Source organism: Veillonella sp. 3891 (assembly GCF_003992315.1).
Taxonomy (GTDB): Bacteria; Bacillota; Negativicutes; order Veillonellales; family Veillonellaceae; genus F0422.
Genome location: NZ_RQVE01000004.1, coordinates 1 through 57671, shown reverse-complemented (window position 1 = coordinate 57671; position 57671 = coordinate 1). Strand labels below are relative to the sequence as shown.

The following is a 57671-nucleotide window of genomic DNA, read 5'->3' as shown; positions in this document are numbered from 1 at the left end:
CAGTTTTACCTAGTCGATCTGTCAATAATTTCCAGCCTTCCCAATCTTCTTCTGCTAGACCATCCTCGATGGAGTAGATTGGATATTTTTCACAAAGTTCCGCATAGTATTCTACCATTTCAGCCGCTGTTTTTACTTTGCCTTCACCAGCTAAGTGGTATTTACCATCTTTATAGAACTCAGAAGATGCTGCATCGATAGCAAATACAATATCTTTACCCACTACAAGACCTGCTTTTTCGATAGCTTCTGTAATCACTTGTAATGCTTCTTCGTTGGAACCTAAGTTAGGGGCAAAGCCACCTTCATCACCTACACCAGTTGCCAAGCCTTTCGCTTTCAATACACCTTTCAATGTATGGTATACTTCTGCACAATAGCGTAGGGCTTCCATAAAGCTTGTGGCACCAATTGGCATGATCATAAACTCTTGGATATCCACGTTATTATCTGCATGAGCACCACCATTTAAAATGTTCATCATTGGTACTGGCAATTCTTTTGCGTTCGTACCACCTAAATATTGGAATAATGGTAAATCATAGGATTCAGCTGCTGCACGAGCTACCGCCATGGATACACCTAAGATAGCATTAGCACCTAATTTTGCTTTATTAGGAGTGCCATCTAACTCAATCATTAACCCATCAATAGCCACTTGCTCAGATGCATCAAAGCCTAAAATAGCAGGTCCAATAATATCATTCACGTTTGCTACTGCTTGTAATACACCTTTGCCTAAGTAACGAGGAGACTCGCTATCGCGCAATTCCACCGCTTCAAATTGACCAGTAGATGCCCCAGATGGAACCGCTGCACGACCAATCGTACCGTCTTCTAAATATACTTCTACTTCTATTGTTGGATTGCCACGGGAATCCATAATCTCTCTTGCGTATACATCAGTAATTACTGCCATTGTTACTTCTCCTTATTGTACTAACAAACTTTCACCACTCATAGCTTCAGGCTGTTCAATACCGCCTAAAGCTAACATAGTTGGTGCTAAATCACATAGCCGACCTGGTCGCAAGGTTACACCCTCTGGAGCTCCCACTAAAATGAGTGGTACCAGATTCGTCGTATGCGCCGTGTGCGGAATTTCTGTGGTATGGTCCACCATGACCTCAGAATTTCCATGGTCTGCTGTAATTAACAATTGTCCTTTCATCTCTTGAATAGCTTTTACGATTTCTGAAAGCCCCACATCTACGGCTAAAATCGCTCGTTTTGCAGCTTCAAAATCACCCGTATGACCTACCATATCTGGGTTAGCATAATTCAAGATAATCATATCATAATCGCCACTGCGAATGGCGGATACAACCTTTTCCGTTACCTCTGGAGCACTCATCTCCGGTTGCAAATCATAGGTAGCTACCTTCGGAGAGGGCACTAAAATTCGATCTTCCCCAGGGAATACATCTTCCTTACCACCATTGAAGAAATACGTGACATGAGCATATTTCTCTGTTTCTGCAATACGCAATTGACGATAGCCACCCTTGGATAATACTTCTCCTAAGGTATCTGTTAATAATTCTTTATCATACACCACAGGTACTGGCAAGTCTGCTTCGTATCGAGTCATGCTCGCCACATAGGAACCTTGCAATACTCGTTTCCGTTCAAATCCAGTGAACTTCGGATCCACCACAGCACGCACCAATTGGCGAGCTCGGTCAGGACGGAAGTTAAAGAATAAGATCGCATCGCCATCTTGCATACCTTCGTACCCTTCTACCACTGATGGAATGACAAATTCATCTGTCGTTTCCTCTACATAGCTACGTTTTACCGCTTCATGGGCACAACCTACTTCTGTACCACTACCACAGACCATGGCATTGTATGCCAATTGTACTCGTTCCCATCGTTGATCACGGTCCATGCCATAATAACGGCCACCTATCGTCGCAATCGATCCTAAACCCAACTCGTTACAGTAGTGAGCTATATCATCAATATAGGCCAACGCACTTTGTGGAGGTACATCACGACCATCTAAGAAGGCATGAATGTATACCTTCGTTACACCTGCTGCTTTGGCACCACGAATCAGTTCTTTCAAGTGATCAATATGAGAGTGGACACCCCCATCCGATAACAAGCCTACTAGATGCAAAGCTTGTTTAGCCCCTTCTTCATAGGCTTTCACCAAGGTAGGGCGAGTGAATAAGGTCCCTTCTTGTGCTTCTTTTGTAATGCGCGTCAATTCTTGGTACACAATACGCCCTGCACCGATGTTCAAATGGCCTACTTCAGAGTTTCCCATTTGTCCATCCGGCAAACCCACCGCCATACCAGATGCTTCTAGTAAGGTATGAGGACACGTGTCCCACAGATCTAAAAATGTTCGGGGGTTCGCTTGCACCACCGCATTTGTTGGGTCTTGACCGTCCCCGATGCCGAATCCATCAAGGATAGTTAGCATCACTGGTCCTTTTAATTTTGCCATACTCTACCTCAAACCTATATTAACAAGCTTTAATAATGCCTGTGAAAGTCTCTGCTTCCAAAGAAGCACCGCCCACTAACGCACCATCTACATGGACTTGAGCTAAAATATCTTTTGCATTCTCCGGCTTTACACTGCCACCGTACAGAATGCGCACTTGTTCTGCAATTTCAGGCGTATACATAGCAGCGATTTTCTCACGAATACTTTGGCATACTTCCCCAGCTTGTTCCGCTGTGGCTGTACGACCTGTGCCGATGGCCCAAATCGGTTCGTAGGCAATCACTACTTCTGTCATTTCTTCCGCTGGCACTCCATGCAATCCCATTTCTAATTGGGAATGAATGAACGCCACCGTTTCTCCACTTTCACGTTGGTTTAAACTTTCACCTACGCAAAGGATAGGGCTCATGCCATGTTGTAAGACAATGCGTACACGCTTGTTCACGCAGCGATCCACTTCTTTAAAGATAGAACGTCGTTCAGAATGCCCTACAATTACATAGGACACACCTAAATCTGTCAACATCGAAGGAGATACTTCCCCTGTATAGGCACCAGATTCTTCATGGAACACGTTTTGTGCTCCTACACGAACCTTAGTGTCTTCCGCCAAATCAGCTACAGTGCTAATGGCTGTAAACGGAGGGCATACCACCACTTCACAGCTAGTATCCGACACTAATGGTTTCAATTGTTCTACGTATACTGTGGCTTCCGTATTCGTCATATGCATTTTCCAGTTCCCTGCAATAATCGGTTGTCGCATGATAACCTCCTATGCCTCTTGTAAGGCTGCAATACCTGGTAACACTTTGCCTTCTAAATATTCTAGAGAGGCGCCGCCACCAGTGGAAATATGAGAAATTTTGTGACTTAAACCGCTTTTTTCAATGGCCGCTACCGAATCACCACCGCCTACAATTGTGGTCGCACTCGCCTCTGCCACCGCTTTCGCTACCGCATTGGTACCACCTGCGAAGGCTTCCATTTCGAATACGCCCATAGGACCATTCCAAACGATCATTTTCATCGGTGCTAAGGCCTCTGCGAATAGCTCACGGCTCTTCGGTCCAATATCTAACGCCATCCAGCCCTCTTCAATGGCTGTGGCATCCACCACCTTGTGATTAGCAGTTTCACTGAAAGCATCAGCTACTACGAAATCTACTGGCAACAATAAATTAGTATTCGTTTCCTTCGCACGAGCGATTAATTCACGAGCTAACTCAAATTTATCTGCTTCTACCAAGGAAGTCCCTACATTAAGACCTTGGGCCGCTACGAAAGTATTGGCCATACCACCACCGATGATTAGCACTTCTACTTTTGGTAATAAGTTAGAAATGACTTCAATTTTGTCACTCACCTTAGCACCGCCGATAATAGCTGCAAATGGGTGTTCTGGATGCTCTACAGCACCGCCTACATAGCGAATTTCTTTTTCTAATAAGAAACCAGCTCCCATTGGCAAGTGTTTTGTAATCCCTTCCACAGAGGCATGGGCACGATGAGATACGCCAAAGGCATCATTTACACCTACTTCTGCTAAGTCAGCTAAGGCTTTCGCAAAGGTAGGGTCATTTTTTTCTTCTTCTTTATAGAAACGAAGGTTTTCTAAGACAACTACATCCCCAGATTTCATTTCGGACACAGCTTGCGCTGGAATCTCACCAATGCAATCTTCTACGAAACGAACTGGTTGTTTTAATAGTTCACTCAATCGTTTGGCGCAAGGAGCCAAAGTAAACTCTGGTTTACGCTCTCCTTTAGGGCGACCTAAATGGGATGCAATGACAACTTTTGCCCCTTCGCTAATCAAATGGCGCAAGGTAGGTAAGGTCGCACGAATCCGTGTGTCGTCAGTGATAACACCATCTTTCAAAGGCACATTAAAATCAACTCGTACAAATACAGTTTTATTTGCTACATTCATATTTGCTAGTGAAAGTTTCATACTGTCTCCTATATACACAATACATATGCCAAAAAGGGACTACTCTCGTAGTCCCTCGCAGATTATAAGCCTCGTTTGCTCATGTACACAGCTAGGTCAACAATACGAGAGGAATAGCCCCACTCATTGTCATACCAAGCTACTACTTTTGCCATATTGCCTTCCATCACCATTGTCAAGTCAGCATCTACGATAGAACTACGAGCATCACCATTGAAGTCTTTGGATACTAATGGCAAATCAGATACGCCAAGAATACCTTTTAACTCGCCTTCAGCTGCTTTGCGGAATGCCGCATTGATGCTTTCTTTAGTTGCTTCTTTTTCAAGTTCTACTACTAAGTCTGTAACAGACACATTTGGAGTAGGTACACGAAGAGCAAAGCCGTTCAATTTACCTTTCAATTCAGGTAATACTAAGGCCACTGCTTTCGCTGCACCTGTGGTAGTAGGAATAATAGACATCGCTGCTGCACGAGCACGACGTAAGTCTTTATGTGGTGCATCCAAAACACGTTGGTCATTAGTGTAAGAATGTACTGTTGTCATCATACCACGTTTAATACCAAATTCTTGATGCAATACTTTTGCAAATGGAGCTAAGCAGTTTGTAGTGCAGCTTGCATTAGATACAACATGGTGTGTCGCTGGATCATATTCACTTTCATTCACGCCCATTACGATAGTTTTATCTTCATCTTTACCCGGTGCGGAAATAATTACTTTTTTTACAGTGCCACCCAAATGAGCTGCTGCTTTTTCACGAGAACGGAACACACCCGTACATTCGATAACCACTTCTACCCCTTCGGAGGACCAGTCTAAGTTTGCTGGATCACGGTCACAGAATACACGTGTTTTTTTGCCGTCTACCACTAAATATTCACCTTCTACAGACACGTCACAGCTTAAGTTGCCATGAATTGAGTCATGTTTAAACAGTAAAGCGGAACCTTCAATATCACCAGTATCATTAATGGCTACTACTTCCACCTCTGGGTTGTTAAGAGCTGCGCGCATGACGCATTTACCAATACGACCAAAGCCATTAATACCAATCTTCACTGCCATAATCAATTCCTCCTAAAAAATCTTGTATTATATAAGTTGTTATACCTCTATTTTACAAGACTATTGGGGTTGGTGCAAGTTTTTTGTCCTCATCAATAGAAAGCCATTTACCTAATGATGCTAGATAAGAAGATAGAGGAAAGTTGCTCCTCTCCGTTCAACTTTCCTCTATTATATCTACCCAAATTTTGTTACGACTGATACATTACTCACTATGGTAATGTATACACATCACTTCTTATTCTTCAATGAAGTAATCTTTTTCGCGAACCATACATGCGCTGTTTCAGACTCCAATAATGATAAGTCCGTTGTAACTCTCCCAACTGTTCAGTTAATGCGCCCCCTTGCAACAATGCCCGTACCAACTCAGCAGACTTTATAAATAATTCGTCAATCTTAGCTGCTTTTACATAGTTAATGCATCCTTCATTACTAATGATGACATCTACTAAGCTTACATACTCTTCTACAATTCCATCATTAAACTTGGCACATTCTAGTTGGTTTTGATCAATGGCCAAATTCATACAAGTACAAAGCATACACATATATTCCACCGCCCCTTCCAGCTTCTTTGGTGTTAATGCCGTATGCAATTGTTCCTTGGCTACTGTCAAAGACGTACTAAAAAGGATTTTATAAAAACCCGTTTTATCCAATGTATACTCGTATCCATCCATAGCTTTTTCCCTCATTCGATTTCCTATTAATTTCATACGTTCTTATACATAGTCTTTTACGCTCGCCCGACATAGGGTCCCTCCTTTCTTATAGTGTATATGCATCATTTTTCACTAGGACCTCCTAGCCTCCTCTATTTTTATATAACTTTTTGCAAATTATTATCATCCTAATTTGTGACTATCATATATAAATTTCTACAAAACGTCAATTATTTTTCATCATGAAAGCTATATAAAATAATCATAATAGATCTTATTTCAAACTATCTTGATGATGTTTCTCCCTAGATTATGCTATCTATATTCTTATAACTCTTATTACTAACAATACGCTCTTTGCAAGAATAATTACCATATTTCAACACAAAATAAAAAAGCAGATACTGTTACACAGTATCTGCTAATCGTTGGTGCCGGAGGTGGGACTTGAACCCACACGGTGTTACCCGCTTGATTTTGAGTCAAGTGCGTCTGCCATTCCGCCACTCCGGCTCGTCAACGATATTAGTATACACAGAGACAAAAAAAATGTCAATCTTTTTCTACCTTTTATAGTATACCTAAAACGCAAAGTAGAATTATTAATTTAACATCAATCTATACTCTTACTACTGTTTCCGTTGACTATATACTTCACAGGAATCTACAAAAGCTTTCGCCGCAGCTTCACTACCTGAAAAATTAATATGCAAATAAGAGGCTAACACATTCTTATGTGCATATCCACCTTGATAGGCTTTAGGTTTACGTCCACCTACTAATTCAAATGCCCATGGAAATGGACTTTGGGTCGGCGTCATTGTGGAAAAATGAAACTCATGTCCACGCAAAGTATCTTTTACAGATCCTAAAATGCTTGGCTCCAGCATAGTGGCACTTACATAACCTACACGTTGTAAGGTTTGTTGCATTTCACAGGTAGCTGGTACAACCCCTACCATCGGGTAGGTATTCCCTTCAAAATCTGTCACTGCTTCTGTCATATACATGAGACCGCCACATTCCGCATAAATTGGCATCCCTTTTTCACTGGCCTTACGTATACTATCTTTCATAGATGTATTGTATCCTAATTGAGACAAAAACATCTCTGGAAAACCTCCGCCAAAAAAGATTCCATCTACATCTGGTAAAACTTGATCTTTTAGAGGACTAAAATAATGCAGCTCAGCCCCTTCCGCTTCTAATGCTGCTAAACTAGCTGGATAATAAAAAGAAAAAGCTTCATCCATGGCGATGCCGATACGCGCTCGTTTATTAATCGTCCCTACCGTTTCTACTTCCTCAACTGCTAAATCAGGAGCACTTTGAGCCAAATCTACTAAGGCTTCCAAATTCACCATGACTTTCACAGCTTCTCGAATAGTAGCAATAGCATCCGTAGGATCAATTTCTGTCACTGGTGTCAATCCTAAGTGACGTTCTGGTGATTGCATGCGTTCGTCACGACGAATGGCACCTAGTACGGGAACACCCAATTTCTTCATCGCCGTCCGTATCATATGTTCATGATTATCCGACCCTAATCGATTCAAAATAACCCCACCAAATTGTACCTCTGGATCATAATCTCGAAAGCCTTTAGCAATGGCTGCCGCACTTTCTCCCATTGCCTTACAATCGATCACTAACACCACTGGTGCATTTAAATCTTTGGCTACTTGCGCCGTGGAACTAATACCTTCACGGCCCCCATCATATAGCCCCATTACGCCTTCTATAATGGAAATATCTGCCGTTTCTGCTTGTCCTGCAAAAAAAGGTATTAATTTATGTGGTGGCACAAGCCATGTATCTAAGTTGTAACATTCTCGTTGGCTAGCAATTTTATGAAAGCCCGGATCAATATAATCCGGGCCTACTTTAAATGCCTGTACTGCTTTGCCTTGCTCTGTCAAAGCCGCCAAAAGCCCTGCTACAATGGTTGTTTTACCGACACCTGAGTTGGTGCCTGCTATGACAATTCTTGGTCGTTGTACAGTGTTCATAACATACCTCTTAGCGATCTTTACGCTTCGCCAAAATTGTAGATAAATAATTTAGTTTTGTATCAGATGACAAAGTATCTACATTGCGATAGACTTCTTCCTCTGGCAATCCAACACGAGAAATCATTACCGCTTCATCTGCCATATCATGTTTGCGAAGTGTTTCTTGTACTTCCGCAAAGTTTCTATACACTTTCATAATGACTGCATCATCAGCTACGGCAAGTACAGCATCAATTTTTTCCTTTGGTGCTGTGGCTGGAATAATCGCTAATACTTCTTCTTTTTCTACAATTGGGTACCCCAAGTGAGATCCGATTGCACAGAATGCAGTAACACCCGGAATAGTTTCAATATCAAAACCAGCAGATTCTACTAAGCGATATACATACATGTATGTACTGTAAAACATTGGATCTCCCAATGTTAAGAATACAACTTTTTTACCTTCTTCGAGTAATCCAGTAATGATTTTACGTGCTTCTTCCCAGCCTTTAGATTGTTCATTATCATCCAATACCATTGGGAATACAACAGGTACGATTTCTGTATGTTCTTGAATATATGGTTCTGCAATATGTAAGGCTACAGAGCCATCTTTCTTTTCTGTTTTCGGTGTAATGATAACATCTGCTTCTCCCACAATACGAGCAGCTTTTACAGTCATCAATTCAGAATCCCCAGGACCTACACCTATACCATATAATTTACCTTTCATCAGGACACCCCTTTTATCTATCAACATGGAACTAGTAAGATTTACTACTTCTAATCTACTATAACTTGTTTAGTATATCATGATTACCCATGAATGTACACGAAATACTCTTCTATACACTACTGGAAAATCCCTTAACCATCAAATTATCATGAATCATAACGTTATAATCTTTTTTGATATAACCCTTGCATAGCATCTGCCAAATGATCCACATAAATATCTTGAATTTCTTTGTATTCTCCAAGACCCTTTTCATAGGGTACCACTTCATAGCCTGCTGTTGTTAATTCAGAAAGCAAACTGTCTTCTTCCTCTCCGAATAAATCATTCAAGGCATGGTCACCACAAACTAATAATAATGGGTGTAAATGTACTTTTTTACGTTCGTGACCTTCTCGTTCCCATCGTGCCAAGATATCTTCCGGAGTTGGAAAGTTCTCCAAGGTAGCAACAGATATATTACGGAACCCTTCATATTGTAATTTCAATTGTAGTACTGCGTAAGATGCATTTCCTACATTAAATCCCCCATGGCCTACTAAAAGTAAATCTTCTGTTGTAGGAACCTGTAAGGCTTTAATAAATCGATCAATCAGGGTTTGATAATCATCTGGTACTTCCTCCTCTTGTCCCATGAAATACAGAAGAGGTCTACCAAATACGATGTCTTGTACAGAACCCTGTCCATTGAAAGCCATAATATTTTTGCGAAGCTTATCAAACTCTGCACCACCTACTAAATGTGTAGGCTGTACAATGATACGTTCATACCCTTCCGCCACAATCGATTCCATGGCCTCAATTTCATTTTGAAATACAATATTTCTATCTTTCAAACGTTTAATGACAATACGTGATGTAAAAGCCACTCGAACTTCATGTTCCGGGTTAGCCTTACGAATGTCCTCTACTACTGGAAAGATTTGTTTTTCTCTAGCACTATCCACTGTAGAGCCAAAAGATGTGACTAATATAATCTCTTTCATGTTATACCTCATACTTAAATTAAGAATATACCTAATCTATAGTGTATAAGAAAAATAGAGTTCTGTAAAATAAATATAAGTCATCAACCAAATTCTTCTCACACTAATGGATTACACTACTTCAATATAGACTTCTTATTTTTATGTCCAATACCTGACGTAGTATAGTAAAGTCGAACATAAAAGAGCTATACCTAATTGTTTACTTAACAACTAAGTATAGCTCTCCATATATATTACTTCACGGCAATCGCAATGTCATCATGTTCTACTACTACATGAATTGTTTTACCTTCTCCAGCTTTTCCTTCTAAGATAGCATCAGAAATTGGGTCTTCTACTAACCGTTGGATGGCTCGTTTTAATGGTCTTGCCCCCATAGCAAAGTCAGTTCCTTCTGCTACAATTTTTTCCATAGCTTCATCAGATACTTCTAATTCCATCCCTTGTTCATGTAATCGTGTTGTCACCGATTGCAATAGGATACGAACAATTTTTTGTAATTGCTCTGTTTCTAATGCATGGAATACAATCATTTCATCAATACGATTCAAAAACTCTGGACGGAAATGAGATTTCACAGCTTGGAGCACATCTTTTTTCATAGATTCTTTATCTTTTCCACTTTCATGTTCTCCTTTAGCCGCTAAGAATCCCATAGCTGCCGTATCTTCTTTGAGATATTTCGCTCCTAAGTTACTTGTCATAATGATGACTGTATTTCTGAAATCAACAGTACGACCTTGGTTATCTGTTAATCGTCCATCATCCAACACTTGCAATAACATATTAAAGAAATCTGGATGCGCTTTTTCTACTTCATCGAAGAGAACTACGCTATATGGGCGGCGACGAACAGCCTCAGTTAATTGACCGCCTTCATCATATCCAACATAGCCCGGAGGCGCTCCCACTAAACGGCTCACCGCATGTTTTTCCATATACTCTGACATGTCGATGCGAATCATAGCATTTTCATCACCAAATAAATTAGATGCCAAGGATCTAGCTAGTTCTGTTTTACCAACTCCAGTAGGACCTAAGAATAAGAAGGATCCAATAGGGCGTTTAGGGTCTTTTAATCCAGCTCTAGCACGGCGGACAGCTTTTGATACAGCTACTACAGCTTCATCTTGACCAATCACACGTTGATGCAATTCTTCTTCCAAACGTAATAATCGTTCTGATTCTTCCTCTGCCACACGGGAAACAGGAATTCCACTCCACTCAGACACTACTGCAGCAATTTCAGATTCTGTAACCACTAACTTAGCTTCGCTATCTTTTTTGCTATCTTCTTGTTTTGATGCAATGTCAGACTCTAATTCTTTTTCTTTATCACGAAGTGTAGCTGCTCGTTCAAAATCTTGAGCTGTCACAGCTGCCTCTTTTTCTTTTTGCACTTGTACTAACTCATCTTCTAATGCTTTCACATCTGGAGTTGCTGTAAATACAGCCATACGTACTTTAGACGCTGCTTCATCCATTACATCGATTGCCTTGTCTGGCAAGAATCGATCTGCAATATAACGACTTGATAAGTGTACAGCCGCTGCCAAGGCTTCATCTGTAATTTGCACCTTGTGGAATGCTTCATAGCGATCACGTAAGCCTTTCAAAATAGATAAAGCATCTTCTTCACTTGGTTCTCCTACTTGTACTGGTTGGAAACGACGTTCTAAGGCAGCATCCTTCTCAATATGTTTCTTATATTCATCTAATGTAGTGGCACCAATCACTTGGAAATTACCACGAGCTAAAGCTGGCTTTAGAATATTCGCCGCATCCATAGCTCCGTCTGTAGCGCCTGCTCCAATCAAAGTATGAATTTCATCAATAAATACAATCATATCATCATGTGCTTGTACTTCATCCATCACTTTTTTCAAACGCTCTTCAAACTCACCGCGGTATTTTGCTCCAGCTAACATGGAACTTAAGCTTACCGAAATAATGCGTTTATCTCGTAATACATCCGGCACATCACCACTGACAATACGTTGTGCTAAGCCCTCAGCAATAGCCGTTTTACCAACCCCAGGTTCCCCGATAAGGACTGGATTATTTTTTGTGCGACGGCTTAAAATCTGAATTACCCGTTGAATTTCTGTATCACGACCAATGACAGGATCAATCTTGCCTTGTTTTGCACTTTCATTAAGATCTGTAGCATAATCAGAAATTTCACCTAAGTCACTAGCTGGTGTTGGATTAGAGCTTTGTTCTTCACCGCCTACAATAGCATTTACTTTTTCTACTACATCTTCTGGACGAATTCCTTTCGATGCCAATAATTGCATGGCTACACCGCCACCATCGTACAATAGGCCCAATAAAATGTGCTCTGTACCGATGTAGTTATGACCACGACTATTGGCCGCTTGCTGCGCTAAATCCAATACATGTTTCGTACGCGGGGTCATTTGCAATTGCCCACCACTATGCGTACCTTTACCAACTGTACGAATCACTTCTTGCTCCAAAGATTTCCCTTGTACTCCTAGCGCTGCCAATGCACGAGCAGACACTGATTTTTCTTCTTCTACAAGACCTAACAACAAATGCTCAGTTCCCACATAATTATGTTTAAATTCTATCGCTTTTTCTTGGGCAATCGCTAACGCACGTTTTGCCCCTTCTGTATATCTTTCTATCATATTGTTCCTCCTTTTGTACCTCGTAATAAGGTATCTCGTATTACTTGTGCTCGTTGACTATCACGTTCCTGCGTACCCATTGACTCTTTCCCCACCAATTTAGCTAGGAAATTTGGTCTTGTAATGACTAACATTTCATGAAAATTCATGGTCACATCGATTAATTTCATATCTATGCCTAATTGCACATCACTCAATAAAGCCAAGGCTTCTTCTCCTGAAATACGGCGTGCATGGGTCAAGATACCATAAGACCTCCACACCTTATCTTCTATACCTTCTTTATCAGTAGTCCACAATTCAGCTCTAGCTTTTTCTTCTTCTTTTACAACGCCTTGTACAATCTGTGAAAGTTGTTCAATTGTTGCTTGTTCACTAATTCCCATGGTTTGCTGATTAGAGATTTGATATACGTGTCCTAAGCCCTCAGACCCTTCGCCATAGAGACCTCGTACAGAATACCCCATGCGGATTATACTACGGATGATACGTTGTAATTTACCCGTCATTGACAACGCTGGGACATGGACCATCACAGATGCTCTCAGCCCCGTTCCTACATTGGTAGGACAGGCAGTTAAGTATCCAAAGTCTTTAGAAAATGCATAATCGTATTTACTTTCAATGACATCATCTACAGCTATAGCTCGTTCATACGCTTTCTCTAGCTGCAATCCCAATTCCATCGACTGAATCCGTAAATGATCTTCTTCATTCACCATAATAGAAATACGAGAATCTTCAGAAATAATAACACTACGTTCTTGAATTTGATTAGCTAAGTTTGGGGAAATCAAATGTTTTTCTACTAATACATCTCGTTCAATAGGACTTAAAGATTCTAAGTTAATTTTTGAAAAACTTTTACCATAGACTGTTTGTAAAGGGGTAATCATAGAACGCATATACCCATCAACTTTAGTCAAATCATTGATATCTCCTCGATTGGTAAACGGTATCCCCTTAAAGTTTCTTGCTAATCGAATACGACTAGATAACACGATACGATGATCTAAACTTGTATCTTTCATCCAAGGCGACAGCGCCTCATCTAAAATTGTATGTAACATAGACCCTCCTTAATTTGATACTTTAGACTGTTCTAAAGACTTAATTTCATCACGAATCTGTGCAGCTCTTTCAAATTGCTCTTGCTTTACCGCCTGAATTAAGTCATTCCGTAGTTGCTTAATGGTTTGCTCTACTCTCAAATCTTCTGCTCCTCGTTGAGGAATACGGCCTTCATACGATGTAGATCCTTGAATGCGCTTAATGAGTGGCACTAAATGTTGTTGAAACGCCTCATAGCACTTATCACAACCTAATCGACCTTGATGATTAAATGCAGATATAGTCATTCCACATTGTGGACACGCACTCAATTTGCTGTTACCTAACGCACTTTGAGGATACATCACATTGGCAAAAAACTGATTATTGAAAAAGGTATCATCAAACATGGAAGAAAACATGGATCCCGTTCCCTGCTCTTTTTGATTTGCACATTGTTGGCAATAATGATGCTCCTCTTTCACTCCATTTACAATCGATGTCATATGGACATTAGCATTTTCTTTCCCACAAGAATCGCATTTCATAGCCTACACCTCCTCATTTACGATATTCATAATAGCTTGATAGAAACGCTCTGCTGCTTCCTTTCTACGTTCTACTGGAACATCTTGTAAAATTCTAACAAATGCTTCATGCAACATAGCTGCTTCACGCTTTGTAATGCGCGCTTCTTTCATATGTTGAAACAACACCTGGTCAATGTGACCAATTGTAATAACGGGTTCCTCTTCATTACGTTTTTTAGTTTTCTCCAAGGGAATCAGGACTTGTGTTCTTACAGGTTCCATAACTCTAGTAATTGTGATGGATCCACCTAATCCCCGTCTGGATTGAACTATGAATCCCCTGTCATTTGAAAATCGTGTACTCAGCACATAACTAATTTGTGAGGGCGCACAATCCAAAGTCTCGGCTAGTTCATTTCTTCTCAGCGTAATACCTTCCTGTTCTTCCAATAATTTCGTCAGTATAAACTGTTCAATCTTATCTGCTAAAATACTCATAATATAACCTCATTTCTTCCATCTATGATGTACTATCTACTATAATGCATTCCTGTACATACACATCATCAGTCATTATATACATAGAACATCTAGATTTGACTTTTTGCTCTTTTCTATGGTTAGATTATATCTGACTTTTTGACCTTTGTCAAATACTTTTTTGACTTTTTGACTATTTAGTTAAAAAAAATAAAACTAAATGACATTTACCATTTGTCATCTCTCTATACGTTGACAAAAAAAGTAGCCTTTCCATCGGAAAGGCTACCCATATTCTTATGTTAGCAAACAACATCACTCTTACAAACATCAACTTTATATCTAGTTATATTTCTTGTGTTAGGTTTTGTTTTGTGTGTTTTATATGTGTGTTAGGTTTTATGTGTTTTGTGTGTTTTAGGTTTTGTGTGTTTTGTTTGTTTTGTTTGTTTTATGTTTTATATGTGTGTTAGGTTTTTGTTAAACTTGATATAAAATTCTCACTTTACTGTAAGAGTGAGTATAGCAATTATTGACGGCTACCTAATTTGGAGTCCAAGAATAATTGTGCAGAACGACTATCTTGTGCAAATGTAAATTGATCTACTAAGTCAGTTGCATTCGCTTCTTCTTCTACTTGTTCTTCTACGAACCAGTTCAAGAAAGATACTGTTGCATAATCTTTTTCTTCTAATGCTAATGCATATAAGTTGTGGATTTTGCCAGTAATCATTTGCTCATGAGCCAATACAGCTTTTGCTACTTCTAAAGGATTAGTCAAAGTAGATGCCGTATTTTTTACATCACCTAATGTTACTTTTTCATTGTTGCTTTGTAAGTAATCAATGAATTTGAAAGCGTGAGTTACTTCTTCTTGGTATTGTGCACGTAACCATGCAGAGAAACCTTTGAAGTTAGCATCAGCCATAGCTAAGGAAAGAGCTAAATATGTGGATGCTGCGTTAAATTCGAAAATTACTTGCTCATTAAGAGCTTGTGCTACTTTTTGATTCATCTTTTTATACCTCATATATACTTATATAAACTAAAATTAAAATCGATATGTTCTCATATCTTGACATCATTATAGCAGACAAATCGAAATAAATCAATCTTCTTTTTCTATTTTTTTCGATTTTTTATCATTTGTTTTTAATTTTGATAACGACTATAAGTTATACAGACTGAAATGCTCAATCATTCATGCATAGCTTACTAAAAGAGAGTATACTATCTATGCAAGAACTTTCATTTTATTATATATACCATTATACACATTGGAGGTGAGATGTATGATGAATCTAATCAGTCGTGCTTTTACCCGAGCAAAACAAAATCTAAGTTCCCATAAGGTAAAAGTATATATCGTCTCTGGTTTTTTAGGTGCTGGAAAGACAACATTCATTCAGCAACTCATACAAGAATTGCCAGATCCAACAAGAATTTTAGTATTAGAGAATGATTTTGGCCAAGTGAACTTGGATGGAGCCATTCTTCGAGAAAAAGGATATACTGTTCGTGAACTTACATCTGGCTGCATTTGTTGTAGTTTAGCAGGAGATTTCCGTAGAGCTTTAGTAGATATTTTAGACACTCAAGATGTGGACTATATTATCATTGAACCATCTGGGGTTAGCCAATTATCGGACATCCTCGCCATTTGTAAGGATTCATCCATTGCTAAACGCATTGAACTCACTGGTTGTGTATCCATTGTGGATGCCATGCGAGCTCCTATGTATTATAAAAACTTTGGCGTCTTCTTTAAAGATCAAATTGCTTATTCTAGTCAAGTCTTCATTAGCCATCAAGAGGATGAGCATCTATTACAAAACACCTTAGAAATTATTCGTCACCTAAATCCATCTGCACCTGTTTATATCGCGGCATGGAAAGAAATTCAGCTTTCAAAATATATTTCTATGTATCCTCGAGAGCAAGCTGTCTCTTCTTTGTCAGCTAGCAAGAATATTGAAAACCACAAAGGTCATCATACAGCTCGGAATCATCCTGAGATTCCTCACCATGACCACATCGCTCATCATGCACAGGCCAAAGATGCTTTCTTGACATGCACCGTAGAATGCACCTTGCCTCGCACCATCGATGAATGGCAAGATCATTTGAAAGCCCTCATCGAAACGAATACAACTGGTCATATCTTACGCTTGAAAGGATGTATCCCTCTTTCCACAGGTGGGCAAGCTTTGGTACAATACAATGGAACTGGTTTAGAGATTACTCCTACCACATTACATGATTCATATTTAACCATCATTGGTCCTTCTTTGAACAATGATGCGTTGCAGTCTTTTATTAATGGAACAATGTAACACCTATGAAAACTATCCCCACCCATGTAGTGATGGGCTTTCTTGGTTCAGGAAAGACAAGCGCCATCACTGCTGGTATTGAAAGTCATAAAATTTCAAATGTTCTTCTCTTTCAATTTGAGCAGGGCTTACAAAGTCCTGCTCTTTCCAACGAGAGATCACACACCTTCTCCATCGATGATGATCCCAAGAACACTATTTCCGTTTGTCAGCAAGTATTACAAAATCACCAGTATCGTGAACTTTGGATCGAATGGAATGGCATGGGCTCCTTAGAAAGTTTTGAAGAACTTTTCCTTCGCTCTCCCTTAGGAGATATGTTAGACATTAAACATATCTATTATGTAACCTATCCACAATGGATTGAGGAGCAACTACCTTATTTAGGAGAAATTCCACTTTCACAAATTCGTTATAGCAATACCATCATACTTGGTAACACTACACAAGAAAATGCTAAAGAATATACTGAATTAGCGCCTAATAGCACTTGGATTGCCTCTGGAGATGTGAAGCAATGGCCTATTACAAAACCTATACAAATATCTAAACCTAAATGGAAACAATATGCTATCATTCCTATCCTATTAACTTTAGGATATATGTTTTATGCACAGCCAAATTGGGTGACCATGACAACGGCTATCCTATTACAGATGATACCATTCTTACTTTTAGGAACAGGTATTTCTGTCATAGTGGAACAATACGCCTCTCCTTATCGCATAGAAAAATATTTGCATCGGTCTCCTATGTTTGCCTATATACTAGCGATTATTATGGCTTGCACAGTGCCACTCTGTGACTGTGCGGTAATCCCTATCTTACGTAGCCTAACACGGCAAGGTATGGAATCGAAAGTTAGCCTATTCTTTACGATGATTAGTCCTTTACTAAATCCTATTGTGCTACTCTCCACTTATTATGCGTTCCCCAAAGAACCTCTGATACTCTGGGGAAGACCTTTACTAGGAATAGTACTAGCATTCATAGTGAGCCAGTATTGTGGGCCCCGTATTTACGGTCGTACCGATGCCTTCCCACCATGGAAACAGTTAACCCTGGTAAAATCGCTGTCAAGAGACGTAGGATTTTTCGGACGATTGCAAGAAGAAACCTTACGCCTATTGCCCTTTATCATAATTGGGTCTATACTAAGTAGTGGGTTACAATTATTTTTACCTAAACAATGGTTGCAAGATATTTCCTTATCTGGCTCCATTTTAGTTATCTTTGGTATGATGGCACTCGCCTTTTGCGTATCTATCTGCTCTACTGCAGATGCCATTATCGCCCGGTCCTTTATGAACGTCATTCCTTTACCTGGAATTTTAGCATTTCTAATTTTTGGACCATTATTAGATATCAAAAACTACGTTCTATTACGTAATCTGTTCCCTAATTCCTTTGTGAAAGTATATAGTCTTTCCATTATTCTAGGAACAACAATTATATGTATACTATTTTCGTTCATAGGAGGTTATGCACTATGAAATACATTCCTACCATCAACATTCACGCCGCCGTAGAAATCGTGGCCTCTGCTAGTTGTAGCCTATCTTTGTTGTATTTATTAACAACAGGCTCCATCTATCGTTTAATTGCTCCTAATTCCTATATCATCGCTTTATTATGGGCATTAACTTTACTATTATTGTGGAGCACGATTAAAGCAAGTAAAAACATATTCCGTAGGTCCTATGGATCATCGTATCGAAATGCCATCTTGTACGGATTATGTACCTTATTATTAAGTCCATCCATCTTCCATGCCCAAGCCTTTGCATTACCAGCGGAAGAACCTGCGGACCAAGTCATTTCCATTACTAAAGAACCAGTTCCAACGAACGATTATAAAAACATTGGCGATGGCATCGATGACACTCATCGACACATTACATTAACATCTAAAAATTATTACGATACGATTTTGAAAGTATCTAATCACATCGATAAATACAAAGGCTATACGGTAACAGCTACAGGCTATATTTCTTATCATGACAAAGCATTACAAGGAAACGATTTTGTATTAGCTCGTGATTTAATGATTTGTTGCGTAGCAGATATGGCTCCATTTGGATTACCTACAGAATATTCTTCCACTACTCCATTATTAGAACATAGTTGGTATACAATGGAAGGAACTATCGGTACTCGTAACTTCCACGGCGTAGAACAACCATACATCATAAACAGCAAAATTACACAAGCCGATGCTATCGATGGGTATATCTTCCCTAACTAAATACCAATAAAATTCGCACATCAGTATATTCTGATGAGCGTTGTTATTTTTCTATACATCGTGAACTCATAAAAGCCATACCCCATCTGATGATTCAGATAGGGTATGGCTTTTTTCATACAATCAATTTATGAACTTATTGTACTAGATTGCTAACTTTGTCAAAGAGTTGTTCTGCCTCTTTGATACGTTGTTCACTACCCATGACAACTATGTGGTTATCTTGTAGCACTTTTTCAATGACATCTGCTAATCCACGTAAGTCTTCTACTGTTGTTTCCAATACTTGTTGACGGAAAGCTGTCATATTTTCTTCATTGGTGTTACCAAAGTATAGACTCATAGCACGAGCACCTTGTAAGAATGGTGTATTAGATACATCTAGTCCACTCATGGTACCAATAATGTATTTACGCATTTCTCGTGGAGATAAATCTAATTCACGTAAATAGGTCGGCAATCCATCGTACACTTGTAATGTATTTTCTAAGTTTGGATCGCGGTAGGAACAGAATACCATATTACCATTATTATGGAAGTTAGCAAAGGCTCCATACGCTCCACCTTGTACACGAATCAAGTTCCATAGATAATCGTAGCGCAACATAGTTTCTAAGACGCTCATAGTGCCTGTATGTGTACCGCCATGATCACGGAAGTTGCCACCTTTTGCCACATATTGTACCTTACCAGATGTAGCTAAACCTTCATTCACATAGGATTGAGTCATCTCTAGCTGTGCTTCCCAACTATCATCACTTAAAACAGCAGTGATATCGTCTAGATGTGCTAAGAAAGTTTCTAGTTCTTCAGCACTACCTACAAAAGATACTTCCAAGTTATCTTTACGGAATAAACGTTGTTGTACTTTCACCAATTGTTCTGTCACACCAGCTAGTAATGTTTCATTCTCTAAGACTTCTACTAAACGGCGGAAATAGCCTAATGTATCTTGGTCTCTAAATTTACCAACTTTCGATACTTTCGCCATGAGCAAATTAGTAACAATCGTATTACCACGGCGGAAGGCTTCTGTATCCCAGATGGCTTTTCCTTCTTTTAACAATTCTACAAGACGTTCTTGGCTATCAAATTTTGTGCGCCCTACAATTTCTCCAAGTAGAGATGTTAAATGACTAATATTAGATGCTAATGCCTTACTACGAACGACCGCTAATGGTACAAATGCATCACGTTCATTATGGATAGACACTGGCAATACATCCATCGTATAACCACCTAAATGAAGGTTAATTTCTTTTGCTATCTCTGCATAGGTAAAACGTTCTGTATCTAATCGACCTAATACATCTGACAATAACTCTGCATAGAATACTTCATCTTCTTGCAAAGATTCCATATTGAAGTACAAGCTAACATAGTTAATGCCACGAGCTGGTACATCAATGTGATGTACACGAATACCTTTATGATCAATTTCACGACGTGGTGTTACTTCTACGACTGGAGAAATATCAGATAATTCTAACAAAGGAATGGTTGCTAGTGCTTCTTCAGAGTCCACAGCCTGTTGCATTTCTTTTAATTTTGCTGTTTGCTCGATAATATGGGCAATTTCTTCTTTACTCATATCCGCTTTAATAGCCGCCAATTTTGCCGTATCTTCTTGATCTTTTTTCTCTTGCAATCCTTTTTCTGGATACAAGGAAACTAAACCTTTATGCGTATTATCTAAAATATAGGTGCGCAGCAAGTTTTCATAGAAATCGGTGGATAATCCTTCACGGAGTGCTTTCAATACTGGTTCATATTGTAACAACTCAATAGGATCTTTGTCATATAGCCAATTATCCATCACTCGTAATCCGTAAGCAAGACCAATTGGACGACCTCCAAAATCAGCTTCACGCAAAATGAACTCAATACGATTCAAGGAGGCTTCTAATAATTCCTTATCTAAGCCTGTATCTACTAATTGGCGTAACGTACTTTCCACCACTTCTTGCAACTGTGCTTGCTTTTCGATTTCAGAACCAGTCACGCTTATTTCAAATAATGGCTGACGAATACCATCCATGTAGGAGCCGCTTACATCACTACCAATATTTGCTTTCACTAAGGCTTCTTTCAACGGTGCTGAACCAGATGTAAATAAAGCATGATTCAACACTTCGAACGCTAAGCTTTGAGTAAATGTCATTTCTGGGAATACATAGGTTAAAGAATGAATGGCTTTACCCTTATCACTTTCATCATTGCCAATACCATATGGGAAAGATGCTACCACTGGTTCAGATAAAGGCTCTTGCATAGCAATAGTAGAATCTACGTCAATGGCATGGAAGTTTGACAAATATTCTTCATCGATAAATGCCAAGGTTTCTTCAATATTCATATCTCCATATAAATAGATATAGCTATTAGATGGATGGTAATAAGACTCGTAGAATGCTTTAAAGTTTTCATAGGTCAAATCTGTAATATTATCAGGATATCCACCAGAATCATGTCCATAAGTAGTATCAGGATATAGCAATGCCATTTTATGATGATCTAACTGAGAATCCGGCGAGGAATACACCCCTTTCATCTCGTTGTAAACAACACCTTTGTATGTCAATGGATCTTCTAGAGATTCCAATTCATAATGCCATCCCTCTTGCATCACGATCATTGGATCCTTAGCTACTCGCGGATAAAATACCGCATCTAAATAGACATCCATCAAATTATGAAAGTCTGCATCATTCTTACTCGCCACAGGATACACCGTTTTATCAGAGTAGGTCATAGCATTTAAGAATGTGTTCAGAGAACCTTTTACTAGTTCAACAAAGGGCTCTTTTAATGGGAATTTACGAGATCCACACAACACAGAATGTTCTAAAATATGTGCTACCCCTGTGCTATCATGTGGCGGTGTACGGAATGCTACATGGAATACTTTATTTGTGTCTTCTGTATCGATGTATAACAAACGTGCACCAGATTGCTCATGGTGTAACATATAGGCTGTGCCATTCACCTCTTGAACAGGTTCAATTCGCTCTACACGAAAGCCTGCATAGACTGTATTTAACTTCATAATACCTCTTTTCTATCTACTAAACATACAACGGCTCTCCCTAGCGCACTAGTTCAAACCGTTGTTATATATGTATAACATTTTGTCATAATGCTAACTTATTATATCACGTTCTCATTGAGAATCATAATACAAACAAATGGATAAGGCCTGCAAAAATCCAGATTAGGGCTCCCCATTTATAAGCTTTTTTCCCAATGCTAAATTCTATGCCTCGACTCATATTGTATCGCGTTACTCCATAAGGAATAAGAGTGTACAATACCCATGCAAGGACCATGTAATAAAACTCTAAGTCATACCGTACATGCGCAGATAGTAACCCTACGATGAATATGGTATCCCAAATCCAGCGATCATAGACCGTCTTAGGTGCTTCTTGTCCTTCTAATACAGGACGCAAATGAGATACTGATACGATTTCAAATACTTGCACAACTCCAATACCTAAGGCTATGGCAAGAACGGTTTGTACAATGGTGACCCCATCAATGCCTAATAAGGAAATATTTCCTGTCACCCCATACACAGCTACCACAATCATACCCAATAATTGTAATGCTTTTGTGACTTCTTCTTTTTGCTGTTCTTTCACTGTGGTTCGTGCATAGAACATATGTTGAAAGGGCGTAGAAATCCGATTCAATACTAATGCCACAAAAATTGCCATCATAGAAACCATGTTATACCTCTCCTAAAAATACTGTTAATAAACGATGTAACTCGATTTGGTCATAGGTACCCATGAGCTCACGGGCGGAATGCATAGCTAACAACGGTAATCCTACATCCATAGTCCGCATCACCAATTGTGCTGAAGAAATGGAACCCACTGTTGAGCCACCTGGAATATCTGAGCGATTCACATAAATCTGATGCTTAATATTATGTGTCTCACACAAATCTGTTACAATCGCTTGTGCAACCGCATCTCCTGCATAGGATTGAGAGCTCGCTATTTTTAACACTACACCACCATTCAATGTTGGGTAATTCGTAATATCATTTTTCTCTCCATAATTAGGATGATATCCATGAGCCACATCAGAAGAAATCATGAAACCTTTGGCAATGTCCGCTTCGCAGGCTTCCTCTGAAAGTCCCAAGGCACGGTACACACGGCGCACTACATTTGGTAACAACAAGGAGGCTCCTCCTTGCTTAGTACGACTGCCCACCTCTTCGTGGTCAAATAGGAATGCCATACGAATTCCTGTAGCATTTTGTTCTTTCGCGCTGATAATGCCTTGTAAACAAGCATAACAAGACGTAAGATTATCTAATCGTGGTGCACTAATATATTCCGCATCAAAGCCAACTGTTTCCACTGTATCTGTGTTATACACGGTCAACTCATAGGATAGAATATCTGTTGGTTCACAGCCAATTTCTTCCGCTAATAAAGCTTTTAATAGGGTCTTGTCGTCTTCATATTCCGTCCCAAGGCCACGCATTAAAATGAGGGGTAACATTTCTTTTTGCTTGTTAAATGTAGCCTTTTCATTGACCGTACGATTCATATGGATCGCTAAACTAGGAATAGTAGCCACCGGCTTTGCTATATCTACGTAGTGTGTTTCTATGTCCAGACCCGCTCCTTTTGTCACTACTACACCAGCTAAGGACAACGGACGGTCAAACCAAGTATATTGAATTAATCCGCCATAACTTTCTACATTGAGCTTACCATATCCTTTGTCTGTAATCATAGCATTTGGCTTCACCCGAAACCCTGGAAAATCGGTATGGGCAGAAGCAATACGCAATGTTTCTCTAGGGTTCTCTCCAATATGGAACGCCACTAAGGTTGTACCATATACGTCAATGACATAATCTCCTGCAGTTAAGTCCCATTCTTCATCCATGGATAAAGCCGTAAAGCCTTGCTCTTCGAGTCGCCGATAAGACTCTTCCACCGTATGATACGGTGAGGTGGAGCTTTCAATATACTCAAAAAAGTCAGCATACATAGCTGTTACTTCGTTTTGTTCACACATAATTCCTCCTATGAAAAATACCATAGGTACAACGTACACTATGGTATTGTCCACACTTACTCTGGTAAGCCTACTGATTCTAAATTTGTTGTTGTTATGGTTTCAATTTCACCAGCGTCGCACAATTCCGCTACTTTTGGATCGATTGGGAATCGACCTAGTAACAATAAATTGTATTTTTTCAACACTTCATCGATATGACTTTCACCAAAGATTTTATAATCTTTTCCATTATCTGGGCAATGGAAGTACGCAAAGTTTTCTACCACACCAATGATAGGCACTTGCATCATATCCGCCATTTTTACTGCTTTTTCCACAATCATAGACACTAAATCTTGCGGAGATGTGACCACAATAATACCATCCAATGGTAAAGATTGGAACACTGTCATCGCTACATCGCCTGTTCCAGGAGGCATATCTACGAATAAGTAATCTACATCGCCCCATACTGTATCGGAGAAGAATTGTTTAACCACATTGCCTACCACAGGACCTCTCCAAAGAACTGGATCCGACTCATCATCTAATAGCAAATTCACAGACATAACTTTTACGCCGTTTTTAGACACGATAGGATACATTAGCTTGCCATCATCACTGCGTACTTTGTCTTTCAAACCAAATACTTTTGGAATGGATGGACCTGTAATATCTCCATCAAGAATCCCTACAGATTTACCCTTACGAGACTGGCTTACTGCCATTAAACTTGTGACTAAGGATTTACCTACACCACCCTTACCGGATACAATGCCAATCACCTTTTTCACATGACTTCTATCATTTGTTTTTACTGTTAAATCTACTGGTTGTTGCGTACCGCATCCGCTAGAGGAAGCGCAACCGCTGCAACCACCGTTATCTCCACATGCCATAATAAACCTTCTTTCTATATGTCTGAAAGTCCTAAGAACTTTCTCTACCATAACAATGAATGCCATTCACACCTGTGAAGGCATGTATATCCTATATATCTATAGGTATATTCATATTATATCATAGGATACAAGAATTTTGTAACATTCTCCTATAAGATAAGCGCAACATAGTCGTGAATAACTAATACAGTTACTCTACGTATGTTGCGCTTCTAATTCATCTGTATAACATGCATATACAGTGAAAATAATTAATCTCCACAATACTCACGTGTCAATTCTCCAATGATTTGCATACCTTTACGGATATCTTCCAAAGATGGCACCGTATAGCTCAAACGGAAATGTTGTCCATAAGGAACTCCATCTGCTGCAAAGGCACCACTTTTTACGATGCCTACTTTGCGAGCAATGGCCTCTTCAAAAAAGGCATCACAGTCTACATGGTCTGGTAAGGTCATCCATACAAACATCCCTCCAGTAGGCTCCGTTAGATGTACTTTAGAACTACCAAATTTTCGGAATGTATCTAACATAACTTGGCATTTTTCTTGATACACCTTGCACACCTTTTGAATCTGTTCATCATAATCGATGTGTTCTAACAAATGGCTTACTACACGTTGTGTGACTAGTGGCATTTGACCATCGCAATTATTCTTCATCACTTGGATAGCTTGAATCACTTCACTCGGACCATATAAGAATCCCACTCGTAACCCTGCAGAAATCGTTTTAGAATAGGACCCTGCATAGAGCACACGATTATCCACGTCCATTTCTTTGAAAGTAGGAACTCGCTCACCACCGAAGCGAATTTCACCATATGGATCATCTTCATAAATGAACAAATCATAAGCTTTCGCAATGTCATAAATCGCTTTTCGACGTTCTAATGGCATAGTAATACCAGTAGGATTTTGAAAATTAGGAATTAGGTAAATATATTTACCCTTCCCAGATTTTGCCGCCGCTTCTAAAGCTTCTGGAATCATACCATCCTCATCGGTAGGAATCCCCACCGCTTTGGCACCTACACTGCGCACTGCATTGATAGCACTTGTGAAAGTATAGGCATCCATGTACACTTCATCGCCCGCATCACACACGGTACGTGGCACTAGCCCTAAGTCTTGACCAGCTCCAATGGACAATAACAACTGTTGGTTCTCTGTAGGCATGTGATGAACATGTACCAAACGGTGCAATGTTTGCTCTGCTAACTTGGCATCTCCTTGCATAGGACCATATTGTAAAATTTCTAATGGATTTGTATGTACAATGTGGTCAAAGGCAGCTTGAATTTCCTTTACTGGCACCACTTCACCAGCAGGATTTCCTATACCAAAACTAATGAATCCAGGAATCCCTGCGCCACGTTCAAATACATCTCGAATGAAATTAGGGCCCTTACTGATGGACCTTTCTGGCAATTTGAATGCCATAAGAATCACTCCTTTTATATCTTATATTTTTTCTTATATTTATTTCTATGTATTTCTATTCATTTCTGTCATATAGCTACATGATTATATAGCAATAACTATACGGTAAAGAGCTATGGACCATGTATATGGGATCCTAGTAGGGATAGACTTCACACTATTTTCCTCACGGATATGATAAACAGGAGCAACAGCGTTGCTCCTGTTTTCGTATGTCATATGATATAACCTACAACTTATGTACACTATAACTTGCGATATATCTGTCGTATATCTGCGGTACATCTATGGTATATCTTGTTAGTAATACTGAGTAACCTATGTATAATCCATATACATAAATACTATTAGTCCCATATCTTCTAACAAACTGATACAACATGCGTCGTATCGATTAGTTTGCTACGTGCGCTTGTTCTTCGATAGTTAACAAGCAATCGCCACTTTCAATACGGCTACCTTCACGGACATGGATGACACCTACCACACCAGATACTGGCGCTGTAATCGTAGTTTCCATCTTCATCGCTTCTGTCACCACAAGAGCGTCACCTTTTTTCACAGCTTGACCTACTTGTGCCACAATTTTCACCACAGAACCAGACAATGTAGCACCTACTTCACCTGGTTTTATTGGATCTACTTTATGGCGAACTACACCCGTTGTTTTAGTGTGTTTGTCGTGAATTTTAATTGTTCTAGGTTGACCATTCAATTCAAATAAGACATAGCGATTACCATCTTCATCCGCTTCACTCATTTGGATGTATTTAATCACCAATGTTTTACCTTGTTCGATGGTAACTTCTACGCTTTCACCACGTTTCATACCAAAGAAGAATGTTGGTGTATCAAGAACACTTACATCGGAATAGTCATGTTTGAACGTAGTATAATCAGCAAATACCTTGGAATATAAGCAATGAGCAATTACATCTTCGTCTGTAGTGCCTGCGCCTTTTTCTGCTAATTCTCTACGAACTAGTTCAAAATCAACTGTTGGAAGAGTAGCACCAGGACGTCCATCTAATGGTTTTTCACCTTTCAAGATGATTTGTTGCAAACGTTCAGGGAATCCCAAGTATGGAGTACCGATGTATCCTTTGAAGAATTCAACTACAGATTGTGGGAAGTCCAATGTATCACCTTTATCGTAGATATCTTGTTCTGTCAAATTATTTTGCACCATAAACAAAGTCATGTCCCCTACGACTTTGGAAGATGGCGTTACTTTGATGATATCCCCAAATAACATACTTACTTCGTGATATACACGTTTAATATCTTCCCAGCGTTCACCAAGGCCAACACTTTTCGCTTGTTGTTGCAAGTTAGAATATTGTCCACCAGGCATTTCATGTTGGTATACAGTTGTATTTGGATAGGAAGATGTATGGTCCACTCCTTTGTAGTATGGACGAATGGAGCCAAAGTAGTTGGATGCTTCTTCCATATAGTCTACATTCATAATTGGTTGACGATCGTGACCAGTCAAACCATAGTACATGGAGCTCATGCTAGGTTGACTTGTACCATTGGCAAATGCAGAGTATGCCAAGTCGATAATATCTACCCCTGCATCTACAGCACGGCCATAGGAGTAAATCGCATTACCAGAACCTTCATGAGTATGTAAATGAATTGGTAAATCTACTGCATCTTTTAAAGCGCTTACTAAATTATATGCCGCTTGAGGTTTTAATAAACCAGCCATGTCTTTAATAGCCAAAATATTAGCCCCTGCTGCTGCCAATTCTTTACCCATATTTACATAATACGCTAAGTTATATTTATCACGACGAGGGTCTAGAATATCCCCTGTATAGCATAAGGCAACTTCTGCTACTTTACCTTGATTACGTACTTCATCGATGGCTACTTTCATATTATCTAAGCTGTTTAAGCTATCAAAAATACGGAATACATCAATACCATTTTTACCAGCTAATCGGATAAATTCACGCACCACATTATCTGCATAGCTTGTATATCCCACAGCATTGGAACCACGAAGTAACATTTGTAACAAGATATTTGGCACTTGCTCACGGAACATACGTAATCGTTCCCATGGATCTTCGTGCAAGAAGCGATACGCCACATCAAAGGTAGCTCCGCCCCAACATTCTAAGGAGAACAAGTTAGGCAATCCCTTCGCCACACGGCCCGCCACACGAGCCATATCAGCCGTACGCAAACGAGTCGCGAACAAGGATTGATGTGCATCACGCCATGTTGTATCTGTGAACAATACTTTTGGTTGTTCTTGCACCCATTTAGAGAACTTTTCTGGTCCCAATTCATCTAATTTTTGTTTTGTCCCCGCTGCTGGTGCACCGGCTACATTAGATGGCATGATGATAGGTTCAAATGTTGGCACTTCTTCTTTATGACCATTGTAACCATTCACAGTTACATCGGCGATGTAGCGAAGTAATTTTGTACCTCTATCTTTATCTTTTTTCAAGTTGAACAATTCTGGATGTTCGTCGATGAAATGAACATTGTAATCACCAGATTGGAACACTTCATGTTCTAATACATTCACTAAGAAGTGCACATTCGTTTTTACGCCACGAATACGGAACTCTCGCAAGCAACGTAACATTTTACGAATAGCTTCTTCTGTGGACAATGCCCAAGACGTAGCTTTTACTAGTAAGGAATCATAATATGGTGTAATGACAGCTCCTGTGAACGCATTCCCGCCATCTAAACGAATACCAAAACCACCAGAGCTACGGTACGTGATCAATTTACCTGTATCTGGCATGAAGTGATTGTTTGGATCTTCTGTAGTAATACGGCATTGGATGGCTACCCCTTCACAACGAATATTTTCTTGTGCAGGAATGGCTACCACTTCACTGTGCAATTCGTGACCTTCGGCAATGCGAATTTGCGTATGCACAATATCGATGCCTGTGATCATTTCTGTTACTGTATGTTCTACTTGGATCCGAGGATTAACTTCAATGAAATAGAAATTTCCATCGGCGGTTACCAAGAATTCTACTGTACCAGCGCTGACATAATTCACGTGTTTCATGATTTTCACAGCTGCTGCACAAATACGGTCACGCAAATCACGAGATAAGGCAAATGCTGGCGCTACTTCTACTACTTTTTGATGACGACGTTGGATAGAGCAATCCCGTTCATGTAAATGCACGATATTACCATGTTCATCACCGATGATTTGTACTTCGACATGTTTCGGTTCTACAATTAATTTTTCTACGTACACATCATCATCACCGAAAGCCATTTTTGCTTCCGATTTTGCACGATCATAAGCATCGCGAAGTTCTTCATATTTTGTCACTTCACGCATACCACGACCGCCACCGCCATTAACAGCTTTGATCATCAATGGATAGCCATATTTCTCAGCAAATGCTTCTAACTCTGCAAAGTCTTTCAATGGACCATCACTACCAGGAATCATAGGTATATCTGCTTTTTTGGCTTGAATACGAGCATTTACTTTGTCCCCGAACATCACTAAATGTTCTACTTTAGGACCGATGAAAGTAATCCCTTCTTCTTCACAACGTTGTGCAAAATGTGCATTTTCAGACAGGAAGCCATACCCTGGATGGATCGCATCTACGTCATGTTCCTTGGCAATACGAATAATATCTTCAATATCTAAGTATGCATCTACCGGTTTTTTACCTTCCCCTACTAAATAGGATTCATCTGCTTGATTACGATGTAATGAAAGTGCATCTTCGTTGGAATAAATAGCCACTGTGCGAATGCCCATTTCGTTACATGCACGAAGTACACGAATGGCAATTTCCCCACGGTTTGCTACTAATAGCGAACGTATTTGTTTCATTATAAACCCTCCTCAACTTTGTCTATTTCAGCCTTAACACCTTATGGAATAGACATTTGTATACCTCATTATACTCCTAAACGTTGAAATTAGCTAGACATAAACAGGGTTTATAAGAAAGATATTTTTTATTTATAAATTGTTTATTAACAAGTATCGTATCTATCCTAGCTTATGATATGATAAAAGAAATGTAGATATTTTATTAACTGGTTACAAGTATAACAAGGAGTCTTATGTACCCAATTTTATATTTCACACTTTCAATGGATCATTCACCTTGCTCCATGAACCAAGCTATTCGAGAGCAAAAGGTATCGCAGGCTATGCGTCGTCGTCTTCGTCGTGAAGGTTCCTTCCTTGTGAATGACACACCTGCTTCTTGGGATAGCCTATTACATCCTGGTGATTCTGTGAAAGTATACCTTACCAAAACTTCACATATCGATCCCACGCCAATGGACTTAGATATTGTCTTCGAGGACGACCATCTACTGGTCATCAATAAACCTATGGGCATGCTTATGCACCCTACTTTCTCTGAAAGATATCACACACTTGCCAACGGTGTATTGGCATACTTTGAAGCGCACTCTATGAATGCTAGCTTTCATCCCATCCATCGGTTAGATAAAGATACCTCAGGTCTCGTTATCATTGCTAAGAATGCATTAGTTCAACATGCTTTCACCAAGCAACATACACGTATTCAAAAGGTATATGATGCCATCACCGATGGTATCATTCCTGTTGATGAATTATCCATTCATTTTCCCATCGCTCGCCTAGAGGGTAGCATTATTGAACGTTGTGCTCATCCATTGGGGCAACCTGCTCATACAGATATAACCGTGGTTCAACGACATCTACATCATACTCATGTGCGCTGTTATCTGCATACAGGTCGGACTCACCAAATTCGAGTCCACCTCAGTGCTCTAGGATACCCACTAGCAGGCGATGATTTATATGGAGGCTCCCTAACGTGGAGAACTAAACAATGCCTCCACGCCTCAGAACTTTACTTTATCCATCCCATGACACAAGAGTGGATGGCATTGCAGGCACCCTTGCCGGAATATTTTAAAGAAATCCCTTAACACACTCATTTTCCATTGACAAATCGCTAACATAGCAGTATCTTATTACTATGGTATATCGAAAAGCGAGAAGCTATACTAGAGCGGTGATTCCCACCGACGATGTATGTGTGGTACATCGAGAAGTGAGAAGCTATATTAGAGCGGTGATTCCCACCGACGATATACAACTAACATAACTAAAGGACTGTATCACATGCCTAGGCATGTGATACAGTCCTTTTCGTATACTATATATTAAGGCTATAAGACAAAACAACTATTTTCCATTTTGTGTGCAAAAAAACTGACACACCCTAAGGGCATGCCAGCTTTTCTCCAATCAAATTAAATTTTGTTGTTGCAACCTAATACATTTTTAATTTTATGTTGCACCATAGCTTGGATAGCCTCACGGCCAGGTCCCAAGTATTTACGAGGATCAAACTCAGCAGGATTGTTTGCTAATACTTCACGGATGCTTGCAGTCATAGCTAAGCGCAAGTCTGTATCGATGTTAATTTTGCACACTGCCATTGTCGCTGCTTTACGAAGCATATCTTCAGGCACCCCTTGTGCGCCTGGGATAGCGCCACCAAAGGAGTTACATTTTTCAACGAATGCTTGTGGTACAGAAGATGCACCATGCAATACGATTGGGAAGTTAGGCAATAATTCGCCTACTCGTTGTAAGCGACGAAAATCTAAGTATGGAGTGCCTTTAAATTTATACGCACCATGGCTTGTACCGATAGCAATCGCCAAGGAATCAACCCCAGTTAAACGAACAAATTCAGCTGCTTCCTCTGGATCAGTAAATAATGCATCTTTTTCACTAACATTTACATCATCTTCCACACCTGCTAGACGACCTAATTCGCCTTCTACTACCACGCCATGTTTATGAGCATATTCCACTACACGGGCTGTGAGTTCCACATTTTTTTCAAAGGGATGCTTAGAACCATCAATCATAACAGAAGTAAAACCACTGTCGATGCAGTCTTTACAGATTTCAAAATCATCGCCATGATCCAAATGCAACGCGATAGGGAGATCTGTATCGATTAAAGCTGCTTCTACCAATTTTGTTAAATACACAGGTTTAGCATATTTACGAGCCCCTGCAGATACTTGCAAGATCAATGGAGCTTGCTCCACTTTCACCGCATCCACAATACCTTGGATAATTTCCATGTCGTTGACATTGAACGCACCAATGGCATAGCCGCCAGCATAGGCTTTCTCAAACATCTCTTTCGTAGATACTAATGGCATAATGGGCCTCCTTGTAGTATATAATTAAATACATTATTAATGACTATATATTTTTATTATACCGTATCTACTAGAGCGATTCAAGAAAAATCTATATTCTCAAAGGTTGTCAATATGATTGAGAACACGCCTATTCTATGGTACAATTAAAAGTAAGTCTTTCATAGATTCAATCGAATCTTTCAGTATAGGAGATATCATGGTTAATCGATTTTTACAGGGTACGCTCATCTTGACGATTGCGGGATTTGTGGTGAAAGCTATTGGTAGCTTGAACTGGATTTTCTTATCCCGTGTCCTCAGTGGTGAGGGTATCGGTATCTACCAAATGGCATTTCCAGCGTACTTATTGGCGTTGCAGCTATCCAGTGCAGGAATCCCTATTGCCATTTCCATTATGACCGCAGAAAAATTAGCAAAACACGATTTATTAGGAGCTAAAAAAGTATTCTCTATTTCTTTCAAAATGCTATTTGTTCTCGGTCTATTGTTCAGTATCGCCGTCTATGGCTCTGCTCAATGGCTCATCGACATTAATTTCATTACAGACCCAAGGGCGTACTATTCCTTAATCGCTCTATCGCCAGCGGTGTTCTTTGTAACCCTCATTTCTTGCTATCGTGGCTACTTACAAGGATGGCAAATGATGACACCTACGGCAATCAGCCAAATCGTGGAGCAATTACTACGTGTTGTAGTTATGCTGGGGGCTGCATACATCTTACTACCTTATGGATTAGATGTAGCTGCCGGTGGGGCTAGTCTAGGCGCTGGTATCGGTGCCGTCGGTGCTTTAGTCGTGCTTATGTACTATTACTATCGCCTACCAAAACGATTGGACGAACCGATAACGACTACAGAACCACCTGAAAGTTCCAAGTCTATCATTCGTCGTTTAATCAACTTGTCCATTCCCATCGCGTTAGCCAGCATGATGTTACCTATCGTAGCTATGCTAGACGTAGCAATCATTCCAAGACGATTAATCGACATCGGCTATCCACTACACGAAGCTACCGAACTGTACGGTTATCTATCGGGTATGGCGGTACCTCTTATTAACTTAGCGACTATCATTACTGCAGCCATTGCGACCAGTATTGTACCAGCTATTTCCAACGCCGTATCTATTAAGGATATCAAACAGGTCTACTATCGCACGGCAGGTTCCATGCGGTTAACCTTCGTAGCTACCATTCCTTTTACAGTGATGCTCTACATTTTGGCGGAACCAGTGGTATCCACCATCTATAACGCACCACGTGCAGCAGAAGCAACGCAAATCTTAGCGTGGGCCATCTTCTTCTTAGGCCTCCACCAGGTGACGACAGGTATCCTACAAGGCTTAGGAAAACCACGCATTCCCGTGATCAACATGGGGATTGCTGCCATTGTGAAAGTCATCTTAAACTGGCAGTTAACAGCCATCCCAGCTTTAGGCATCGGTGGTGCTGCTTATGCCACTGTAGCTGACATCGGCTTTGCAGCGCTCTTAAATCTTATCTGGATTCATCGTCATACAGGCTACTTTATCGACCTTATCTTATTGGGTAAAAATATTATCTCCGCCTCCATCATGGGCGTGGCTATGTATTATTTCTACCCAATCTTGCAAGGAAGTATCCCTACCTTCTTTAACATTATGATCACTGCCATCATTGGTGCTTTCATCTATGTAGCAATCATGATTGTATTGAAAGGACTTAATAAAAACGACGGCGCTCGATTGCCTGTGGTAGGACGGTTCTTTAGGTAATTAAGTATTGTCCCATTGCCGGTAGTTTTGGGATAATTGTATATCTCCATTAGTAGAATAGTTCTTAGAGAATTCCATATGAATATAGCAAAATACCCTTGAAACATAGCTTTCGAGGGTATTTTTTATGGATAGGTTACTATCAACAAGTAATATTGATATGCTAATCCAGTATTTCTAGATAGGTTTATTACACAAAGTAAGACTCCTATCTTTCGCTATGAACCTCGACAGTAAAAACAACTTATTTTATCCTATAGTCATAATGATACAATTTTAGCGTAACAAAAAAGAACAGTCCCAAAGGACTGTTCTTCTATTCGCAACCTATCATATAGGTCGTTATATATTTTTCTTACGCATTTTTAGCGATTTCTACTAATTTCGCGAATGCAGCTGCATCATGTACTGCCAAGTCAGCCAACATTTTACGGTTGATTTCCACACCAGCTTTTGTTAAACCAGCGATGAAACGGCTGTAAGATAAACCATTGATACGACTTGCTGCATTGATACGAGCGATCCATAATTTACGGAACTCACGTTTTTTAGCACGACGGTCACGACGAGCATAGTATAATGCTTTCATTACGGATTCGTTTGCTTTTTTGAATAAGCGAGAACGTGTACCGCGGTAACCTTTAGCTAATTTTAAGATTTTTTTATGACGTGCATGCGCTGTTACGCCTGTTTTTACTCTTGCCATTATTGTATTCCTCCAATATCGTTATATGTTACTAAAATGTTTGAATCTTATGCGTATGGTAAGCATTTTACTACGCGTTTGTAGTCGGATTTGCTAACCAATGTAGCTTTGCGAAGATTACGTTTACGTGCTGGAGATTTTTTCTCTAAGATATGGCTTTTGAAAGCTTTTGCACGTTTGAATTCACCACTACCTGTTACTTGGAAACGTTTAGCCGCTGCGCGACGAGTTTTAATCTTTGGCATTATTCTTCCTCCTAATTACCTTTTTTAGCTAAAATCATTGTCATGTTTCGGCCTTCTAGTTTCGCTTCTTTTTCAACAACCGCTTGGTCAGTTAATTCACCAGCAAAACGAGTCAGCACATTAAGCCCCAATTCTGGGTGGCTCAATTCACGACCGCGGAACATGATCGTTACCTTAACTTTATTACCATCACCTAAGAATTTAGCTGCATTTTTAAGTTTTACATAAAAATCATGATCTTCGATGTGAGGACGAAGCTTAACTTCTTTCAATGTGAAAGTTTTTTGCTTCTTCTTTGCTTCTTTTTCGCGTTTTTGTTGCTCATAACGGTATTTACCATAGTTCATAATACGACAAACCGGTGGTTTACCATTAGGGGCTACTTCTACTAGATCTAAATGTTGTTCTTCTGCCATAGCTAACGCATCACGAACAGACATAATACCTAACTGATCATTATCTGCACTTACGACACGAACTTCGCGAGCACGGATCTCTTCATTAATACGCGGTGTATCTTTGCTAATACTAGTCACCTCCAAAGGGATAAAAAAATCGGATGGCACAAGGCCATCCGAGCATAGTTTGTAACTATCTGTACCCAACATTTCATGACATTAGGTGAGAAGCGGATGGCTTCTACTTGTTAATACTCAATTAGTATACGGTATAACCACAGTCTTGTCAAGAATTTCTTACAGAAATCTACTAACCTACTACATACCTTCGATTGCAAATCGAAGTAAAACAATTTTATTATAGGGTATTAGCCTTAAACTGAACCTGAATTTTTCGTTATACTCAACTACATATATTTTTTTTTGCATTCTCTATAATCTTCATAGATTCTTGATCCATTTCTCCAGCATCTGTTAATAATCTTCTTTCTAGGACAACTTTAATTGTCTTAACTATCATCACAGTCTGAGCAATGCATCCCTTTTCATTAGCATCGTATTGTCTATAGTCTGTGCCCGATTGGTGGATAATTTTCTTCATTGTATCTACTAATGGTTGTAACAGCCCCTCTAATTGTTGTAAAAAATCACGAACCATATTCGCCTGCTCTACAATTGCCATACAAGCAATACTAGCATTCTTCATATCTGCCTCAAATGCTTTTGACATGGCTCGATTAGATTTCGCATCTTCTAACATTTTATTCACCTTAGAGTCCATCACATAACTAGCTACAGCTAACATAGGAGCTGTTACCAAACCTCCTAATACAGCCATACCTCCAGCAACACCTAATCCACCAGCAGCTATGGATCCACCTCCAAAGAATGCTAATGTCGCATTCGTTGCAGCTACTCCTGTAAGGCTACCTATAGCAGTCCCTGTAGATGCCGTCGCCAATGCTCCTGCTGCACTATAGGCACCAAAAGCAGTTAACGCCCCCGAAACAACACCACTTCCAACTCCTTTTGCAATACTAGATGCTAATAATTGAACTTTTCGTAAGTCTTTAAGCATGTCCTCTTCTGTTTGTCGATATATCTCTAATTCTTTCGTTTGATTCAAGTCTACATGCTTAATTTGCTCCATCGTGTCTAAAAACTCTTTCACTATACCGTCTAAGAGTTGTACTTTATACGCTCCCAAAGTATCAATAGCAAAACCTGCTTTTGTACGTGCTTCATCAATAGATTCCTGTGCCCGCTGAACAGAAAATTGCGCTCGTTCATTTATTTTCTTAGCTTCATCATACTTTCCTTTTGCTCCTATCCCTTTTTTAAGAGTAAAACCTCCTGCAATCGCTGCTAACCCTGCTACTAATAATGGTATTGGCATATCTTTTCTCCATTTCTCATAAATACATACCTTTTATATCTTTATAGTTCATCATAAGATACTATTTTTTAGATTCTTAACGCGTCCTCTTGTTCCATAAGTATATCAAATTCACTTTGATTTTTAAACACAATTTCCCCATCAAAGTCAACCAGCATACGATTTCCCATATCTATTACCCACTGTGTATCATTCAATTTTATGGCATCTTGCATATCTATGAAAGCATACTCAAACTGCTTCTTTTTATTGGCTAAATATCTATCAATATCTCTTTCAAATTGTTCTCGTTCTATTTTCTTTTGTTGTATGTACTCAACACTAGCTTTTTCTAGTTCCTTGCGTCTTTCAATAGATATACATTCTTCATCGAAGGTCTCTTGTAGGGTCTTGACCATAAATGCTGACATGGTATATCCTGCTATATTGCCAATTATAGCCCCAGCAATAGGTATAGGAATAACAATTTGCCCAATCACAGAAAGCAAATTAGCAGATAGCATATTTGCACCTTGCACCGATATCTTTTGCACACATGTTTTAGCATCTATTTTTCCGGCACAATATTGATATAAAATCTTTGAAGTAGCTATACTTACCTGAACCGCCGTTTCTGGTAATCCTGTCATAGATGCACCACGTAATCCCACATGATGAGCTTCTTCCAATGTGTTTTTTAATAAAGTTGAGCTAGCTACTAATATGTATTTTTTCACTGCTTGTTTAAAAGTATTTCCCCCAATATTGAGAAGTGCTTCTTTTCCATCAACCTCATTTTTTAATAATGCAATAATTTGTTGCACTACAACAATTATTCCACAGAAAATAGCAACGAATTCCGCACTTTCTACACCAGCACCATGTACAATATGTCCTATATCCCAATCTGTAGAGAAATTGTGGTCAGAATCCACTTTAGAGTCTGCAATCTCAAAAAAAGTGCTTAACCATTCATGACCCCTTAAGGTATCTATTTTCGCAAAATCTATAATATATTCACTAATTACGTTTTTACAATGCTTTATTCTCTCTTGTCCCCCCTCCTCCAAGCAAATATCTATGATATCTTCTAAAATGTCATCTATAATATCCTCGAAAACAAACAGTTCGTTTTCTATAGTAATATCTTCTAAATCATTTTCTTTCTTCTCTTGCATTTCGTCATTCATAATCACTTTCTTACTTAGCCTTTTTCATAATAACTATTTTTAGTATATCAACTTTATTTGCCTATGGGAATATACCTTTTCTTATATTTTTATTATAGTGTACTTGCTTCACAGTTAAGATGCACTTTCTATTATCTAGTAACAAAAGAATATTGATGACTACACTTATATGAATCTCTCTAACACTTATTATAGAGCCCTTATATACACAATCCCCACGTTTGCTACAGAAAAAAGGCTCTCCCAAAGGAGAGCCTCTTCATATTACTTTCGCTATTGATTAGCCTTGCAATTCTTCTTCAAAACCTTTTTGTAGGCGAACATAGGATTGACGGCGTTCTTTAGCTAATTGCTTATTGATTTCTAACAATTCTTTGCTCATTGCAGGAACTGCTTTACCCAAAGATGTGTAACGAACTTCTTTTCCTAAGAAGGAATCAAACAATTCATAGTCAGGTTCTTTGGAGTCAAGGCTGAATGGGTTTTTGCCTTGTGCTTTTAATGCTGGGTTATAACGGTATAAATCCCAATAACCGGATGCAACAGCTTGTTTAGTTTCAGCTTGTGCATTACCCATACCACCTTTAATACCATGGTTGATACATGGAGCATAAGCGATGATTAGGGATGGACCTGGATATGCTTCAGCTTCTGCCAATGCTTTCATCAATTGGTTCATATCAGCACCCATACCAACTTGAGCCACATAGATGTTGCCATATGTCATAGCGATCATGCCAAGGTCTTTTTTGTTTGTACGTTTACCTTGTGCAGCGAATTGAGCAACCGCACCTACGCGAGTAGATTTAGATGCTTGACCGCCAGTGTTGGAGTATACTTCTGTATCGAATACGAACACGTTAACGTCTTCGCCGGAAGCCAATACATGGTCAAGACCACCGAAACCGATATCGTATGCCCAACCGTCACCACCGAAGATCCATTGGGAACGTTTAACAAGGTATTGTTTTTTAGCTAATACTTCTTTTACAGCTTCTGTTTGTTCTACTTTGGAAAGAGCGTCGATCACTGCTTTAGCGCGGTCACGAGTACCTTCGCCTTGAAGACGTTTTTCTAACCACAAGTCAAGAACTTGTTTAGTTGTTTCATCAGCAGTTTCAGCGATGGAAGCTACAGTTTCAGCTAATTGTGTACGGATTTTTTCAGTACCGATGAACATACCATAACCGAACTCAGCGTTGTCCTCGAATAAGGAGTTAGCCCATGCAGGACCTTGGCCTTGTTGGTTTTTAGTGTATGGAGATGCTGGCATAGATGCACCCCAGATGGAGGAACAACCTGTTGCATTGGCGATCATCATACGGTCACCGAACAATTGAGTAATCAATTTAGCATATGGAGTTTCACCACAACCTGCGCAAGCGCCGGAGAACTCAAGCAATGGAGTTTTGAATTGGGAACCTTTTACAGTTTCTTGTTTCATTGGGTGAGATTTAGTTGGCAATGCTACACCATAATCCCAAGCTGGAGCAAATTCTAATTCGCCATCGATAGGACGCATTTCGATTGCTTTTCCTTTAGGAGCTGGACAGATGTTTACGCAGTTACCGCAACCTAAGCAGTCTAATGGAGATACTGCAATACGGAATTGCAATTCGCCTTTAGTCATCATTTCTGGAATTGTTTCAAAGTTTTCTGGACCTGCTGCTGCTTCTTCTGCTGTCGCTAATACAGGACGGATAGTCGCATGTGGACATACGAAGGAACATTGGTTACATTGGATACAGTTTTCTTTGATCCAGTGAGGAACAAATAAAGCGGCACCACGTTTTTCGAATGCAGCTGTACCAGAAGGTAATGTACCATCTTCATAGCCTGTGAAAGCAGATACTGGTAAATCGTAACCAGCTTGTGCGTTAACAGGTTTAGCAATGTTAGCCACATAGCTTGGGCAAGTTGTGCAAGAAGATTTTTCAAAAGTATCTTCAGAATCTTTTGCATCTTTCCATGCTGCTGGAACTTCAACTTTTACAAGGGCGCCAACACCTTGGTCAACGGCTTGGTTATTCATGGCAACAACGTCTGCACCTTTTTTACCATATGTTTTTTCAATGGAGTCTTTTAAGTACTCTACTGCTTTGTCGATAGGAATAATTGTATCTTCAGTCAATTTGAAGAATGCAGCTTGTGTAACCATGTTGATACGGCCACCCAAACCAATTTCAGCTGCAATTTTCGCTGCATTGATGATGTAGAAGTTCAATTCTTTTTCAGCAATTGTACGGCGAAGTTTTGCTGGTAATTTTTCTGCCAATTCTTCTGGACCCCAAGTACAGTTCAATAAGAATGTACCGCCATGTTTGATACCACGAAGAAGATCATATTCATGTACATAAGATTGACGATGACAAGCAATGAATTCTGGTTCAGTTACCAAGTATGGTTTGTTGATTGGGTTTTTACCAAAACGTAAGTGAGACATTGTCACACCACCAGATTTTTTGGAGTCATAGTCGAAGTATGCTTGTGCATACATATCTGTATGGTCACCGATGATTTTGATAGCAGATTTGTTAGCACCTACAGTTCCGTCAGAACCAAAGCCCCAGAATTTACATCCAGTTAAACCTTCAGTTTTTACGGATACACCTTCAGCACGGTTCAAGGACAAGTTAGTTACATCGTCATTGATACCCAATGTGAAGAAACGTTTGCCAGCTTCTGCTAACATGTTATTGAATACTGCTACAAGGTCAGCTGGGATTACGTCTTTAGAAGAAAGACCATAACGACCGCCGAATACTTTAGCATTGATATTGTGTTGAACAAGTGCTGCTTGAACATCTAAGAATAAAGGTTCAGCTAAAGCACCTGGTTCTTTTGTACGGTCTAATACTGCAACGCGTTCTACAGTTTTAGGAAGAGCCGCTACAAAACGATCTGTCGCAAATGGACGGAATAAGTGTACTTGTACGAAACCAACTTTACGGCCTTGTGCATTTAAGTAATCTACAGTTTCAGTAGCTACTTGTGCAGAAGAACCCATTGTTACGATTACGTCAGTTGCATCAGCTGCACCATAGTAATTGAACAATTGGTAATCACGACCAGTGATTTTGTTGATTTCATGCATGTAATGTTCTACTACATCAGGAACTTGTAAATAGAATGGGTTAGAAGCTTCACGATGTTGGAAGTAGATATCAGGGTTTTCAGCAGTACCGCGAGTTACAGGAGCATCTGGATTCAACGCACGTTGACGGAATGCTTCTAAAGCGTCTTGGTCTACTAAAGGTTTTAATTCATCATATTCTAATACTTCGATTTTTTGGATTTCGTGAGAAGTACGGAAACCGTCGAAGAAGTTGATGAAAGGAACGCGAGTTTTTAACGCTGTTAAATGCGCAACTGGAGCAAGATCCATAACTTCTTGTACAGAGGATTCTGCTAACATAGCACAACCAGCAGCACGAGCTGCCATAACGTCTTGATGGTCACCAAAGATAGACAATGCTTGCGCTGCGATAGCACGAGCTGCTACGTGGAATACACCTGGAAGTAACTCACCAGACACTTTGTACAAGTTAGGTAACATCAATAATAGACCTTGAGAAGATGTGAAAGTAGTTGTCAATGCGCCCGCTTGTAAAGAACCGTGAACTGCTGCTGCAGCGCCGGCTTCGGATTGCATTTCAACAACCTGTACAGTATGACCGAACAAGTTTTTACGACCTTGTCCTGCCCATTCATCCACATGTTCTGGCATTGGAGAAGATGGAGTGATAGGATAAATCGCTGCCACTTCAGAAAAACCATACGCTACGTGAGCTGCAGCTTGGTTGCCGTCCATAGTTTTCATTTTACGCATGTTAAAATAGCCTCCTTAAAGCAAATAAAAATTAACACTTGTAGTTACATACAAAATAGGGGGATGTATACAGACTCATATCCAAGCACTCGCCGGATAAGTCTTCCCCTCTTGAGTATCAAATTGTTTTTGAAATATGAATCATTTATTTCTAAAAAGATTGCATATGTTGCAAAAATGTAATAATATATAAGTTATATAGTACCTCTTTGCAAATTCGTGAAGTAGCTAATCTACTTCGTGAACAAATTGATATAGCCTTATGGTTTCATTATACATTGAGAACGATAACTTCGCAATACCATATGGACTATCATGCATTGCTAATTATGCGATTATCAATTTACATTTATACATGCATTGTTGCTCAAATAGCATACTAAAAAAGAGGACTTTTGTTATTACCATATTTAAGAGGTGCATTATGGACTTTCATCACTTAAAATACTTCGTAGAAGTGGCGGATCAAAAAAGTTTCAGCAAGGCCGCAAGAAATCTTCACATTTCACAATCTGCTATCAGCCGTACTATAAAAGCTCTTGAAGATGAGCTAGGTGTTGTATTATTCATTCGTAATGCAAAATCCGTTGAAATGACTGACGGTGGCACCATCTTTTTAACGCATGCTAAACGGGTTGTATTCATGTTTGAGCATTTAAAAATCGATTTCGAAAACGAATTCCGCCTAGAACAAGGCTCTGTATTAATTGGATTACCACCAGTGACAGATGCCCCTATCTTTGCGCAATTATTAGGAGAGTTCAAACAAACCTACCCTCAAATCGAATTAGAATTATATGAACATGGTTCTAAAAAAATAGAAATCTCTGTCCAAGAAGGTCTTATCGACGTAGGAATTATTTGTACTAAACCTAATGCGAAAGAATTCGATTCCTTCTACTTAACAAGCGACCCTTTAAGCGTCATCCTGCCGAAAGACAATCCATTAGCAGAAGAAGACTCTATCTCCCTTGATCAATTGGCAGACCAATCTTTCGTATTGCATAAAGATGACTTTAACTTACATGATGAAATCGTAAAATCTTGTAAATCTGTTGGCTTCCAACCACATATCGTGTTTGAAACTAGCCAACGCGATTTAATGTTGCAAACTGTAGCTGCTCACTTAGCAATTGCATTATTACCTAGCCGTTTATGCCCTACAGAAGATGAAAATACAAAAGTAGGATCTAGCGTGGTAGTACGTCCTTTAGTAAACCCTGAAATTATGCATACTTTACACGTGATTTGGAAAAAAGGACATTACCTATCTCATGCTTCCCGCCTATGGTTAGACTTTGTGATGGCGCGCTTGCCTTTGATCCCTGGCGACACCCATGATGAAACAGCTGAGTAATCTACTTTTGAAAGTAGGTACACTCCTACGGAAGCCCCTATTCTGGATTATCCTCTATGTGCTAAGCACAACCTATTGGATGGTGTCTCAACAACTAGAAATCGATGCGCTGAAAGAACGCATTGACACAGAGCACACCATGGAACATAGTGATACCTTTCACTATCGCTTAACTAACCTAGAAAATATCAGCAACTCTCACGGAGATCGACTGAAAGAACTAGAGCGAGACAATTGGCAACTTAAACGCTTTGCCAACCAACACCAGTTCCGCATCATGCAACTCGAATGGGAACACCCTGACATCGAGGCTCCAGAACCAAGTAAATCCACACCAGTCAAAGCCCCATTCAAAGCAAACCCAACCAACGTCCCAGACGTTAAAAAATAAAACTTTCAAATCAAATATAGTGGATGCTTATATAAAAACTTCTAGCACTAGCTATCTAAATAGCTAGTGCTATTTTTTGCTTAATAAACAATACACAAAGGACTGCAACTTGTACCTAGCACAAAAAGCAGCCCTTTTGTTGACTCAACAATTATACAATTTACTCGACTGTTCTTTCTCCTGCTCCCCTTGCGACGCCTACCTCAGCACTGACTGTATAATAAGAGGGGGATATGTGTCTGTAAAAAACGATTTGCGACAGCATGTTTTTTACAGACACATATCCCCCTCCCCCAAATACATCAGTGCTCAGTGTATAAGGAGCATCCATTCGAGGAATGTACACAACACATACGCAATAATAAACTTCACTTTCTGTTTCCGATCCCGATCTTCATCAGCCACTTTCAACCGATGTGCTAAGAATCGTTTATCCCGTATTTGCATCAACATTTCCACGATATGTTCTTGTCGTTTCACAACATTTTTATCATTCTCTAGAGCCTGCTTTTGCATAGCAATGCGTCGTTGTAGTCGTCGCATTTGTATCTTAATATTATTGCTCACAAATACAGATTGCCACTTTTTCCTCGTTTCAAAGTACATATAAATATACCGAGGAATATTCATGACAATAAAACTGAATAGTAAAATGCTTAAGGAAATAAAGAAATACGTAGAAAAAGAAAAATCCTGTAATTCTTCATGTGGTAAGTAGTGGTTCAAGATAATAAAGCTCACCCAAACCCCTATCGGCATTAACAACGCTGCTGCCATATCTATGGAGCGAACCCAGTTCGTTTTAACCGGCATTTCTGGAGCTGAATAGGTCTCTAGCTTCTGATGGAATGCATAGTACTCCACTTGCAATACGGATTGTCCCGATTTGATAGCCGTTAATAGCACTGGTCCTACGCTTTCTTTTGGTCGTTGTGGCCAAGGAATAAACTCTCGTACCGGGCTATTCGGTGACAAGTCAAACCGAATAATGCCTTTCTTTTCTAAACGCATAGATGATGTATCATTACCGATACTGAAAGGATTAAAGAACATTCCCAATACATGCAAACTCCAGTTTCCCAAAATGTGGGTAATTATATTTAAGAATAAACCACCCATATCCACATTAGCCATATCTACTTTGAGCTGAATTGTAGAGGTATAATCATCAAACCAAATATCATCAATATCAAACTCCACATTGATGACATTCCCCAATTTCGTAATAACATTCATAAATACCTTATTATTGGGTTCAAATTCAAAGATAATAGAATGAAAAAACCAATGATTACGCACCACAGATCGCATCTTGCGGTTCACCGCTTCTTCCTCAATGGATAGCATACGATGATCGTACAATGTATTTCCATCTTCTAATGACTCAGGTAAGCGTGGCCCTTCTATATGTGTTTGTGTAGTTACAGCATTGGCTAACTTCAATAGCTTCGTAACTAATTGTCCCATATATATCTCCTATCTAGTAGGTTATTCGAATCTAAGTGATACACTTTCATAATTTACCACAATTATATCATAGTCCCCCTACAAATGAAAGAAAAGCCCTATCTATAGTATATTCACTATAGGTAGGGCTCTTCGTTGGTCCTACAAGGACTTACATCTTACTCCTACTGATATATACATATTTGCATGAGCTACACCAATATAGTATCTACGCCATTAGCACATACAATTTCAGTCTATCTCTTAAATTCGTTCCATACTCAATCGATGATATTCATAGAATCGTCCTTGTAAAGCTAATAAACTTTCATAAGTTCCACTTTCTACAATGTGGCCCTGTTCTAAGAACAAGATACGGTCCATTTCATGTAATTGTTCAATATGGTGTGTAATATATAACACAGTTTTTCCTTGGAACAAGGTATGTAGCTGATCTTGCACCAAGTGCCGTGTGACTTGATCTAATCCTTCTAGTGGCTCATCCAATAGCAAAATCTCTGCATCACGTAGATACAATCGCGCCATACCAAGACGTTGCCGTTGTCCACCGCTGAGTCCCATTCCTCCTTGACCGACCATGGTACGCAATCCTTTCGGTAGACTACGTACCCAGTCTGACAATTGCACCGCATCCAAAGCTTGCCAAATGTCTTCATCTGTTGCACTCGGCTTAGCCAATCGAATATTATCTCCTATAGTCGCATGGAATACATAGATATCTTGGGTAGCATATGCCATATAGGATTGCAATTGTTCCTCTGAAAGCATCTTTGCATCGACTCCATCAATAGAGATAGTACCACTGTATGTATACCATCCTTGTAAGAGTGCAAATAAGGTGCTTTTACCAGACCCACTAGGGCCTACAATTGCTACTTTCTCACCTTTTTGAATCGACAAGTCTAACCCATCATAAATAGGTAGAACATCGTAGGCAAAGGATAGTGATTGTACACGAATCATAGGAGATACATCATGCGAACTGTCATTATCAATGTATTCACTCAAGCCTCTACTACTATCATTACTTACACGATCTACTGATTGTATCTGTTGGCTTTCTTGACCTTCTAGACCTTCTAATCGATCCATGGCCAAAGCACTTTCATATCCATGCAAGGAGGCTTCTGTCATAGGTTGCAACACTTCAAAGTAGGCCTGTAATCCAATAGCAATAACAGCCACCCATAGTGGTCCATAGGCAGTTTCATCGATGACCCACACTCCAACGACCATCCCCACTAGTAATGCTGATTGAGCTAGCCCTAGTAGGATAGTCTGGTTCCAGCGAACACCACGATTCCATAGACTTTGCCAACTATCATAGGCACTAAAAGATGCTTTCATAGACTGTACAAATCGTTGTTCTTGATGGCTCATAATGATATCCACTACACCGTGAATCGATTCAATTAATTCCTCTTTCATTCGTCCCCTTGTATGGAGCCTCATAGGTGGAACTTGTCGTAAGGCATAGGTAATGATAATTGGCAATACCACACCTACAATGATACTGTACAGCGCAATCACTATCGCAACTATAGGATGTAATTGGTAGCCAATCATGCAGCCTAATACTGTAACACCGATGAACGAAAGGCTAGGGACTAAGGTACGCAAATAAAAGAACTGTAATGTCTCGATATCCGCCATAATGCGACCTAATAGGTCACCCATTTTCATCGATTGAAAGATGCGTGGCACCAACGGTTCTAACCGCTTAAAGAAAGCAATACGTAATTCATACAAACCTTGAAAAGCCATCGAATGGGACACATATCGTTCCCCATAGCGACAGATGGCACGACTAATCCCAAAGAAACGTACTCCTACAATAGCCAAGCTAAGAACTACCAATATAGGATGCTCCGAGGCTTTCGTAATTAACCATGTGGACGTAGTCAGTAATCCTATATTCATGAGCACCGTTCCCATGGCAAACATAATACTACCCACTAACAATACTCTATGTTGAGATAGCAAATTCCATAACGATACTAGCCCACAGCGTATATCCTGTTGTATCACAGAACCTATCGCTTCACCTCGTAGTGCCTCACCTTTTGGAGTACTCGATTTCATGGCTCTATGAGCCTCATTGCCATACTTCATTTGGTAGGTACTAGCAATTCCCTCTTGTACCACCAGTGCATCAACTATCGCAATAGATTCCTTACCATGTAATCCATCTGAGTCATGTAGAGCTACTTCGTCAAATGGAACACTTTTATCACGGATGCCAGCATTCTCACTATACACTGTTTCTGAGACTTGTTCTACACATGTAAAATCGTCGCTCTTCACCGTTAGTTTCCGCATCACTGGATTACTATAGGTATTCACTAAAGACGCAAAATATCCATTTTGTGCTACTAAGTCCGCATAACTACCCGATTCGACTAGCCTTCCTGCTTGCATCACAAATAAAGTATCCACATACTTCATGGTTTGCACTCGATGGCCCACATAGAGAACGATTTTATCTTTTCCATACTCACGCAATACCTGCATGATTAGACTTTCCGTTTCCACATCTAAATGAGCCGTCACTTCGTCAAGGATTAGGATTTGTGCTGGTCGTAACAAGATTCGTCCTAAGGCTAATCGTTGACGTTGTCCGCCAGACAATCCGTAGCCACCTTCTCCAATCACTGTATCTAAACCTAATGGCAATGTGTCCACAAAATTAGCCAATTGCACTTTCTTTAATACTTGCCACAATGTTTCGTCAGTTACCTCTAACCCAAATTGTAAGTTCTCTCGTAAAGTACCACTCATAATATATGGTGTTTGACTAAGATAAGCAATTTGCTCATGGTACCACTGACTATCTAGGGTTTGTAAATCACAACCATCCACTGTGACCTGTCCCTTAGTAGGCGTCAATAATTGCATAAGCACATTAGATAGGGTCGTCTTACCAGCTCCGCTTTCACCAACTAGCATATAGGACCGCCCACGTTTTAGTACGCCTGTGAAAGTCTCTAAACCCACCTGCTCTTCTTCATATTGGTACGCCACATCACAGAACTCAATGGTTTGAATCGGTTCCTCAAGTATTTCTTGACCTGTACGAACTACTTCTATACCAGATGTGAGATACTCTTGTACTGCTGTCAAACTTACCTTACCAGACAAACCTGTATGGAAAGCAGCACCTAGTTGTCGTAGAGGTGCATAGAAATCTGGTGCTAATAGCAAAATAAAGAAAGCCGGCAAAAACTCTACTTCACCATAGACTAAGGACACACCTAAGTAGACCGCAATCATAGCAGTACTAATAGTACCGATTAATTCTAATACCAAGGCAGACAAAAAAGCGATTCGTAATACTTTTAATGTAGCATCACGAAACTCGCCAGATAAGCGACCGATAACATGGACCTGTTCTTTGGCTCTGCCAAATACTTTCAGTGTCGTCAAACCTTGTAATACATCAAGAAAATGGCCACCTAAGAATTGCATTCGTTCCCATTGTTGTTTGTTTAATTTGTCCGCTTTTTTACCGATGAGAATCATAAAGAAAGGAATCAAAGGATAGGTAACCAATAAAATCCATCCAATCCAAGATATAGAATCGATGATAGCTATGGATATCATAAGAGGAATCAACACCGCATAGAGAGCTTGTGGGATGTATTGGCTCATATAGGCATCTACATGGTCTAATCCATCTGTCAAAATATGGGTGACAGATCCAGCACTGTCAGATTGACGAACACCTTGGGCGATCATATGATGCAAGACTCGATTCCGTAGGTCCTCATGAACGGTGCTAGCAATATGGTCTCGCAACCACTGTTCTCCATGAGAACATGCCATACGCATAAGAATCATGGCGCCTAATACAGTCATCGTGCCATAGGATAGGCTTTCACCTTGTACCACTAAGCTATTAATGATAAGAGCAAAGGCATAAGCTTGTCCTAAAGTCGCTGCTGTACCAACTAAGGTCAGCAAAAGCAGCCCGCCATAGGAACGAGGATGCAACTTGACCAATTGCCACGCAAAGGAATGAAACATAAGACCTCCTTTCAGAATCGTTGTGTATGGATTCCTAGTCTATACAACAAAAGGGACGTGAAACCACGCCCCTTTCAAAATTACTATAAATTAATAGTGTAAGTCATCTTGTGATACACGATGACGGAAATAGTAGTATGCCCATGCTTGGTACACTAATACGATAGGTACGAAGATGCATGCTACGATTGTCATCAATGTTAATGTGTATGTAGAAGATGCTGCATTCATAATTGTTAAGCTATATGCTGGATCAATGCTAGATACCATAATGCGAGGGAACAATCCTGCAAAGTAAGCTAGTGTAACAAATAAAATTGTTAATGCACTGAACACAAACCCTTTACCTGTTTGACGAGCACGTGTAAAGCCCCAAGATACTAAGAAGCTTATAATTGCCAATGCAAAGGCTACTGTAGCCAATGTGCTGTTGAATAGGTCTGTGTACACATAAGTAGCACCTACCAAAACCAACGCACCTACTGCTGTAATCACACCTTCTACTAAAGCCGCTGCACGAGCACGTTCAGAGATTTCTCCTGTTGTTTTCAAGGAAGCATATAATGCACCATGGTACAAGAATACGCATACAAATGCAATGCCACAAAGGATTGTGTATACGCTCAATAAATCTAGGAAACCACCTACATAGTTCATGTGTTTATCGATTGGCGTACCTTGAATTAGGTTACCTACTGTCACACCCCATAGAAGAGCTGGAATAGCAGAGCCAAAGAAAATGCACCAGTCGAAAGCAGCACGCCATGTTGGACTTTTATCTTTACTGCGGAAGTCAAAGGACACGCCACGAGCGATTAATGCTGCTAACATCAAGAACAATGCCAAGTAAAAACCACTGAATAAGGTAGCATATACTTGCGGGAAGGATGCGAACATAGCACCACCAGCGGTGAGCATCCATACTTGGTTACCGTCCCATACAGGGCCGATCGTATTGATCAATTGACGACGCTCACGGTCAGTTTTACCCAAGAATGGGAGCCACATACCTACACCATAATCAAGACCTTCTAAAATGAAGAATCCAGTAAATAGAACACCAACTAAGATGAACCAAATTAATTCTAAGTTATTTGTAATTATTTCCATAATGTAGCCTCCTCTTGTTCAACCACATCATGAGCTGGATTACCAGCTGGTCCTGCTTGAATATGTTTTACTGCTAGGTAAATCGCAGCAATCGCCATCACTACGTACACAGCAGTAAAGCCAATGATTGTTGTCCAGATTTCCGGCGCTGTTACTACTTTGGATGCACCGTCAGCTGTTTTTTGTAAACCGTATACAAGCCATGGTTGACGACCCGCTTCAGCCACATACCAACCTGTAGAGTTCGCAATAAATGGAAGGGCTAGTAAATGATAGATGCTTTTTAGAGCTATTCTATTATTAAGCAACTTGCCTTTCATATGTAAGTAGTAACCTACAATAGATGTGACAAGCATAATGATGCCCGCTAAAATCATCACACGGAAGGACCAGAACATAGATGTTACATGTGGTACATAATCACCAGAACCATGTTTTAGTTCTGCTTCTTTTTGAAGATCATTAATACCTTTCACTTCCCCTTTGAAAGAGTCATGAACTACGAAGGACAATGCTCCTGGCACACCGATTTCAAAGTTATTCTTCTTACCCTCTTGATCAATGCCAGCTACGATAGCAAATGGAGCTGGATCATGAGTTTCCCATAATGCTTCAAAGGCAGCTACTTTCATAGGTTGTAATTTTGCTACGGTTTGACCTTGGAAGTGACCGGCACCACCTACTAATAAACCACCAATCACAGCGGCTCCTAAACCAAATTTAATAGATTTAGAGTAAAATTCTACATGATTATTTTTCAACAAATGCCATGCACTGACAGAAGCAATAATCACGCCTGCTGTTAAAATGCCATCGGTAAAGATGTGTAAATATTGACCTGGTAAATACCCATTTTGTAAGATGGCTGTAAAAGAATCCATTTCTGCACGGCCATTACGAAGTGCATAGCCTACTGGATGTTGCATGAATGAGTTCGCTACTAAAATCCAAAATGCGGATAAGTTACTACCAATCGCTACTAACACCGCTACAAATGCATGGGCTTTTGCCGACAATTTATCCCAGCCAAAAATCCAAGCCCCCATAAAGGTGGACTCTAAGAAGAATGCTGTTAACGCTTCTAACGCCAAAGGAGCACCGAAGATATCTCCCATAAAACGAGAATATTCTGCCCAGTTCATCCCAAAATGGAACTCTTGAACGATACCTGTTACAACACCCATTGCAAAGTTAATTAGGAATAATTTACCCCAAAACTTTGCCATTTTTTTGTACACTTCGTTTTTTGTGCGCGCATAGGTAATTTCAAGTATTGCTACCAATACTGTCATTCCTAGCGTGAACGGTACGAAGAGCCAATGATAGATCGTAGTCAACGCAAATTGAAAACGAGCTAACAAGACTGCATCCATCATGCTAATTCCTCCTCACTTGAATATACATTTAGACCACATGGTGCATTGATATATGAATCGAACGTTCACGTTTCGCTAACGTTTCGAAATCAACATTTTTTAATTCTTCTATTAATACAGATTGAATTTTACCAACCGCTTCTTGCACGGCACATTGACCATGGCAACCACGGGAGCAACTGTTAGAGTCGTATAAACAATGTTGTAAATACGTATCTCCTTCTACGGCTGTTACCACATCATATAAACTAATATCTTTTGGCTTTTTAGCCAAGGTGAATCCACCATCTACGCCACGATAGGAATGTAATAACTTTGCATTCACCAAATAGCGCATAATTTTTAACAAAAATCGTTCAGGTATCTTACTTGTTTTTGCTAGTTCTGCCCCTACCTTTCGAGTACCGAATGGTAATGTAGACATGTATAAGATAATCCGAAATGCATAGTCTGTTGCCTGATTAAATTTCAATGATATCTCCCTTATTGAATCTAAACTAAACTGTATATGTATGGGCATTAAAAGTACACTCTAACAGTATACTTTAAAAGTATAAAAAATGCTCGAGTGCATACGCCTTCGAGCATCTCTTACCTCTATTATAAGAAATTATTGAGAATGTTGCAACACATTTCTTCATTATTTCTTCATTTTTTATATATGTGCCAACACATCAATCACTACATATGCCAAGGCTGATACACCAGCAGATAATGGTATCGTAATAAACCAAGCAAATACCATGGACCGTGCTGTACTCCAGTTCACCGCTTTCACACGCATAGCAGTGCCTACGCCCATGATTGATCCACTCACAACATGTGTTGTAGATACTGGCAAGTGTAATAAAGTAGCCGTAAAAATAGTTATGGCAGAGTTTAAATCCGCTGCAAATCCATTGATACTTTCTAATTTAAAAATCTTACTACCTACAGTAGCAATAATTTTCCATCCCCCTGCTGCTGTACCCAAGGCCATCGCTGTGGCACAGGCAATTTTAACCCAAATAGGTACATCTAAGGTTTGTAAATGACCACTAGCTACTAAGGTTAACGTAATGATACCCATCGCTTTTTGTGCATCATTGGAACCGTGCGAGAATGACATGAGTGCCGCAGATACCAATTGCATATTCCGGAATCGATCATTTAAAACAATGGGAGAAAATCGTCCAAATAAGATCAGCAATATTTTCATTACAATATAGCCTAATACTAGCGCTAAAATAGGAGAGGCCACCAAAGAAATAAAAATCTTACCAATCCCACCAGCTTGTAACGCTTCTGGTCCTACAGAAATCAATACGGCACCAATAATACCACCGATTAATGCATGAGAAGAAGAACTGGGAATCCCATACCACCAGGTTAAGAGGTTCCAAAAAATAGCACCCACTAGCGCTGCTACTATAATCTCACCATTGATCATCTCTGGAGCAGTAACGATATCCCCACCAATTGTTTTCGCAACACCTGTACTGATCATGGCTCCTAAAAAGTTTAACGTAGCCGCCATCATCACTGCTGTTTTCGGAGCAATGGCTCTTGTTGATACTGACGTAGCAATTGCATTCGCAGTATCATGGAATCCATTTATATAGTCAAAGGCCAACGCTAATAAAACGACGGCCCATATCACCCAACCATCAAGCATACTTCAATACTACCCGGCGGAATGTTCCTACCAAAGTCTCAGAGCCATCGATAACTTCTTCCATGGAACTAAGAATTTCCTTCCACTTAATGATTTCAATAGGGTCACTGCACTCTGTGAAAAGTTTCGCCATTTCCACATGATAAATGTCATCTGCTTCTGCTTCCAGACGCAACACTTCTAAAGCACGACCTTCTACTTTCAAATAGTTTTTCTTTAAGCTTCCCATATAAGAAATAGATTTTTTAATGTGCTTACAACACTTCGCCACAATTTCTGCCATACGAATAGCTCCTGTAGTTGGCTCACTTTGCACTTGATACATCACCATTTTATCCATGATTTCTTTGATATTATCAATGGTATTATCTAATTGATCAATCAATAGTTGGATATCTTCACGGTCCATTGGTGTAATAAAGGTTTTACGCAAACGGTCCATCGTAGCCGCCACCAACTCATCAGCTTCATGCTCTTTTTGTTCAATTTGACGAAGAGCTTCTTTCTTTTCCACTTCTCCTTCAAATACGTCTTGCATCAACTGTGCCGCCTCATGACATAGTTCAGCATGGTCATTCAGCATACTGAAAAACTTTTCTTCTTTTCCTTTTAAATTGAAAGCCATTACATCCTCCAATAACTTACTATGTGATTTATATAGTTCCATTATAGCACGTTACCAATCACTTGTGCACGCAAAATGCAAAAGAGCCTATGCATTTTTTAGTTTCTACTTTGCATCTTTTACGAAAAATACATTCTATGACTAATTTGCTTCTATTTATGTGTCATTACAATATCTCATAAAACTAATAACTATGTACAAGTATCAAATTTTAGTCTGTAAAAAGCAAAAATATAGCTATCTCAGCACTATGAATACATAGTTACAAAAGATAGCTATCTCTAATCCACTATTTTATTAATTCCCGCTTTAAATGTTTCACTTCTGGTAAAATTAATTCTTTCATAGCCAACGTAACAGCCCCTACCGAACCTGGGATGGCAAATAAAATCGTATGTTCTTTCACACCAGCAATCGCGCGAGATGCCAACGCTTTTGTACCAATATCATCACGATAACTTAAGAAACGAAATAACTCACCAAAGCCCGGAATCTCCTTATCTAATAGAGGTTGCACTGCCTCGATGGATACATCACGTTTAGCAATTCCTGTACCACCTGTGCTGATAATAATATCTGCAACACCTACATTATCTTCATATGTCCAAGCACGAACATCATTACCTATGGACTCCGTCAAAACTTGAACTTCTCTACCATAATTGCCAGTGAAAGCCTTATGAATAGCACCTTGAATCTCATCGATTGTATCTGTCACGATTTGTCGAGAAACCACAACAAAACCCGCCTCACGAGCTAACTCTTCTACACGGGCGCCACCTTTGTCTGTTTCCTTTGTTCTTGTATCAGACACCGTAATAACCGCTACTGTCAACGGACGGTCTGTAAATTCCATCATTGCCATGTGTCTCTTCCTTTCTATGTAACCAAAACTATATAGGATACATCTCCTATAGTGTACGCATCTTACTTGGCCAGCTATAACTTCTCCATACTAGAGGGATCTTATCATATTTTTTTAACAAAATATATTACACCAAATTCTATAATATATATGATTCTAAATTAGAACTATGAAGATATACTCTTATTTATACACTACTTAGCTAAAAATAAATCAATACAATCTTTAACCTCTACAGAAACCCTAAAAAATACACTATCTAAGTGACCAAAACATTTAAGTTATACCTATACATATAGTAACATATCTTCTATCCTATCTCTATAGCAACTGTTACTGACTAAAAAATTCTTTTACTTCTTTTAGCTGTCCTTTGGTGCAAGAAACATATAGTTCATCGCCACACTGTAACAGGGTTGTCGCCACTGGTACGATTGGTTGCCCTCCTCGATCAATACTAACAATGATGGCTCCCCTCGGTAATTCAATATCTTTCAACATCGTATCTACATAAGGACATACTACTGACAATCGTGTTTGGAAAAATGTTTGCTCTTCCTCCGCGCCTATAATGCCTTGGCTCATACGAAGTAATAGGTTATCATAAATTGGCAATTCTTTCATAAATTCTGCCGTTAAGTATGCAATGATTGCCACCGTTCCTACTTGATATATACTGTGAAAGCTATTTGTCATTTCTAAAACAAGTAAAATCGCTAACAAAGGTGTTCGCATAGAAGCTGCTAGCATACCTGCCATACCACAAATGATAAAACTACCACCGAAGGCATTAGGAAGCATGTGCAATTCTACCAATATACTATGCGTCAACGCTCCCACTGCCGATCCAATCACCACCATAGGTAGGAAAATACCACCTTGTGCACCATTACCATAGCAAATAGATGTTAAAATAATCTTGCCTATAACAATATATACTAGCAGTTGTAATGTCTGTTGATGCTCAACCATCATACTAACTACATCATTGCCGCCACCTAGGAGCAATTGTGAATCCAGTCCTAATAGCGTCACCCCTAGGAATGTGAGTGAAATCTTCCACCCTCTAGAAATCGGAAGTTTATCATATACGGATTTGACGCCCACAATCATACGATTAAAAAAGATCCCGAAGAAACCTACCCCAACACCTAATATAAGAAGTGTAGCAAAATACTCGATAGGGATACTTTCCATCACAGAGAAACCCAATGACGGCGTTAAGCCAAACACCAAAGAAGTTATTAAATTCGCCGAAATGGTAGCAGAAAATGTAGGAATAACCAGCTTAGGATAAAAACTTTTATGCACTTCTTCAAATACAAAGATAGCTCCTGATACAGGTGCACTAAAGGCCGCAGTCAGTCCCGCCGCAGCGCCGGCAGATGTTAGGATTCGCTCCTCTCGAAGAGAGCTCCCAAACCAGTTCGACAGTAACTTACCAGTTGCACCGCCAAGCTGTACCGATGGTCCTTCCCGACCTACAGAGAATCCAACAATGCCAGTAAAAGCACCTCCAAAAAACTTAGATACTAATGTAGGAAAGGGGTTCATGTTAAAGATCCCTTTCATCTCCCCTTCGATTTGAGGAATCCCCGAACCACCTGATAAAGGTGCCCATTTTAATAGTAAATGACAACACCACCCTAAGATCATCATAACGATGGTCCATATAATGATTTGCTCTATTGTAGCAGTAGCCATAAACACATGACGAAAGTCATTGCCCCAGTGAATGATATATCTGAAAGCAGATCCAATCGTACCTGCCACTATTCCAATAAGAATACCTTTTACAATTAATAAAAGAAACTCTTCCCTGTCAAAGGTGTTAAAAAATTCTATCTTAGGTCTTTTAAAAATATTGTTTCGTTTATTATGTATCATACAATCACCTTATATACCTTAATAATAGGTATAGTATACAAGGTTACAGTTGATTTGTCATTATGTAAAATAATCTTCATTATTTTAAAAGTTTTACTTCTTGTTAACTGGAAATTGCTTTTTAGCTATAACCTGTCATTTGCGACTTCTTATATGCGCCTAGCTGCGGATTTTGTGCGCCCTTTGGGCTTCAAAATCTTACGGCAATACTTTTATCTGTTATTCTTTTGTTCCTGACTGTGGATTTTATGCGCCCTTTTAGGGCTTTAAAACCTTACGTCAGGAACTAAGCGATGCTCTATGATTTGCGCGTCGTTTCTTCTATTTTTATCTTTTCATACTTTCCTTTTCCTACTTTGTTCCTAACTGTGGGTTTTATTCGCCCTTCGGGCTTTAAAACCTTACGTCAGGAACTAAGCGATGCTCTATGATTTATGCGTCGCTCCGCTCCTTTAAATCATGATCCCTGCTTATTCCAGACCTTATCATTTATTTCATAGATATTACTTGTCTAATCTGGCTGGAAACGGCTTAGAGTATTTAAGACTATTAATTAATAAAAAAAGAGCACCCTTTTGGGTGCGCTTTCTTTATCAATCAGCAACTTCCTATCCTCCCAGGCCGTTTCCAGCCAAGTACTTTCGGCGTTTACGAGCTTAACTACTGTGTTCGGGATGGGA

43 protein-coding genes, 1 tRNA gene, 1 rRNA gene and 1 other annotated feature (1 of these 46 running past the window's edge) are annotated in these 57671 nt (G+C 39.6%); of the genes, 7 read left to right on the top strand and 38 right to left on the bottom strand.

What is annotated here, in order from left to right; translation table 11 throughout:
* The 15 genes from eno to EO118_RS03160 all read right to left on the bottom strand — a co-directional run.
* A protein-coding gene (gene eno / locus EO118_RS03230; RefSeq protein WP_127068611.1) for a phosphopyruvate hydratase crosses the window boundary here: on the bottom strand, positions 1–919 show its 5' portion. It extends 368 nt beyond the left edge of the window; 919 of the gene's 1287 nt are visible here — the first part of the coding sequence; it begins with the start codon at positions 917–919; its stop codon lies off the left edge, out of view.
* Positions 920–931: 12 nt separating this feature from the next.
* A complete protein-coding gene (gene gpmI / locus EO118_RS03225; protein WP_127068610.1) occupies positions 932–2458 on the bottom strand; it encodes a 2,3-bisphosphoglycerate-independent phosphoglycerate mutase in 1527 nt (508 codons plus the stop codon).
* A 19-nt stretch (positions 2459–2477) separates the two neighbouring features.
* A complete protein-coding gene (tpiA, locus tag EO118_RS03220) occupies positions 2478–3230 on the bottom strand; it encodes a triose-phosphate isomerase (RefSeq protein WP_370447232.1) in 753 nt (250 codons plus the stop codon).
* Between the two features lie 6 nt (positions 3231–3236).
* Entirely contained in the window at positions 3237–4415 is a 1179-nt protein-coding gene (gene pgk, locus EO118_RS03215) for a phosphoglycerate kinase (protein WP_127068608.1), read from the bottom strand.
* A 62-nt stretch (positions 4416–4477) separates the two neighbouring features.
* Positions 4478–5485, bottom strand: a complete 1008-nt coding sequence (gene gap / locus EO118_RS03210; protein ID WP_127009860.1) for a type I glyceraldehyde-3-phosphate dehydrogenase — start codon at positions 5483–5485, stop codon at positions 4478–4480.
* 245 nt (positions 5486–5730) lie between these two features.
* On the bottom strand, positions 5731–6183 hold the full coding sequence (locus tag EO118_RS03205; RefSeq protein ID WP_127068607.1) for a hypothetical protein: 453 nt from the start codon (positions 6181–6183) through the stop codon (positions 5731–5733).
* 396 nt (positions 6184–6579) lie between these two features.
* Positions 6580–6663, bottom strand: a tRNA-Leu gene (locus tag EO118_RS03200).
* Between the two features lie 116 nt (positions 6664–6779).
* The gene (locus EO118_RS03195; protein ID WP_127068606.1) at positions 6780–8159 is read right to left on the bottom strand and encodes a cobyrinate a,c-diamide synthase; all 1380 of its coding nucleotides are present in this window, start codon (positions 8157–8159) and stop codon (positions 6780–6782) included.
* Between the two features lie 10 nt (positions 8160–8169).
* Entirely contained in the window at positions 8170–8877 is a 708-nt protein-coding gene (cobI, locus tag EO118_RS03190; RefSeq protein WP_127068605.1) for a precorrin-2 C(20)-methyltransferase, read from the bottom strand.
* Positions 8878–9041: 164 nt separating this feature from the next.
* On the bottom strand, positions 9042–9866 hold the full coding sequence (locus tag EO118_RS03185) for a sirohydrochlorin cobaltochelatase (RefSeq protein ID WP_127068604.1): 825 nt from the start codon (positions 9864–9866) through the stop codon (positions 9042–9044).
* Between the two features lie 236 nt (positions 9867–10102).
* Positions 10103–12523: an ATP-dependent Clp protease ATP-binding subunit gene (locus EO118_RS03180; RefSeq protein ID WP_127068603.1), complete on the bottom strand. Its 2421-nt coding sequence runs from the start codon at positions 12521–12523 to the stop codon at positions 10103–10105.
* Entirely contained in the window at positions 12520–13593 is a 1074-nt protein-coding gene (locus EO118_RS03175) for a protein arginine kinase (RefSeq protein WP_127068602.1), read from the bottom strand. Before EO118_RS03175 ends, EO118_RS03180 begins: the two co-directional genes overlap by 4 nt.
* 9 nt (positions 13594–13602) lie before the next feature.
* Positions 13603–14121, bottom strand: a complete 519-nt coding sequence (locus tag EO118_RS03170) for a UvrB/UvrC motif-containing protein (protein ID WP_127068601.1) — start codon at positions 14119–14121, stop codon at positions 13603–13605.
* A 3-nt stretch (positions 14122–14124) separates the two neighbouring features.
* Positions 14125–14601 (bottom strand): CtsR family transcriptional regulator, encoded by a 477-nt coding sequence (locus tag EO118_RS03165; RefSeq protein WP_127068600.1) that lies wholly within the window; start codon positions 14599–14601, stop codon positions 14125–14127.
* 511 nt (positions 14602–15112) lie between these two features.
* Positions 15113–15598, bottom strand: a complete 486-nt coding sequence (locus tag EO118_RS03160; protein WP_009372173.1) for a ferritin — start codon at positions 15596–15598, stop codon at positions 15113–15115.
* A gap of 277 nt (positions 15599–15875) precedes the next feature.
* Between EO118_RS03160 and EO118_RS03155 the strand changes: the two genes are divergently transcribed.
* The 3 genes from EO118_RS03155 to EO118_RS03145 are packed head-to-tail and all read left to right on the top strand — an operon-like array spanning position 15876 to position 19164.
* Positions 15876–16916, top strand: coding sequence for a GTP-binding protein (locus EO118_RS03155; RefSeq protein ID WP_127068599.1), 1041 nt, complete (start codon positions 15876–15878; stop codon positions 16914–16916).
* Positions 16917–16921: 5 nt separating this feature from the next.
* On the top strand, positions 16922–18409 hold the full coding sequence (locus EO118_RS03150; protein ID WP_127068598.1) for a permease: 1488 nt from the start codon (positions 16922–16924) through the stop codon (positions 18407–18409).
* Positions 18406–19164 (top strand): TIGR03943 family protein, encoded by a 759-nt coding sequence (locus EO118_RS03145; protein ID WP_164723823.1) that lies wholly within the window; start codon positions 18406–18408, stop codon positions 19162–19164. Before EO118_RS03150 ends, EO118_RS03145 begins: the two co-directional genes overlap by 4 nt.
* 136 nt (positions 19165–19300) lie before the next feature.
* Here EO118_RS03145 and EO118_RS03140 read toward each other — a convergent pair whose 3' ends face one another.
* The 6 genes from EO118_RS03140 to EO118_RS03115 all read right to left on the bottom strand — a co-directional run bounded on the left by EO118_RS03140 (position 19301) and on the right by EO118_RS03115 (position 30380).
* Positions 19301–22210 carry an insulinase family protein gene (locus EO118_RS03140; protein ID WP_127068596.1) on the bottom strand — a complete coding sequence of 970 codons (2910 nt, stop codon included), beginning with the start codon at positions 22208–22210 and terminating at the stop codon, positions 19301–19303.
* A 124-nt stretch (positions 22211–22334) separates the two neighbouring features.
* The gene (locus tag EO118_RS03135) at positions 22335–22892 is read right to left on the bottom strand and encodes a hypothetical protein (RefSeq protein ID WP_127068595.1); all 558 of its coding nucleotides are present in this window, start codon (positions 22890–22892) and stop codon (positions 22335–22337) included.
* Between the two features lies 1 nt (position 22893).
* Positions 22894–24207: a M18 family aminopeptidase gene (locus tag EO118_RS03130; protein ID WP_127068594.1), complete on the bottom strand. Its 1314-nt coding sequence runs from the start codon at positions 24205–24207 to the stop codon at positions 22894–22896.
* 56 nt (positions 24208–24263) lie between these two features.
* Positions 24264–25088 (bottom strand): Mrp/NBP35 family ATP-binding protein, encoded by an 825-nt coding sequence (locus EO118_RS03125; protein WP_127068593.1) that lies wholly within the window; start codon positions 25086–25088, stop codon positions 24264–24266.
* Between the two features lie 254 nt (positions 25089–25342).
* Positions 25343–26536, bottom strand: coding sequence for a PLP-dependent aminotransferase family protein (locus tag EO118_RS03120; protein ID WP_127068592.1), 1194 nt, complete (start codon positions 26534–26536; stop codon positions 25343–25345).
* A 394-nt stretch (positions 26537–26930) separates the two neighbouring features.
* Positions 26931–30380, bottom strand: a complete 3450-nt coding sequence (locus EO118_RS03115; RefSeq protein ID WP_127068591.1) for a pyruvate carboxylase — start codon at positions 30378–30380, stop codon at positions 26931–26933.
* A gap of 236 nt (positions 30381–30616) precedes the next feature.
* Between EO118_RS03115 and EO118_RS03110 the strand changes: the two genes are divergently transcribed.
* Positions 30617–31480 carry an RluA family pseudouridine synthase gene (locus tag EO118_RS03110; protein WP_127068590.1) on the top strand — a complete coding sequence of 288 codons (864 nt, stop codon included), beginning with the start codon at positions 30617–30619 and terminating at the stop codon, positions 31478–31480.
* A 327-nt stretch (positions 31481–31807) separates the two neighbouring features.
* Here EO118_RS03110 and fba read toward each other — a convergent pair whose 3' ends face one another.
* The gene (gene fba, locus EO118_RS03105; RefSeq protein ID WP_127068589.1) at positions 31808–32737 is read right to left on the bottom strand and encodes a class II fructose-1,6-bisphosphate aldolase; all 930 of its coding nucleotides are present in this window, start codon (positions 32735–32737) and stop codon (positions 31808–31810) included.
* Between the two features lie 199 nt (positions 32738–32936).
* Between fba and EO118_RS03100 the strand changes: the two genes are divergently transcribed.
* Positions 32937–34493 carry a polysaccharide biosynthesis protein gene (locus tag EO118_RS03100; RefSeq protein ID WP_127068588.1) on the top strand — a complete coding sequence of 519 codons (1557 nt, stop codon included), beginning with the start codon at positions 32937–32939 and terminating at the stop codon, positions 34491–34493.
* Between the two features lie 355 nt (positions 34494–34848).
* Here EO118_RS03100 and rplT read toward each other — a convergent pair whose 3' ends face one another.
* From rplT to nifJ, 6 genes are all read right to left on the bottom strand, one after another.
* The gene (gene rplT / locus EO118_RS03095; protein ID WP_126939044.1) at positions 34849–35199 is read right to left on the bottom strand and encodes a 50S ribosomal protein L20; all 351 of its coding nucleotides are present in this window, start codon (positions 35197–35199) and stop codon (positions 34849–34851) included.
* A 47-nt stretch (positions 35200–35246) separates the two neighbouring features.
* A complete protein-coding gene (rpmI, locus tag EO118_RS03090) occupies positions 35247–35444 on the bottom strand; it encodes a 50S ribosomal protein L35 (RefSeq protein ID WP_009354135.1) in 198 nt (65 codons plus the stop codon).
* A gap of 11 nt (positions 35445–35455) precedes the next feature.
* Positions 35456–35980, bottom strand: coding sequence for a translation initiation factor IF-3 (gene infC, locus EO118_RS03085; RefSeq protein WP_009354125.1), 525 nt, complete (start codon positions 35978–35980; stop codon positions 35456–35458).
* Positions 35981–35985: 5 nt separating this feature from the next.
* Positions 35986–36095, bottom strand: a sequence feature (ribosomal protein L20 leader region).
* Between the two features lie 150 nt (positions 36096–36245).
* A complete protein-coding gene (locus tag EO118_RS03080; protein WP_127068587.1) occupies positions 36246–37238 on the bottom strand; it encodes a hypothetical protein in 993 nt (330 codons plus the stop codon).
* A gap of 68 nt (positions 37239–37306) precedes the next feature.
* Positions 37307–38407 carry a hypothetical protein gene (locus EO118_RS03075; protein ID WP_127068586.1) on the bottom strand — a complete coding sequence of 367 codons (1101 nt, stop codon included), beginning with the start codon at positions 38405–38407 and terminating at the stop codon, positions 37307–37309.
* A gap of 280 nt (positions 38408–38687) precedes the next feature.
* Positions 38688–42236, bottom strand: coding sequence for a pyruvate:ferredoxin (flavodoxin) oxidoreductase (gene nifJ / locus EO118_RS03070; RefSeq protein ID WP_127068585.1), 3549 nt, complete (start codon positions 42234–42236; stop codon positions 38688–38690).
* A gap of 424 nt (positions 42237–42660) precedes the next feature.
* On the opposite strand from nifJ, the gene EO118_RS03065 reads away from it, so the two are divergent.
* Complete coding sequence (locus tag EO118_RS03065; RefSeq protein WP_127068584.1) at positions 42661–43593, top strand: LysR family transcriptional regulator; 933 nt, start codon at positions 42661–42663, stop codon at positions 43591–43593.
* Positions 43574–43984 carry a hypothetical protein gene (locus EO118_RS03060; protein ID WP_127068583.1) on the top strand — a complete coding sequence of 137 codons (411 nt, stop codon included), beginning with the start codon at positions 43574–43576 and terminating at the stop codon, positions 43982–43984. The genes EO118_RS03065 and EO118_RS03060 overlap by 20 nt, the downstream gene beginning before the upstream one ends.
* Before the next feature lie 309 nt (positions 43985–44293).
* On the opposite strand, the gene EO118_RS03055 is transcribed toward EO118_RS03060, so the two are convergent.
* The 10 genes from EO118_RS03055 to rrf all read right to left on the bottom strand — a co-directional run.
* Positions 44294–45451 (bottom strand): hypothetical protein, encoded by a 1158-nt coding sequence (locus EO118_RS03055; protein ID WP_127068582.1) that lies wholly within the window; start codon positions 45449–45451, stop codon positions 44294–44296.
* Positions 45452–45694: 243 nt separating this feature from the next.
* Positions 45695–49474 carry a thiol reductant ABC exporter subunit CydD gene (gene cydD, locus EO118_RS03050; protein WP_127068581.1) on the bottom strand — a complete coding sequence of 1260 codons (3780 nt, stop codon included), beginning with the start codon at positions 49472–49474 and terminating at the stop codon, positions 45695–45697.
* A gap of 90 nt (positions 49475–49564) precedes the next feature.
* Positions 49565–50584: a cytochrome d ubiquinol oxidase subunit II gene (gene cydB / locus EO118_RS03045; RefSeq protein ID WP_127068580.1), complete on the bottom strand. Its 1020-nt coding sequence runs from the start codon at positions 50582–50584 to the stop codon at positions 49565–49567.
* Positions 50575–51960, bottom strand: a complete 1386-nt coding sequence (locus EO118_RS03040) for a cytochrome ubiquinol oxidase subunit I (RefSeq protein ID WP_127068579.1) — start codon at positions 51958–51960, stop codon at positions 50575–50577. Before EO118_RS03040 ends, cydB begins: the two co-directional genes overlap by 10 nt.
* 28 nt (positions 51961–51988) lie before the next feature.
* Positions 51989–52432, bottom strand: coding sequence for an Rrf2 family transcriptional regulator (locus tag EO118_RS03035; protein ID WP_127068578.1), 444 nt, complete (start codon positions 52430–52432; stop codon positions 51989–51991).
* A gap of 183 nt (positions 52433–52615) precedes the next feature.
* On the bottom strand, positions 52616–53614 hold the full coding sequence (locus EO118_RS03030; RefSeq protein WP_127068577.1) for an inorganic phosphate transporter: 999 nt from the start codon (positions 53612–53614) through the stop codon (positions 52616–52618).
* Positions 53607–54239 (bottom strand): DUF47 domain-containing protein, encoded by a 633-nt coding sequence (locus EO118_RS03025; protein WP_127068576.1) that lies wholly within the window; start codon positions 54237–54239, stop codon positions 53607–53609. The genes EO118_RS03030 and EO118_RS03025 overlap by 8 nt, the downstream gene beginning before the upstream one ends.
* A gap of 289 nt (positions 54240–54528) precedes the next feature.
* A complete protein-coding gene (locus EO118_RS03020) occupies positions 54529–55104 on the bottom strand; it encodes a molybdenum cofactor biosynthesis protein B (RefSeq protein WP_127068575.1) in 576 nt (191 codons plus the stop codon).
* A gap of 333 nt (positions 55105–55437) precedes the next feature.
* Positions 55438–56991, bottom strand: a complete 1554-nt coding sequence (locus EO118_RS03015; RefSeq protein WP_127068574.1) for a ClC family H(+)/Cl(-) exchange transporter — start codon at positions 56989–56991, stop codon at positions 55438–55440.
* Positions 56992–57586: 595 nt separating this feature from the next.
* Positions 57587–57671 (bottom strand): 5S ribosomal RNA (rrf, locus tag EO118_RS03010); the annotation flags it as partial.

Bases quoted from the DNA above. Each gene is read 5' to 3' on its own strand.
- gpmI (WP_127068610.1), bottom strand. From the start codon at position 2,458: ATGGCAAAATTAAAAGGACCAGTGATGCTAACTATCCTTGATGGATTC.
- pgk (WP_127068608.1), bottom strand. From the start codon at position 4,415: ATGAAACTTTCACTAGCAAATATGAATGTAGCAAATAAAACTGTATTT.
- gap (WP_127009860.1), bottom strand. From the start codon at position 5,485: ATGGCAGTGAAGATTGGTATTAATGGCTTTGGTCGTATTGGTAAATGC.
- EO118_RS03205 (WP_127068607.1), bottom strand. From the start codon at position 6,183: ATGAGGGAAAAAGCTATGGATGGATACGAGTATACATTGGATAAAACG.
- EO118_RS03195 (WP_127068606.1), bottom strand. From the start codon at position 8,159: ATGAACACTGTACAACGACCAAGAATTGTCATAGCAGGCACCAACTCA.
- cobI (WP_127068605.1), bottom strand. From the start codon at position 8,877: ATGAAAGGTAAATTATATGGTATAGGTGTAGGTCCTGGGGATTCTGAA.
- EO118_RS03185 (WP_127068604.1), bottom strand. From the start codon at position 9,866: ATGAAAGAGATTATATTAGTCACATCTTTTGGCTCTACAGTGGATAGT.
- EO118_RS03180 (WP_127068603.1), bottom strand. From the start codon at position 12,523: ATGATAGAAAGATATACAGAAGGGGCAAAACGTGCGTTAGCGATTGCC.
- EO118_RS03175 (WP_127068602.1), bottom strand. From the start codon at position 13,593: ATGTTACATACAATTTTAGATGAGGCGCTGTCGCCTTGGATGAAAGAT.
- EO118_RS03170 (WP_127068601.1), bottom strand. From the start codon at position 14,121: ATGAAATGCGATTCTTGTGGGAAAGAAAATGCTAATGTCCATATGACA.
- EO118_RS03165 (WP_127068600.1), bottom strand. From the start codon at position 14,601: ATGAGTATTTTAGCAGATAAGATTGAACAGTTTATACTGACGAAATTA.
- EO118_RS03160 (WP_009372173.1), bottom strand. From the start codon at position 15,598: ATGAATCAAAAAGTAGCACAAGCTCTTAATGAGCAAGTAATTTTCGAA.
- EO118_RS03155 (WP_127068599.1), top strand. From the start codon at position 15,876: ATGATGAATCTAATCAGTCGTGCTTTTACCCGAGCAAAACAAAATCTA.
- EO118_RS03150 (WP_127068598.1), top strand. From the start codon at position 16,922: ATGAAAACTATCCCCACCCATGTAGTGATGGGCTTTCTTGGTTCAGGA.
- EO118_RS03145 (WP_164723823.1), top strand. From the start codon at position 18,406: ATGAAATACATTCCTACCATCAACATTCACGCCGCCGTAGAAATCGTG.
- EO118_RS03140 (WP_127068596.1), bottom strand. From the start codon at position 22,210: ATGAAGTTAAATACAGTCTATGCAGGCTTTCGTGTAGAGCGAATTGAA.
- EO118_RS03135 (WP_127068595.1), bottom strand. From the start codon at position 22,892: ATGGTTTCTATGATGGCAATTTTTGTGGCATTAGTATTGAATCGGATT.
- EO118_RS03130 (WP_127068594.1), bottom strand. From the start codon at position 24,207: ATGTGTGAACAAAACGAAGTAACAGCTATGTATGCTGACTTTTTTGAG.
- EO118_RS03125 (WP_127068593.1), bottom strand. From the start codon at position 25,088: ATGGCATGTGGAGATAACGGTGGTTGCAGCGGTTGCGCTTCCTCTAGC.
- EO118_RS03120 (WP_127068592.1), bottom strand. From the start codon at position 26,536: ATGGCATTCAAATTGCCAGAAAGGTCCATCAGTAAGGGCCCTAATTTC.
- EO118_RS03115 (WP_127068591.1), bottom strand. From the start codon at position 30,380: ATGAAACAAATACGTTCGCTATTAGTAGCAAACCGTGGGGAAATTGCC.
- EO118_RS03110 (WP_127068590.1), top strand. From the start codon at position 30,617: ATGTACCCAATTTTATATTTCACACTTTCAATGGATCATTCACCTTGC.
- fba (WP_127068589.1), bottom strand. From the start codon at position 32,737: ATGCCATTAGTATCTACGAAAGAGATGTTTGAGAAAGCCTATGCTGGC.
- EO118_RS03100 (WP_127068588.1), top strand. From the start codon at position 32,937: ATGGTTAATCGATTTTTACAGGGTACGCTCATCTTGACGATTGCGGGA.
- rplT (WP_126939044.1), bottom strand. From the start codon at position 35,199: ATGGCAAGAGTAAAAACAGGCGTAACAGCGCATGCACGTCATAAAAAA.
- rpmI (WP_009354135.1), bottom strand. From the start codon at position 35,444: ATGCCAAAGATTAAAACTCGTCGCGCAGCGGCTAAACGTTTCCAAGTA.
- EO118_RS03080 (WP_127068587.1), bottom strand. From the start codon at position 37,238: ATGCCAATACCATTATTAGTAGCAGGGTTAGCAGCGATTGCAGGAGGT.
- EO118_RS03075 (WP_127068586.1), bottom strand. From the start codon at position 38,407: ATGAATGACGAAATGCAAGAGAAGAAAGAAAATGATTTAGAAGATATT.
- nifJ (WP_127068585.1), bottom strand. From the start codon at position 42,236: ATGCGTAAAATGAAAACTATGGACGGCAACCAAGCTGCAGCTCACGTA.
- EO118_RS03065 (WP_127068584.1), top strand. From the start codon at position 42,661: ATGGACTTTCATCACTTAAAATACTTCGTAGAAGTGGCGGATCAAAAA.
- EO118_RS03060 (WP_127068583.1), top strand. From the start codon at position 43,574: ATGATGAAACAGCTGAGTAATCTACTTTTGAAAGTAGGTACACTCCTA.
- EO118_RS03055 (WP_127068582.1), bottom strand. From the start codon at position 45,451: ATGGGACAATTAGTTACGAAGCTATTGAAGTTAGCCAATGCTGTAACT.
- cydD (WP_127068581.1), bottom strand. From the start codon at position 49,474: ATGTTTCATTCCTTTGCGTGGCAATTGGTCAAGTTGCATCCTCGTTCC.
- cydB (WP_127068580.1), bottom strand. From the start codon at position 50,584: ATGGAAATAATTACAAATAACTTAGAATTAATTTGGTTCATCTTAGTT.
- EO118_RS03040 (WP_127068579.1), bottom strand. From the start codon at position 51,960: ATGATGGATGCAGTCTTGTTAGCTCGTTTTCAATTTGCGTTGACTACG.
- EO118_RS03030 (WP_127068577.1), bottom strand. From the start codon at position 53,614: ATGCTTGATGGTTGGGTGATATGGGCCGTCGTTTTATTAGCGTTGGCC.
- EO118_RS03025 (WP_127068576.1), bottom strand. From the start codon at position 54,239: ATGGCTTTCAATTTAAAAGGAAAAGAAGAAAAGTTTTTCAGTATGCTG.
- EO118_RS03020 (WP_127068575.1), bottom strand. From the start codon at position 55,104: ATGGCAATGATGGAATTTACAGACCGTCCGTTGACAGTAGCGGTTATT.
- EO118_RS03015 (WP_127068574.1), bottom strand. From the start codon at position 56,991: ATGATACATAATAAACGAAACAATATTTTTAAAAGACCTAAGATAGAA.